The following is a 57671-nucleotide window of genomic DNA, read 5'->3' as shown; positions in this document are numbered from 1 at the left end:
ACTTTGTATAAACAGAAGTATAGTTTTTAAAATAATCATTAAATCATCTAACCGAACTTATAGCTCTGTAACTCCTTTTTTAAAACCAGCCTTTTTAACTAGCTGATAAAAATTAGATTCAAATTCTATTTCAGCATCATTCTTATATCCCATAAATACGACTTCACGGATATCACTGTGATTAAAGAAATAAAGCTGATTGGGTTGCTGATAACCAGTTGGTACAAGAACACTTGTATACTCAAAATATACAGGTTCTTGATTTTGTTCTACTAGCGAACCCCTGCCGATAATAATTAGTTCTGTTTGATCTTTTAGTTTAACCACTGTTCCCAATGGTAATAGTGTTTCACTCATGTTTCTTCTCCTTTTCTTCTGCAAATATCACTTTCCCTTGCTCATACTTCCGCACGGCTAACAACCAGCGGATGGGGTTGTTTTGGAATAAGAAAAGGTACAACAAGGCAGGAAAGAGACCTATCAATAATGAAAATAAAATTTGTGCATCAAATTTCTCCTGCCTTATAAATGAATTTACAATATTTGGTATGGTAGCAATTCCTATAAATGCTAAAAATATAATTAGTAACTGTATTATTAGAAAAACTATCATCTTCCCAAATGTCGCTTTTTTCTTGCTAAAATTCTCCCAAAACAGATTTGAATCAACGGCTTTCGCAAACTGTTGAGAACTTGCCCCCTGAACCTGCTTCACTTCTTTATACAAGGCCTCTTCCATCATCCATATAAAGCCAAAGCAGACAAAGAACTGGGCAGCGATATAAGGCGGAACCATCCAGCTGCTGTATCGAAAACCGGAAAAAGCTGGTATAGCTACCATTCCCCCTATCAAACCTAAGAAAATGAAAACCAACATCAAAGGAATAATGGCCTTATTAGTCTTCCTAGCCCCTTCCGTATTTAACAAGACACTCTTATCGGCTGCCAAAGCCTCTTTTGTTCGCGTGTTATAGTAGACGGCTTCATCACCGCTCTGTCCAATAAAAATTATTTTTCTCATATTCAATCACCATAGTTTAAATATACTGCCATCAGTAAGGTCTGATAACTCAAGTTTCTCATGTCTTGATTCATCATACATTGTAGAAAGCGCATTCCCTATTACTGTTCCAGCATAAGCTCCGATAAGCGTTCCAACAACAGGAATTGGTATGGCTGAGCCAATGACAGAACCGATAATAGTTGAAGTTGCAGTAATTCCAGTATGGGCTGCCGCATCTTGCAGAGCAACCTCATCACCATACTTATCTTTTCGCTCTAGATAAGTCGATACACCCGAAGCCAGCGAACCAATAACACCCATTTTACCTAAATGATTGCTAACACTCCCACCTAGCTTCGTAAGTCTTCCGGCATCATCAGCCACGTTCACAAGGTCATCCGCTTTATCTAATAATTTCATATTATCAGAATTTCCCACAGCCTCATTGAGGCTTTTTATTTTATCCCAAGTTTTGTTACCAGTCCATGCTCCATTACCAATTGCATTAACTGTTTCTGCAGTTTCTATAATTCCCCCAGTGAATTGAATATAACCATCTGCAAGGTTAAAGGAAACATCCATCCCTTCAGCTAATCCTGTGGTATTAAAATGATTCAAAGATTCTGCTAAATAATCCGGTACTTTTTCATCAGGATGGCTTTGATAGTAGGCTCTGAGAGCTAGGATTTCTTTTTCAGTATAGACAGCTGATGTACCCTCTTTCTTTGCTTTTGAAAGAACCTGTTTATAATTAACAGTAACTTTTGCAGCTTCAAACCTTTTTCTATCCCCATCACTCAAAGATACGTCAGAATGAGAATTTAAATATTTTTCAATCGCTTTTACATCTGCAGCGGTTAATTCTTTATTATTATTTAATTTTTCTAGTGCAGCACTATATTTATTTTTCTCACCTATTTCCTTAGTCACTGAATCACTGTTCACTTGAACATCTGGATGGTTTTTCTTATATTCTTCAAAAAATTTAGTTTCCTCATCTGTCAAAGATTTCCCTGCATCCACCTTGTCAATGATAGAGCGATATTTCATCTCCTCTGCCTTGACCTGACGTGCTTGCTGTACGTACTCTAAAGCAGAAGCATCCACCCGGTCTGGATAGGCTGCCGCATATCGCTCTATCGCTGTCAGCTCCGCTTCAGTCAGAGATTCGCCACTATATACCTTATCCAGTGCTGATAAATAGTTGTTCTCCAAGGCTATCTCCCGATCTGCCCAGCCCTGCTCAACATCACTCACCCAAGATAAGTCTTCCGGCAAAGCAAAGCCACCACCGCCAAAGGAGACTGAAATACCTGACATAGCCTTAGAAACCAAGCCCTGATAACCATCTGCCGAGGCACAGGCACTTGGAGACTCCGCACTGAATGCCCTCAGATTATCCAGTTTTTTCTGAGCAGCAGTCAGTTGGTTTTCCGCTGCTGTAAGCTGTTCTTGTAAGCGACCAATTCTTTCCGCATCTCCTGCAGCTGGTTTAGATTTAGATTGAAGACCAGAAATCGAAGCGCTGAGCCCCATACAACCTCTCGTTGCACTATCAATCTCCGCTTGCAGCTGTTCCTCATCTAAATTCTCAGCTCCACACTTAGCCACATAACTATCCGCCAGTGTGTTCGCTGCATCCGCAACTGCTTCAGAGTAGAGAATACACCCTTTATAATAAGGACTCATGACACTTGTCGCATATGCACGGGCTGCATCATAGCCTGTTCCTATCAGCTCACCGCCGCTGCCGCCGAAGCTGTCAAAGGCACTAATTAACTGATTGAAGCCTGCTACACGTGACTGTGAGGCAGACGACATCGTGGAAGACTGTGTCTGCAGGCTAGCGTAATTTACCTTTACCATATATGTTCCTTTCTAGTTGAACAATTATTAATTAGTTCCCTCACTAAATAACTGCTTATTTTTCTTCTTTCCTGAATTACTACCAGCAGTTCCTGACTCGACTGGCCCTGTATTTCTGTTAATATAATTGGCAATCTTTGCATCTGTTGTTTGAAACTCTGCATGAATACCATGTAAAACCTGAATGAAGTCAATAGATTGCTGTGCTGCTTGCTCACTTGCACTAACTTCGTTGTCAATATGACTACTAATAGTTCCAGAAGCAGCATATTGGCTGATAGAATCCTTTGTAGCAGTTTCTTTTCCTACTGAATGATAAGCTGAGACAATTCCATTTGCATAGTTTTGAACAGCTGTCGGATCAGATTGAATACCTACTCCCTGAGTTGTTCCTACTGACATAGTGTTCTCCTTTATATTGTAATTTTAAGTTTAACGCTGGATGGACGTCCATATAAATAAACCTCATCCTTATTTAAATAAGGTTCCTTGCTGTTATAAGGCTTTTCTAATATTGTTTGATCTGTTAAGCGCATTCCCAAAAGATAGTGTTGATTATATGCCTTAACCTGACGAGCAGGGCTGCCAATAGCATTATTGCTAATATAAGAATAAGAACTACCAACAACAAAATGCATATTGTATTTCCATCCCTCTTGGTAGAGTGCTGATACTTGTTCGCCTGTCAGGCCACTTGCCTGAACAAATTTCTCTAAATTAGGGATAAAGATGATAAAGTCGTGTCCAGTCTCACCTTTTTTACGATCCTCCAACTCAAGCATAAGCTGATTTGCCATGTCCTCAAGAGTTTCTGGTTCAGAGATACGGGCAAATAAGTCAAATTGACCATCATACTCATCGTCTACATCCATAAACATGACTTTCTTATTTGGAATGAGCTTGGTAAATATTTCTAAGAGATGGCGTGTAATATTCTCCAAATGTTCATCATCATTAGCTATATACAGAAGATGTTTAAAGCCTTTCAGAGGAATGTGTACACTTTCAACATTGACAAAGTCTAAACCTAGTGGTAGATTATTTTCTTTCAAAGCCTTTTGAACGCTTATTGTTTTCGCGAAAGTATCGAAGCTCAATTCTTCTGGAACAATCGGAATTGGTTTAGGTAGACTTCCTTCCCACTGTTCTGACATCATTCCTGCTTCAGAGCTAATTTGCTCAATTACTTCAAACGCGTCATCTCCTTTGGTTGGCAAAGCAACTTGGAAAATTTCTGGTTCATCAAGCTTTATCATTGCCCGTCCAGGCTTATCTTCAATTATTAACTGAGTACGACCAATTAAACTTCGAGTATCTATATCATCCGTTAATTTCAAAGAAATACGAGTTTTGATACTAGCTAATAGAGCAGCTTTGACAACCCCTATGCGACCAGCGGTAATGACCAGATATATTCCTAGACTCAGACCTTCACGAGAGATAATTTGAAAAGCATCTTCTAATTCCATAACCTGTGGAGATTCCTTGATAGCATCATAACCATCTAACATGAAGAATAGCTTTGGTATTTGATGCCCACTGATTTCTTGATAAAGATTGACATTGGCTACCATGTGTTTACGCAAAAGAGCTTTTCTGTATCGAATTTCTCCTTTTATGCGATTTATTAACTTTGTAATTTTCTCCTGATCGTCAATCATAATCGTATCAGCCACATGGGGTAATTGACGAAGCGGTAAAAGTCCATTTGTCCCAAAATCCAATAAATAGAAATTCACCTGATTAGGTGTGAACTGACGAGCCAAATCCATCGTCAAAGTTTGAATAAAAGTAGACTTACCTGTTAAAGGACCACCAAAAAGAGCAATATTCCCATCTTCATTAAAATCATGTTCTAATGTGTATTGAGCTTGTTGACTTGGTATATCCACATAACCAATCACCGCTTTTAAAGGTCGGTTCTTATGTGACCAAAATTCTTTGAAATCTCCCCTACGTAAATCTGTTGAATAGATTCTTTCTTTAAGCGGCGGCAGCCAAGGCTGTGGTACCGGTGGGATCTGCTGGCTCTCTGTCAGCAGTTGAATCTGACTGACAATGGCCTCCAGCTCCGTCGGCACTTCCTTGATATCCTCGGCTAGGTCAAGACCCGATAGGTCTTGATTGAGTACTTCGTATTGACCTAGGTCGTTAATCAGATAGATGGTATGGTCTTCAATGCCCATCTCGTCCTTATCCGGCTGGTAGTCTGCTCCTGACCAGGCTGACTGGAAGAGTTCATAGACTTCATTATTACCGACCTGCAGGTAGGCCCGGCCAGTCTGGGTAATCTCTGCCGCATCTGGCGTCTTAAGCATTTCCATCGAGTCCGTCCGGTCTGCCACCTTGAGCGCCAGCTTAAAGCGGGAGTTGGACCAGATCTGGTCATCTACCACCCCAGAGGGCTTCTGAGTCGCTAGGATCAAGTGTACCCCGAGGGAACGTCCGACCCGAGCGATGGATACCAGCTCCTTGATAAAGTCAGGCTGGTTGACCTTGAGCTCTGCGAACTCATCCGAGATGAGGAAGAGATGGGGCAGGGGTTCGGTTGCTTCTCCATTTTTAAATTTCTTTTGATATTGGTTGATATGATTGACTTCAAACTCTCTGAAGAGCCGCTCCCGACGGTGAATCTCCGCATTGATGGAAGCCAGCGCCCGCATGGATTGGGCCCCGTCCAAGTTGGTAATGGTTCCCAAGAGATGGGGCAGGTTCTTGAAGAGGTTGGCCATTCCCCCACCCTTGTAGTCGATGAGGAGAAAGGCCACATCGTGCGGGTGGAAGTTGACAGCCAGACTCAGGATATAGGACTGGATAGTCTCCGACTTCCCAGATCCGGTTGTCCCGGCAATCAGCCCGTGCGGTCCGTGAGCCTTTTCATGCAGGTTGAGGTAGACTAGGTCTTCCTTACCCCGCAGGCCGATAGGCACCGCCAAGCTCTTATAAGGTGCATTCTGTTGCCACTTTTGCAAGACTTGCAGGTCTGAGAAGGTCTCAGCCCCATACATCTCCATAAAAGTCACAGTATCAGGGATGGAGCTCTTGAGATTCTGCAGGTGATTGAGCGGCGCCAAGGTCCTAGCGATGCGCTCCTTGTCATAGCCTTCTGGGAAATGATCCAAGCGGAAGTCAATTTCTCTGAGGATGCCCTCTTCCATGACTAACTGACCAGTGTTGCGGTCCTTGATATTGACAACCGTCTTGATATTCTCAGACAGCGAGCTCATCACATCCTGCACGAAGATGAGTGAGCAGCCTAGGTCAGTTGGATCCTCTGTAAAGAACTCCATGATGATATGGTCGAGAATCAGCTTTTCATCTGTGACCAAGACCACATAGTGAGGGCTGTAGAGGGTCGTTTCCTGCCGAGTCGCTTCTTCCTTCTGAGTCTTGCGCAGTTTCAAGATCTGGTTCAGGCTGTTTAGGACCTGATCGTGCGTCCGTTGGTTATAGACAAAGCCACGGACATTCAGCTCTTGCAGAGTCGCATGCGGCAACCAGCGCAGCCAATCCCATTGGTCGCGCTCCTCCTCTGGCATGATGGTAATTACCTGTACATCGTGGTAGGAGTGAAAGACCGCCAGCTGCATGACTAAGAGCTGGAGCTGTTCCAAGACTAGATTGCGCGGACCGATATAACCGACCGGTCCATGGCTAAGATTAGCTACGATAGGAAGATCGGGAATTTTCTTATGCCGAGTGTAGAGAGCATAGCCCTCCTCTTCCAGCGCATCTTTCTTGCCGCTCCGCTCTTCTTGACCATATGTCAGCTTATAAGAGGTTGGCACCTGGCCAAGTCCCAAGCGATAGTAAAGAAAGTCAAAGTGCAGCGGTGTCTTCTCGTAGATGCGGTGGCTGTAGTCTGTCACCAGACCCGTCAGTTCATTAATGTTTGGAAAATGGTAGAGCATGCCATCACGCTGCTCACGTTCTAGCTTGTTTAGCTCAATAGCCTTGTCTTTCAGATAGAGGTGATAAAGATCTATGCGCTCCTTCTTGTCTTCCTTGAACTTCTTGCGGTTTTTGAAGAAACCGCGAACCGAAAAGATTGCACTAGCAATTGACATCGTTACCGTAACGAGGATATAAATCCCCCGCGGCTGAACCAGTGTAATCAACACCGTCACCCCAACCATGAGAAGTGGCGGCACAATCAGTCTCAAGAGCTCATCATTAGGCTTTTGAGGCTCCTTGCTTGGCGGAGCAATCTGAATCTTGTCCTCTGAACTCCGATAGATAATCCGCGGTGAGCGGTGATAGTCAGGATAGTCTGGATAGAAACCATGGCGAGAAGCGCCCCGCAAGGTCAGGTTAGAACTGACCGTAGCTGGACCCGTCACCCAGATTTCTTCTGGATAGACCTTGAGGCAGATGCCTTCCAAGCTCAGCTCGTCGCCGGCTTCCAGCTGGATTTGGTCTCCAGTCCACTCAACGTGATTGAGGTAGACTTGACCTCGCATCTTGGTCAAAAGCCAAGAATCATTCGTTCGCTTCAAGAGCAACTCCAAAGGCGCTTCCAGACTGATAGCTGCCCCCTTCTGGTCGCTGATGAGTAACTCTTTTCTGTCCAGTAGGTCATAAACAGCCGGTTCTGAATCAGATTGATACAAGGTCAGATTACCCAAGGCTATACCGTCAGTTACGACACCCGTTTCTTCCCCCATCTGATAAAAGACTTGACCTTCAGCTAGCTGAAGCTGGATAGGAGTCTCCTGATGAGGCAGGTAAAGCTGAGCCTTCTCACTCGCTGCTAGGAGAACTTTCTTGTCCTCTGTCAGCTGCAGCTCATAGCGCAGATGGTCTGTATAGATGATGATTGTCTTGCCCATACTTACTCCTTCGCGCTACTGCTAGATGACGCTTCACTGCTGGAGGAAGAGCTTGCTCCTGAAGAACCTTCCTCGCCAGAAGCGCTTGAGCTAGAATCACCAGTCAAAAGCTCCTTGCGGCTATCCCAGTACTTCTTATACTCGCCTTCCAAGGACTCAAGCTTAGTCTCCCGATCCTTACCAGACAAACTATCGTCCTCACGCACCTTTTTCATCTCCTGCGTCAAGGCATAGATGATCAGATCTGAGTCATTAATCCGTTTGGCTGTGTCCAAAGCATCTTCAAAATCATTACGTCCAACTTGAATCCAGTAATTGAGATACAAATCATCTGATTTCAGTGTGACATTGTTCAGGATGACCTTGCGCTGATCATCGGAAAATTCCAAACCTTGGATATAAGAATAGGCTAGTTCATATTTCTGTGTATTCGGCAGGCTCTTAGGAGAGATTCCTTCCAGCTCATCGATGACCTTGCTGTAGTCCACTTTGATAAAGGCAGTATCCGCCTGTAGCAACTTTTCCTTGAAAGGATTTTGTATGAAAATCAAGTAAATCAAAGGAATGGTCAAAATCACAACAGCTGCTGTCAGCCAGATGGTCGCCAGTTTGAAAATCTTATGCTGGCGCTTGGAGACCAGTGTCTGCTTCTCTGCTTCTTCTGCAGCCTTTTCCTGATAGGATTTTTCTAAAACTGCAACCGCATCTTCCAGACTGTCAGCCTCACGCAGCTCCACTAGGAAATCCGGCAGATTTTCTAGCTCTAATGAGCCCTTGTAAAGCTCCATAAAGTCCAGATCTGCAAAGAGCGTCACCGCAAAGCACTTAGCCTGACGCAAGAAGTCCTCCCGAGAAATAGACTGAGGTGTCATGATACCTGGAACACCGCGGTAGGCTATCTTCGCCTGCGCATCCTTGGTAATAAAGAGATTACTAGGATGCAGCAAAAAAGTCACTGGCAACTCCAGTGCAGCTTCTAGAGCAAACACATTAAGAGCCAGACGAATCCGCTCAGAAATCGTGCGCTTTTCAATCTCTTCCTTGGACAGCCCCAAAGGCTCAATCTGATAGGTGAAATAGACACTATCATGGTCGGCCTTAGTCTCCTGCTCCAAGAAAAGTGGATGGTGCAGGTCCAAAAGCAAGAGCTCCCGCAAATCCTGCGTTGCCACATCCGACCGCTTCAGCGTTAGGCTCCAATTCTTGTCATTTTTTTCATAGATAAACTCTTGTTCAGCAAATACAAATTTTTCCTCAGTCACCTTAAATCTCCTCAATCTCTACTAAATCTCCCGTTGTGACTGGATAATCAGCCAAAACCTTGCCCTCGTCCAGTATCAACCCCTTGTTAATAATCCGCAGCTGATACTTATGGCGCTTTCCTTCGATATTGAAAATCTGATCAATCTCCCGAATGAAGCGACGGACCTCAATCCGCTTAGGAATGCGAATATCCACGTCCTTATCCCGCAAACGGAGGGTGATATTGATATGTCCTTCCATCTTATACTTCTCCCTTACTGATACGATAGCTGACAAAGACAGTCATACTGACCAAGAGTATGGCTGCTACAAAGTAGACTACTCCTGGCAGAAAATCATCCCAGCTGCTCTCTTCATCGCTTTTCAAACTCGTCTGCAGCTTGGACAATTTTTCCGTTCCTGGCTGAAAAAGTTCCTTGGAATGGTAAATATCCGTCGGCCCCTGTATAGCAGAAAACAGTTGTCCCGCTTCTGTGGCCAACTGTTTATTTTGATACTGCTTCATTTCCTGAATTTTTTCCTGATTCTCAGCAACGAAAAGAGACTTGGTGCCTTCCGATTGTGCACCAAAGTTCAGTTCTTGCTCTTTTTCAATCCGCGAATTATCTATCTGCAGACGATTATCCTTCAGCTCATCTGCGGCGACAGCCGTCACCGCAAACGAACTTAGGAGTAGGAATAAAAACAGAATTTTTTTCATACTCTTTTAAACTTCCTCAGTTTTTAATGTTCTAGTCTTGATAAAGATATTAGCTGCAACCAGCAGAGCCAGCAAGACAATCAGACCAAAGATGGCAAAGAAACCAGCTGTCTTGCCGTCAAAGTAACCTGACAGCATACCTTCTAGTACAGACAAGGCATTCAAGCTCTTGATAAAGGCTGGGAAGCCAGTCAAGCTAGCTGTCGTACCAATGGCATTAGATAGGTAGACAAAGCTGATAATCATGAAGAAAGCTAAGCCCATACCCATCACGCGCAGATGCTTGAGGAACAAATACTGCCCCTGAATCAAGACAAAGCTAGCAACCACAATCAACAAGACCCATGATGGTACATATTCCTTGCCGATGTGAAGCTGCATACTGGAGACAATCCCAATAACTAGCCCAATTGTCAGAGACAGGAAGCCTAGGATGCCAACAGTCGTAATATCTGTATCTTGTAGTTTATTAAGTTTAAAGCGGTCTTTAACCTTGCGTACAATGTTCTGTGTTGCAAAGAGATAGGCCGTAAAGAGACTGACAATCTCCAACAAGAGGATCCAAGTAAATGGACGGTAAACATTGACAGTCGCTTTGACAGATGAAGAAGACTGAGCAACTGGATTAGATAGGAAGTCCAACAATACTTCATTAGGAACACCGTTCTCATAGGCATTGTTAAGAACCTTGACAAAGGACTCCACAAAGTTGCCATTATCTTCCAATTCCTTATTGAATTGTCCCATCAAGCTTTCAGCATTCGCAGACAGTTTCTCTGTCGTTCCTTGTGCATTTTCCAGCTCACGATTGAAGCTGCTGAAGATCTGGTTGACACTATCAGCTGCTTGCACATTGGTCTGTGAAGAAGACTTAACGCCAGAAGTTGAAGACAGCAAGGATGAGAATTCTGAATTTAGAGATGACAAATCGGTGTCAGTTTTAGCCAACGCTTCTGTAGAAGAAGCCTGAGCTTTTGAAATATCTGTCATTCTAGTTTGTAGGTTTTCATAAAGGTTGAGCTGTTCTCCGATTTCTGTTGCGAGTTTAGCGTTAGTTCCTTTGACTTCTTCGATCTTGTTTTTCAAGTTACTAATCGTTTCATCTAAGGTTTCTTTAACCCCTTGACTCTTACCATCGTTACTTTTAGACAAGCTATTTTGATAACTATCTAGATTCGAATTAATAGCATTTATCAAAAGGGTAGATAAAGATTCAGACATATCTTTATTTTTTAACTCATCAAAAGAATTATAAGCTTGGATTAAAGACATAACATGTTGATAGGCAGAAGAAATCTCTTGTACTTTAGCTCCATATGCCGCTGCCGCTTTTTGTGCATCCTCTACATTCACCGGCGCACTTGCAACCTTAATACCATTCAGAGAAATATCAATTGAGCTGTCAACTGAAGTGGCTGCAGCATCATTAGCTACACTGAACTGCACATTAAAATTAGCCCCCTCAGCTAAATTAATTTCTTGCCCATTTGCTACTGTTTCGCCATTGTATGTAATAGTTTTAATTGTTACACCTGTTGGTGGAGTGACTGACAAAGTAGCCTTTCCAACCTGGCTATTAACTGGGCTGGCTGTAGAGCTAGCCGCTTTCTCTGCAGCTGCTGCCAGATTGTCTAACTCAGCACTTCCATTTCCTTGTGGTGTTCCAAATTGCGAAATGGTTGAATAGTCAAGAGCAGGAACAGGCAATCCGAATTTCACCTCTGTTGGTTGAGAAGTTGGCAAAGCTTTTACTGCTTCAGCTATTTGTGCCTTCAAAGAAGCATCATAGCTTGTTATAGCATCTCCAAAAACTGCGCTAAGAGCAATAGGCTTACCTTCTTCAACACCATAGTAGGTCCTTAATTTATTATCAACAAAGTCCTTAATCTGCTGTTTATGGACATCTAATTGACCACGTTCTGTTTCCAAAGCAGATTCCAAATCCGCTAATTGCTTACTAACATTATCAGCATCAACATCTTTTACTTCATCGGTCTGGCCAAGCTGTTTAGTGAAATTTTTTTGTGTTTCTTCTAACTTAGCGTAGAGTTTTTGAGTATCATCATGGACAACTTTTTCATCCATTTCCATCAGTTGCTTCATAAAAGCAGCATAGTTGATTTGGTCATCCGCCCGCTGTTTGAGAAGGCTATCAAAATTCTTTCCATAAGTGGCCTGAGAATTATCCAAGTCATCGAAAGCCTTAGCATAAGTTTCCAGAGTCGTCTTCAGAGAGTTATTGGCTTCGACAGATGAGGCAGACATACTAACCAACGTTGGGAAGATATTCTTAGAGCCAATAGCAGACTCCAACAAGTTGGTTCGATAATTGCCAATATTGGTAATTTGCACCTCTGAACTAGCCTGCACATTTTGCTGAGCTGTATATAGATTGCTCAAGATGCTTGCCATATACATATCAACCAACTGGCTATTCAGATCTGCGATAATATCCTTAGCCAGATTATTAGCTTCATTTTCAATCTGCTGATTTCCAGCAGCATTGACCTTATAAGTAACGATTGTCCGATCTGCGCTGATAGCATTAACATCTAACACCTTCTCTGAAAAGTCACTTGGAATCGTTACGACCAGTTGATATTTGCCATTTTCAAGACCAGTATCCGCAGCTCCACGCGTCACAATATACCAGTTTTGAGAGTCATCTCGTTCCAGATTCTTGACATAGCTAGCACCAAGATTGTACTCTTTCTTGTCAACCTTGACAGCCCGATCCTCATTGACAACCGCAACATTTAGTTTAGTCTTTTGGTCAGTGCGAATCTTGCTGTCCCTAGCAGTGCTTGTATTCTTTTGCACTGCGACATTCAGCGTCACTACTGCAGCCAGCAAGGCAATAACCAAAACAACGTTTCCTATATACTTAAGTAATTTTTTATTTCCCATGGATGTAAATTTCTTTTTCTTTTTAAATTTTTTTAGTTTATTGTTACATAAAAAAGCACACAGAAAGACACAAACAGCTCTAACAGTCTAATTCAGATATTGATTCAGATTGTCAGAGCTTGCCTTTACATTGCAGCGATTTTCTTATCAAACATGAAAGAAACTGCCATTTTTTCATTTTTAATCTTTACAAAAATAGGAAGGCTCTTGCCTTCCTAAAGCCGTTATAACAAAATTAGTGAATTTGTGAAGCAATATTTTCATCTGTTTCTTCAACAATGTCAGCAACTTTAAGCAACTGAGCATTAATATCTTGAAGCAAGTGTGCAAATTCTTCAATCTTTGGAGATAGTGCTTCAAATTGTGCATCAAAGCTACGAAAAGCAGAACCATCCCAGTTTCCTCTGATAACTTCTTGTTCATGTTTTAAGCTGCTAAGAACTTGACTAACATCTTCAGAACCACGAGTATATTTTTGCGCAGAAGTCCGAAGATCTTCTGGAGTTAATTTAATTTGTGACATAGTTGTCTCTCCTTTAGCAAATTTATATAACGGGTACATTATATCAATAATCACTTTATGTTTCAAGCTTTTAAAGATATTTTTTTAGAAAATATATTGACATGTTGTCAACCAAATTCGCTCAAACGCCTGATACTATAGCATTTTCAATTGTTAGGATCAAGCCTTTAAAACCCCAATTTCTCAAAAATAAGCTGATAGTTTTCTTGGATTTGGTCTAGGCTAACAGTAATGTCCTCACGATTATGATTGTTCTTAACAGTCACCTGACCGCTTTCCACTTCGCTTTCACCCAAGGTGATAAGAGTTTTGGCCTTAAAGATATCCGCAGATTTGAACTGAGCCTTGAGCTTGCGGTCTAGATAATCCCTCTCTGCCGCAAAGCCCTGTGCGCGGAGAGCCTGCACTAACTCCAAAGCTCTGCCATTGGCACCAGCTCCTAGAACCGCTACATAAACATCCAGAGCGGTTTCAATCGGCAGCTCTACTCCTTGCTTATCAAGTACCAGAAGCAAACGTTCCAAGCCCATACCAAAGCCAACACCTGGTGTTTCAGGTCCGCCAAAGTAAGCAACTAGCCCATCATAACGGCCGCCAGCACAAATAGTCAGCTGACTGCCTGCCACCTCAGTTGTAAACTCGAAAATCGTGTGGTTGTAATAATCCAAACCACGAACCATGTTGGTATTGATGACATAAGGAATCTGCAAGGTCTCTAGCATAGAGCGAACAGCCTCAAAGTAAGCACTGCTCTCCTCATCCAGATAGTCCAGAATAGACGGAGCACCTTCTACAGCCGCCTTGTCCTCAAGCTCTTTAGAATCCAGCACGCGCAGCGGATTCTCCTCCAAGCGACGTTGGCTATCTGCTGAAAGGCTAGCCTTCAGTGGGGTAAGATAATCAATCAAGGCCTGACGGTAAGCAGCTCTGCTCTCAGGATTCCCCAGCGAGTTGAGTTCCAAGCTGACATTGGTAATGCCAATGTCCTTGAAAAATTGAGCAGCCATGGCAATCATTTCTACATCTGTAGCAGGATTACTAGAGCCAAAACACTCTGCTCCAATCTGATGAAATTCCCGCAGACGGCCAGCCTGAGGCCGCTCATAGCGGAACATGGAGCCCATATAGTAGACTTTGACAGGCTTTTGCACTTCAGGAGCAAAAAGCTTGTTCTCTACATAAGAACGCACCACAGGCGCTGTCCCCTCTGGACGTAGCGTGATATGGCGGTCGCCCTTATCATAAAAGTCATACATTTCCTTGGTCACGATGTCTGTCGTATCCCCGACCGAGCGGCTGATGACTTCATAGTGCTCAAAAATGGGCGTGCGGATTTCGCCGTAATTGTATTTTTTAAATGTCTTGCGGGCAAAGTCTTCTACATACTGCCACTTGGCTGATTCCTGAGGAAGAATGTCCTGAGTTCCTTTAGGTTTTTGTAATTTCATCTTCTGACCTCCACCTTCTTTAGTACTTATATTCTATCATAAGTCCGCCATTTTGAGGAGCCCGAAAGGGATTTTTCATTTGGAAGAACTAAATCCGTTTTCATGTTCCAAAATAGCTTGAAAAAAAGTCTGAATTGTGAGAAAATAAAAACAATTCAACTCAGATAGAAGGGAATAGCCATGAGAGACGATATCAAAATCAATGATCGAGCAGCTGCAATTCAGGATAAGTTGGTGGAGAAGCTCGAGCGTATTTACGATCCGGATGTAGAGCTGGATGTCTATAACTTAGGGCTGATTTATGAAATCAACTTAGACGAAAACGGCCACTGCAAGGTTGTCATGACCTTTACCGATACAGCCTGTGACTGTGCTGAGAGCCTGCCCATCGCCATTATGGACTCTCTTAAAAAAATAGATGAGATTGAAAGCGCCTCTGTCGAGGTTACTTGGTCTCCTGCTTGGAAAATCACTCGTATCAGCCGCTTCGGCCGCATTGCTTTGGGAATCAGTCCTAGATAAGAAGACAATTAACTTATCAGTATTTAAAATAAAAATATCAAACCCGCTAGAAAAACTAGCGGGTTCTTTTATCATATATAAGCTATTTCTTGCCGGTTTCTTCTGGTTTCCAGAAATCAGTAACAGCACCTTTAGCTGCAGAGGATACCATGTGAGCATATTTACCAAGTACCCCGCGACTATAAAGCGGTGGAATGGTCGTTTCTGCCTTACGTTTCGCCAGCTCTTCGTCAGAGACTGCCATAGAGATTTCCTTGGTATCTTGGTCAACCGTGACTATATCGCCTGTACGAAGATAGGCAATCGGGCCACCATCTTGAGCTTCTGGAGCAATGTGTCCGACAACCAAGCCGTAAGTGCCGCCTGAGAAGCGACCATCTGTTAGAAGAGCCACCTTGTCTCCTTGCCCCTTCCCTACGATAATAGAAGAAAGTGACAGCATTTCTGGCATACCAGGGCCACCCTTTGGTCCAACGTAGCGAACTACAACCACGTCGCCATCGACCACTTCATCGGCCAGTACCGCATCAATAGCAGCTTCTTCCGAGTCAAAGACCTTGGCTGGTCCAACATGACGGCGTACTTTAACACCAGAAACCTTAGCAACAGCACCGTCTGGGGCCAGATTACCATGCAAGATGATCAATGGACCGTCTGCACGTTTTGGATTTTCAAGCGGCATAATAACCTTTTGACCTGGTGTCAGATCAGCAAATTCTGCCAGATTCTCTGCCACAGTCTTACCTGTGCAAGTGATGCGATCACCATGCAGGAAGCCGTTCGCCAAGAGATATTTCATCACAGCCGGTACCCCACCAACCTCATAAAGGTCTTGGAAGACATACTGACCGGACGGTTTCAAGTCAGCCAAATGCGGTACTTTCTCTTGAATGACATTAAAGTCATCCAGTGTCAGCTCAACATTGGCCGCGTGAGCCATGGCCAGCAAGTGCAGAGTAGCATTGGTAGAACCGCCTAGAGCCATGGTCACCGTGATTGCATCTTCAAAGGCTTCGCGCGTCAAAATGTCAGAAGGCTTCAGCCCCATTTTCAGCATTTTTACAACAGCACGACCAGCTGCTTCGATATCCTCTTGCTTGTCTTTGGACTCAGCAGGGTGAGAAGATGATCCTGGCAGACTCATGCCTAGAACTTCAATAGCCGTCGCCATAGTATTGGCCGTATACATACCGCCACAGCCACCAGGACCAGGGCAGGCATTACACTCAATGCGCCGCACTTCCTCAGCTGTCAAGTCACCATGGTTCCATTTCCCGATTCCTTCAAAGACAGAAACCAAATCAATGTCCTTGCCGTCCAGATTCCCCGGTGCAATCGTTCCGCCGTAGGCAAAGACAGCAGGAATATCCATGTTAGCAATGGCAATCATGGAGCCAGGCATATTTTTATCACAGCCCCCGATAGCTACAAAAGCATCCACGTTATGCCCACCCATTGCAGCCTCGATGGAATCTGCGATGATGTCGCGTGAGGTCAGAGAGAAGCGCATCCCTGGCGTCCCCATGGCAATCCCGTCCGCAACCGTAATAGTCCCGTACTGAACAGGCCAAGCCCCCTCTGCTTTGATTCCTTCCTTGGCCAGCTTGCCCAAGTCATGCAAATGGATGTTACAGGGTGTATTTTCCGCCCAAGTGGAAATCACCCCAACAATAGGCGTTTCAAAATCCTTATCTGTCATCCCCGTCGCGCGAAGCATGGCACGGTTAGGAGATTTAACCATACTGTCATAAATCTTACTTCTGTGACGAATATCCTTATCTGTCATAGCTTTCCCTTTCATTACAGTAGTCTTTGTTCCTTATTATACCACACTTAGGCTGTATTTTACAGAGGAAAATTTTTAAATTTTCAGAAGATTGGGAAAATATAGAGGCGGATTTGAAACTTTTTCCTATCAAGCAAAAAGAAGATAACTAGAAGCTCAGGGGGGGTTCAAAAAGAAGAAAAAAATCTGTCAAGTAACTTTACTTTACAAAAAAGTTTTGTTATACTGTTAAAGTTGATGAAAATCAAACCTAATTGAATTTATATCTTAAAAGGAGAAAAACGAAATGGCAGTACCTGCACGTCGCACATCAAAAGCGAAGAAAAATAAACGTCGTACACACTACAAAGTAACAGCTCCATCTGTAAACTTTGACGAAACTACTGGAGATTACTCACGTTCTCACCGTGTATCACTTAAAGGATACTACAAAGGACGTAAAATCGCTAAAGCTGCATCAGCTGAATAATAGAAGGGAGATACCATGCGCGTAAATATTACACTTGAACACAAAGAATCTGGTGAACGCTTGTACCTTACTTCTAAAAACAAACGTAACACTCCAGACCGTCTTCAATTGAAGAAATACTCACCAAAACTTCGCAAGCACGTTGTGTTTACAGAAGTTAAATAGTGGGTCATTACGTTTCAGTAGAAACGAAAAAGCCTTGATTTAACGCGATTCTTGAATTTTCAAATTTCAATGTATTGCAATAAAAATCAACCGAATGACTACATTTTTGACTACATTTTTTGTGAAATAAATTTAGAAATTCGGATATAAAAATCAAAGAGGAGCTTCACCCCGAGGCTCTCTTTTTGTTTTATTATTACTTCGTGAAGGTATTGAAACAGCATAGTTTTTTCAATGCTTTGCACGGATTCAAAAGAGTTTGGGACAAAAAGATTTCAATTTTTAAAAATCTTAATTATTAAGCCCTTCAAATCTATAATTAAATGCGAAAAGCGAACAAAGCAGAATTCTGATTACCAGAAAACTAGCTTTGTTCGCTTTTTATATTTGAGGTTGGACTTTTGTCCCAAACTCTTTTGAATCCGTGCATTTACAACATAGATATACGCAATATTAAGAGGCAAAGTCTCTTAATAGTTTCTCAGAGCTAACAAAACAGCTTGATGGATTTTCTAGTTATCTCCAAAAATGTTATAAGTTAATTCCCACTTACAATATCTATTCAAAAGGAGGCACTTTGATATCTATAACTGCTAATTTGTTATATTTTAATTTACTATCCCACTTGTCATAAAACATTTCTGCAACTGGATGACAAATTCCTTTGGTGTCAACTATAAGCTTACCATTTGTATAGTATGCCAATTTTACATCATCTATTTGAAATAGACCTTCACAATTTTCTTTTTTTCGAGCCGGTGAAATAAATTCAATGATTTCAGGTGCTTTTTCATTTTTATCAATAGAATTTAAGATGCTATAAAAGTCCATTCTTGAAATATTTTCATATTCGTCTCGTTGATATACAAAAACTTCACTACTAAACAAAAAATCCTCGAACTCCTCTGACAACGAACACTTTCTAGCACGATAATCTGAAAGATAGATTATATTACCTTTAACTTCTGAGTCACCTGCCAGTAACTGAGCATATAAGTTTCCTAACTCTGCTAAAAAATTTTCTACTGGCTCTCCAGTTTCTAATTCTATATCGCAATCGCTTCTCATTTTATTTCTCCTCTATAATTTGACTATATACATTTCTTAAAAAACTACCTAACCGCAGCGATTAGATAGTTATGAAGAGTTTCCATCCATTCTTAATTATCACTTTTTGTACCAACTGCTCCTAGCAAATCTGATTAATAGCTTGCTCAAAGAGAAATTTTACAAAAAAATTTTTTTATATGTGTCTTAATTTCTGTGTACACAGAAATTAAACTAGGGGTGATACCCCTAACCCCTTTTAATCCATGAAACGTTTTTACTTTTCAGCACTTTCTAGCTTTTCGCTAGTCTCTTAATCCCTTACAATTAGAAATTAACACAAATGACATTCTTTGTCAAGAACAAGAACAAGTCTTTTTTGTTATTTTTCCGTTACAGAAGTGCTTGCTGAAAATATGTGCACACAAAAATGTTCAATTATTTGCTATTAGTTGGTAAAAACAACTAAAACTCCAATCCAAAGGAGAACTTTTGGATGCAACAAATTTAAAAAAGAGGTAAAAATATGGCCTTCAAAATTAAAAACCAAAATGGTTATTCAGAACAATTCGCAACAGAAGCTCTTGGAAGCGAAACTCTTCACATTGTAGGATTAGAACTCGAAACACAATACGAGTATGAAAACAATGCTCGTACAAATACTATTTCAGGTTATCAAGCCTGGATTGCGACCGCAAGCCACAATCCTTTCCGTGTGAAATTTCTTCCTGAAAATAAACCTGACTTGACTTTCTTCTCTATTGGAGATGAAGTGAGCTTTGAAAAATTAGAAGCCATTCAAATCAAAAATAATGTCTACTTCCGTGCCAAAAGCATTCAGAAAGCATAGAGGAGTTCTTATGCTCAAAAAAGTTCATATTGACGATGCTTCCCTCATCAAATTTATCACCACAAACTTAAACAACACGCTTGACATCAATAGGGAGTCAAGTTTCACCAACTCTTTCTCCATCCACCTTGCTAAGGAAGATAAGGGGATGTTTTTCATTCCCAATCTTCCTGTTTCTTACGTCCTTGACCGCGACTTGTATTTCAAGATCGCGGACATTTGCTCAGGTATTCTCTATCCATACAAGACCTTACTCCTACAAAACAACGCTATCTTCTTTCCCTACAAAATAGAAGAACAAAATCTGGCACGTGCTTTCTTTTTCCCTTGGATGGACGGAATTCCAACTCGCTTAACTATTCCAGATATTCATCAGTTTATCAAAAGCGAGGTTTCTGAGAGCTATATTCCCCTGATGGCGAATCAAGTTAACTTTAACCTAAATGATGTTGTCCATATGGCTATCAGCGGTTCATCAGGTTCGGGAAAGAGTTATTTTCTAGAATACTTAATACGATGTATTCATAAAATAACAGATGACATTATCGCTGTTGACCCAAAAAAAGCAGACATCTATTGCTTAGGAAAAGAGTTGAATTTGACGGTCCTATCGCCTAATAGAGGGGCTAACCTGAATAGCTTCATCACTGAGGTAAATGATGTTCTTGGGGGTGCGATAAACAAAATCTACGAGCGCCAAGAACTCCTCCTCAAATACCCTAACGCTCCTCTAAAGCGAACCTACATCATCATTGATGAATTGCTCGCCCTGGTTCAGGGCTCTTCTAAACAAGCAAGAGATACCTTTGCCCAACTTCTCGGAACGGTCGCTCTTTTAGGTCGAGCGACCAAGGTTTCCTTGATTCTTGTTTCCCAGCGCTTTGATGCAACTGCCTTTGGGGGGAATCTCGCCGTTCGGGAACAAATCAACTGTTCCATTATCTTGGGGGAAATTAACACCAACACGACCCAATTCTTACTCCCTAACGCCCATATCGAAAATATCGTTGTCCCTAGTGGTATCGGGACAGGGATTGTTAAGTTTAGCGACGGCAAGCATGACAGTAATATCATGCCCCTCCTGACACCTCACTATAGAAAGAAACGCTAATGGTCAATCGTTACAACATATTCAAATACATTCTAATCGGCACTGGAGTTGGCTTTAGTGCTTTTTGTTTTTTTTCATTTGCGATTCCTTATTTGGAGAAGATTCAGCTAGCTGAGTTTGGGAGAGTCCTTTCCCAGCTCAGTCTCTACTTAGCTACGTCATTCGGCGCTCTTTGTCTTGCCTTTCTGCTCTTTGCTTACTGGAAAGGTGCTCTCCGAACTTTGGGGCGTTCTTGTCTAGTCACCTATCGCTTACGGCGTTTTGGACGTATCCTGACCTCTAACCCAGATAACCAGCTGGATATGAGAATCATTACTGACCAAAAGGCGGTTAAAAAGAAATTCAATCACTCCTTACAGACTCTGACAGCTGTCTATACCGCCGATAAGATTATCGTCAAGTGGCGTTTACCCCATGACCACGAAAACAAGAAAAGAGCCAAGCAGTTGCTTCCTGAAATGAAAGTAGAACTACAAGAAATTGATGGCGATTTTGTTTTCTCAGACTTTGAACAAATTCAAAAGGGGTGGTATCAAACTATCGGTACTTGCTTCAAATGAGTGTTGAAAGGTCTTTGTCGCAGACAAGAAGACCTTTCAACACTTTTTATTTACAAAAGTGTGTCATTGCTTTCTATCCCCTCTTATTCCTTTATCTATTGCGAGACTGGTCTTGGCATTGTCTCGCATTTCTATCTGTGCCAGTGTGCCAAAACTAGAAAGGATTACACACATGACCAAGAAGCTAAAGAAACAACGTTCCTTTATGTACACCCAACAAATGCGCCTCGCTCATCTACCTGACTGGAAAGACGAAATTGCACGCATTGTTCAAGCTACTCAGCCGTTTCAGTGGGCTGGTATTTTACATGACAAAGACATTGATGAAAACGGGGACTTAGTCGAACCCCATATCCACCTCATGTTGTACTTTAAACACGCCCGTAGCCCTTACAGCCTTGCTTGGGAAATCAATGATAAAGAAGGGAAGCGAGAAGATGCCCAGGTAGAGCGTCTGGAATTTTTCAAGCATCTCAACAACGGTTACAGCTATCTGGTGCACCGCACCACCGACGCCCAAAACAAATACCAATATCCTGTAACAGATGTCATCAGTAACTTTGACTTTGAGCGAAAACTTGAAAGTATCACCAAACAAATTGAACGAGCTCACAACAAAAATGAAAGCGAACTAATTAAAGAATACCTTGACCTACTCTACGAGGGAGTATTGACTCTGGAAGAGATTGAAAATGAACTAACGGGAAGTCAATACGCCAAAGCCAGTAATCGCCTGAAATCCGTTGCCGCAAAAAGGCAAGAAAAGCTCGGAAAAGACTTCCTTCAAAAGATGAAACTGCAAGGCAAGATGAAGCAAGTCATTTATATCTACGGCGCTTCTGGACTCGGAAAGACCCGACTAGCCAAAACCTACGCTAGAAACAAGGGAACACCCTACTATGTAACAGGGTCTAGCCGTGACCCTTTTCAAGCCTATCACAACCAAGAAACGGTTATCATTGATGAACTGAGACCCGATACTTTCCGATACGAGGACTTGTTAAAAATCATTGACCCTTATAATTTTGATGTTTTCTTGCCTTCACGCTACGTTGACAAAGCGTTGACAGCTGAAACCTTATTCATCACGAGTCCTTACTCGCCAAAAGAACTCTACGACAATATCTTACACCTCAAAAGCATTGATAGCTTTGAACAGCTCAATAGGCGACTGAGCACTGTAATCTTAGTGGAAGCCGATAAATTCTACCACATGACCTATCAGCCTGAACAAGCAACCTACACCAAACTAGACGGAAAAGACTTCCCTAATCCTTTTCACACCATTGAAAGAGAAGCATCAGCCGACTTTTTCAACGAATTTATCAATATTATCAATAGCAACGGAGAAAGCAAATGACACCAGAATATACACTCAAAAAACAACAAATGGCACGCCAATTAGCAGAGCTTGAAAGGGAGATAAACAATTCTCCTGAGCTCTACCCATACAAGCAACAACTCCTCCAAGAATGGGACTGTTTATACCAAGACTATTTAGCACAGCTTACAAACACACCAGAGAAAGACAACTAATATGAACTCAAGAATTCAAGAAATTAAAAACCAACTCCACGCCCTAAAACATCTGGTACAGAAACTGAACACTGTACCATTAAACGAAGCAAGAACCACAGAAGGATTGACTATCCTTGAACAAGGCATTCAAGAAGTTCTTGAAAAAATTGATGCGATGGATGAATGAAAGGAGAAAGAATGATTATAAACGAACAAACTAGGCTCAGTCAAATTGAAAATTTACTAAGTTACCTAATCACTCTTATTCAGCAACAGCAGGATATCCAAAAGAAGGCGGGGATTGTGACTCAAAAAGAACTGTTATCAATCCTAAAAATTTCCCCCAATACCCTAAGATCATGGGAAAAAATAGGTTTAAAACGATTAGAACCACCTATCGAAGGTACTCGAACCGTTTATTACAAAATGGATGATGTGATAAACTATTTAACTCTTTAACATCAAAATATGCTAAAATAATACCATCACATTAAATCCATGTGAGGTTGTTATTTTAGCCTTTTATATATCCGAAAAAGAAAGGCTGATATGCAAAAAGAAACTATCGTTTACAAAAATAGAAAGGTCATTAAAACAACTAAAAACAATAGTACAATAAGCTACACACAACGTGGAGTTTATATTGGTGTAGACTCCAAAACTGGTAAGAAGATAACATCTTCCATTACTGCTAAAACCCTAAGAAGTCTTGACCGAAAAATTATTGAAGCTAGACTTGATTTTGAAGCTAAAGGTTCGACGGTAAAAGAGACTTTAGTCATCAATAGTTTTGAGGAATTGGCAGAAGCATGGTTTACAAGCTTTGTAACGTGGGTATCATCTCAAAACACTATCAACCGTGTTAGAGGATACTTAAATACCTATATTATTCCTAAATTTGGTGATTACAAACCAGAAGAAATTAAGTCTGCTGATATTCAATTATGGATCAATCAGCTTGCTCAACAATCAAAAAAATCTGTTGAATCAGGTGCTAAAAAGTCTAAAAAGGGACACGCAAAAGATTTCGGAGCTGTTGTTTACAAACTGAGTGATATCTTTGATTTTGGTATTACCAATTTTGAATTGACACACAATCCTGCTAGCTCAGTTAAAATTCCACCAAAACCCAAATCCTCTAAAGAACGTATTATGGTTTTACATGAAGAAGAATTGGCTACATGGTTGAAACATATTAGTAGTTTACCAAATACAAGAGCAAGTCGTCGATTCAAAGTTATCTGTGATACTCTTCTAGCATCAGCTCTACGAATCAATGAACTTCTTGCTTTGACCATTCATGACTTGGATTTTGACACTAATGAGATTGTTGTGAATAAGACTCTAATGTGGAAAGCAGGAAATAAAAAGCTAGATATAAAAGGCGAAATAATTTGTAAAAATAGTGCAAAAACTGACTCAGGTAATCGCCGAGTAGCTGTTCCAAGACAAATTTTAGAAGATTTGCAAGCATTCTACAATGAAATGAGTTGCTATTTCGAGAAGCATAATCTTCCTACCGTTGATTTGATTTTCCCAACTATCTACGGGAACTATATGTGCGACAGAAACGAGCGTGCAACACTAAAAAAACGCCTAACTGAGTTAGGATTGCCAAACTATGGTTTCCACCTCTTTCGCCACACCCATGCTTCTTTAATGCTCAATGCTGGGGCAAACTGGAAAGAGCTTCAAACAAGGATGGGGCATAAATCCATCAAAACAACCATGGATACTTATGCTGAATTAGCTCCTAAAAAGAAGGCTGAGGCGGTTGAGATTTATCTAAGGGAAATAGCTAAACTTACAGATTAGTCCTATGACTACATTTCTGACTACATTTTTTAATAAAAATTTTTCAAACGTTGATTTAACAGCGTTTGAGAGACGCTAAAATAACATTTCAAACCTTTACAGAAGTGAAGTAATTTATATAACAAAAATCCTTTGAAATCAACATTTCAAAGGATTTTTTCTTTTTGCTTCAAGCCCTAGCTGAACAACAAACTTAATAGCAAGTCTCGAAAAGAACTATGCCTCCTCTTTCTGTCTGAGTTCAAAGAGGTCTTCTACTTTCAGATTGAAGACTTGAGCAATTTTGAGAGCCATTTCCAGCGAAGGATTATAGCGGTTATTTTCCAAGTGCAGAATTGTCTCGCGCCGCATGCCGATGCGGTCGGCTAGCTCCTGCTGGGTCATGCCCATGGATTCGCGAACGGATTTGAGATTAGTGATAATCTTGCTTTCTTTGGCCATGGTTATCCTCTCCGCTCCAAGATAAGATAGACAACTGCAAAGATGCAAATCAAGGCAGCTATGCTAATAAAGATCTGGCCCATGTAGAGAGTGAGAGAACCCATGTACCCAATGATAACTGCTAGGATCATCAGTGCGCCTAGTATAAAGACAAACATCAAGCTAGCTGCCTTAGCTAAATTAGCATAAAAGCGTTCGTCTGGAGTTTCCTTGACATTTTTCAAAGAGAAAAAACCAAATAAAATCACTTCAATAACGAGTCCAATTCCCAAAATCCATTCTTTAATACCAGAACTTTCGCTTGGGGTCGCAACCCAAATTCCTACTGTATAAAAAATGCTTGCTGCAAACACAAGTATCGTGTAAAGCTTAGCAGACAAGTCAAAAATAATCTTTCCCTTACCTTTCTGACTCTTATGTAGCCAGCTCCAAATAGCTACAATTTGACCTGACACTGAAATACCAGTAATAACTAACTTGGGTCCCCAACTAAGATTAGAACCAAATAAAACAGTAAAATCAATAAAGAGAGCTGCGGCAATCATTGTAATGAGGCCACCCGTTTTTTGACTTTTTTTCATGATAGACTCCTTTCCTTATGTTAGAAATATTTAACACTCTTTATGTTATAAATATATCACACTTCAATTTGGAAAGCAAGAATTTATGTGCCAAGGTGGCAATTATTTGAAAAAATTCTATAATAAAAGCCCTCGCCAGATAAATAACTAGCAGGAGCTTTTGTTTCTATTGACTACTCATAGAGTAGTAAAGTCTCTTATTCCATCTCTCTGAGATAGTTCAAAGCTTCGTTGAAGGTTTTGACAGGGACGATTTTCATTTTACTCTTGATTTTGATAGAAGCACGAAGTGCCTCATGGTAGTTAGAGCGCAACTTGGGATTGTACTGGGCAATATCAGCGTCAATGGTATCATCAGGAACAAAGAAAATCTCAGCGCCTGCCTTATCTGCAGCCATGACCTTCATCTCTATCCCGCCAATCCGGCCAACATTTCCCTTGTGGTCAATCGTTCCAGTACCAGCAATAGCTTTTCCTTTGGTAATGTCTTCAGACACGAGCTGATTGTACAGCTCCAAACTGAACATGAGTCCACCAGAGGGACCTGCTACACCGTTGCTCTTAAACTTCGTCAGAGGATTCATGGCAACACTGGCTTTAGAACCCAATGCAATCCCCAAACCAGGCTTACCAGTTGTCTCATCCACAATCACAGGACCGCTAGCCAAACCGATTACACCATTACGGCTGTACTCAATTGATACCACATCGCCAACTGGCCGCTGCTCCGTCTGATCGACAATATCGTATGGGCTAGTGTAACTCTGATTGTCAATCTTTAAAATCACATCACCTTTCTGCAGCTCCTGAGCTAACGGCGTCTCTTGGCTGACAGCATCCACAAAAATCTCTTTATGTCTAATCTCAACAGTACGACCAGCTGCTTGATAAGCTACCTGCAAGGCATTGAGATGGGAAGACCCCATAGTGCTGTTCTCTCGCTCTTCCCGTCCCTTCTCCTTATCAAAATAGTTTTCAGGTACAGAGACATACTCTGTTTCCAGCCTGTAATTAGGCAGCAAAGTCAAAAAGAGACTGAACACTCGGGCATCGGAAACACCGACAGCCATGACATAGATTTGACCTTTTCCTTGACTAGTTCCTCCTTGAACTTGGACAAAGTCTTTGGCATTCAAAGCCGGTCTCAAGGTCTCCACTTGATAAGGCAGGGGGATAAAGCCAATCCCAGTTAGCACCAAAGCAGTTATTAAAATTCTTGTTACGGATTTCATATCCTTCCTCTTGTTTCTATAAAGTTATTGTCTGGACTTTCGACTTCCTGAATTAATCACCAAAATCCACCACCTCTGTGTCATTTTCCATCAGGGCGTTGGCAAAAACAGTCCGCACAGCCAGAACAAATACACAGTAAAAGCTACTGAAAACCAGGACAGGAATCATCTGGATCAGACCAAGTAACTCATCTAGCTCACCCAGCAAGGGACCAATATACTGCCTTATCAGATCCATCAGGAGATGAGTCCCCAAGCCAATCAGCCCACCAAAAGAAGCTAGAAAAAAGCTGAGCAGAACATAACGACCTCTGCGCTCCTTCATCAGCAGGACTGACTTTCTCAGACAGCCATAAAAAGAAAGCGGCTTGGCTAGATTGTCTCTGGAGCTAGTATCCTGAATGATATAGGACAGCAAAAAGAAGTGCGAATCAACCAGATAAGTGAAGAGCAGGTAAAAGACCATGAACAAGAAAGGAAAAAGAAACTGGAAAATCACAATGGCCTCTGGACTTACTGCCCTTCGATAAAAGGCAAAGAGACTAGCCACCCCAAGATTGATGCCGATTGCCGACCAACCCATGTATAGAATCAGAACCTGAACTGCACTGACAATGAAGGAATAAAAGAGGCGAGTAAGCAAGCCATCTGAGATACTATACCAAACCGCATAGCCAAAATAGAGCTTAACCATCTGCGGATTTCGTATCACTGTCAAGGCAAATTTATTGGTATAAGCAAAACTGAAGGCAATTATAAAAGCTAAACAAGTCAAGACTAAAATGGATCGGTAAGACCAACTCGAAACCAGCGGAAAAAGAAACCAAGCCAGTGTCGCAAGCGGAATTCCGACTAGCAAAAGGCCTTTCAGCCAAACAAAATAATATTCTGTAACAAAAACCCAAGATTCTCTGAAAACCCTTGTTACTTTTACATCATTCATCGTTCATTATCCTAAATCCTAAAACCCTTTCTAATTTTTTCATAAATATTAATCTCCAAAATTAACTATTTCCCGATCATAAGACATCAGGATATCGGCCATAACCGAACGGGCTGCCAAGGCATAAATCAGCAAAAAGCCATTTATCATACTAACAATCATTCCCACAACATTAGACACGCCATCGCCAAAAAGTAAACTCAAAACTTCTATTAGACCCAATCCTACAGGAATAAGCTTTAAGACAAGCTCTACCAGTAAGTAACGCCCTCTCTGACCATTCATACGAGAAAAGGACTTGCCCAAGCTGCCAAAGGCTGACAGAGGACGCAATAGGTTGTCAGAGGAGTTGGTATCCTGAATAATATAGGGCAATAAGAAGAAGTGAGAGGCTACAAAATAGCTGTAAAACAAATGGAATACCAAGTTAAACATTGGTGCTATCAAAAAAACCAGGAAGAGCATGCTAGCTATCTTCTCTTGATTTTTTGCAACCCAAATAAGCCAAGTTCCCATAATCTCTTGAAAATTTGCATCTGACATCAAGACATTATAAAAGTATACAAAAAGAAGTAACATAGCCAAGAAAAAGATGAAGACATAAATAGACATAGAAAGCAAACGCCCAAAAAAGCCATCAGAAATACTGTAGCCAACAGCCCTCCAGAAGTTTCTTCGCACCATCTGCGGATTACGAACCATGGTCAAGGAAAACTTATGGATATAAGAAATCACAAAAGAACATAGAAATCCAAAGAAAATCATACTTGGAACAAATGAAGAAGTAAATGGAGAAAAAAATAGAATTAATAGTGCCAGAATAAAAAATGGCAGTTGAATGATAGCAAGCCCTGCTGTCCATACAAAAAAGTAATCAACAGTCAATCCCCAGGCTTCCTTTAACACATCGCTTACGTCAAACTTTTTTTTCATAAATCCCCTAATTAAGTCATTTTTCGCCATAAAAGACGATGTAGATGTCGCAGAAGCAAGTTTTTTAGTCCCGAGAGGATGATTAAGAATTTTTAGAGCTACAGAGAGCAGCAAAAACTCCATCAGTCGCCTCACCAAGAAATTCTTCCTATAATAAAGCAAGCTGAGACATGATTGTCCCAGCCACCTTAACCTTTTTTCAAAAAATTTCGAATACGAATCATAATCTTGCTTGACCAAGTTTTGTCAGATGCGTATCTTACATTGATAGCAGCCATGCTCTTACCATTGTAGAACTGACCGCCAGGCTTGAGATAGTGCTCGCTGAGATAGCGGGCGACTGTATCTATACCGTCATCAAATGTTGCGAAATTTCCTGCACTGGAAAAAGGACTGGAGTCATAAGCCATGAAACCAAACAGGTTGTGCTTGGCCTGAGCAATCTGACTGCGGCCGTAATCCGATTCGTGAATAGCCAGCCCTACGAGAAAAATTGCATTAACTCCATGATCTTTCTCTGCTTTTTTGAAAGCTTTTCCCAATCCAGCCATCGGCGTGCCAGCCAGACGACTATCAATGAAATCAGCTGACACTGTGCTTGGCACTGTTACATCTTCTGAAAAGACGACTGCTCCTGTTTTCTTGGCCTGAAATTGATCTGACACCTGAACTAAAGATGGATCCAGACTGGCCTTTTCATTTGCCGCTAGGCGGCTGACAGGCAGCACACTGCCTGAAAGGACAGTAGCTGTCGCTAATGCTATGATAACTTTTTTCTTCCTAAACATTTTTTCTATCCATTTCTATTGTCGCTTTTGATTCCCTAGATTCCTCCCCAGAAATATAGGATGACCGCCATGATACTCATAGCAGGACCAAAAGGGACTTCTTCTTTCAACTTAAATTTGAATTTCTTAAAGATGGTTGCGATTAAGAGAATAGCTCCAGCCACAAAGAAAGAACCATATCCCAAAATCAGCGTATTCAAGGGGCTAAACCAACTGCTCAGGGCAGCTAAGTAGAGAATATCCCCCATCCCGAAAGCCTCTTTCTTGTAATAAGCCTTGGCCCCAAAATAAATGAGAGAGTAGAGACCAGCACCGACTAGCAGCGAAAGGAGCAATTCCCAATTGAACTCACTGGTAAAAAACGTAACAGCCATGCGTCCCAGCCAGAAAACCAGCAGAACCGAGTCCGAGATGTACTGAGTATCAAAATCGATATAGCCGATAATGAGGCAAAGCGACACCAAGAGACAGGCTGAAACAACCATCCATGGCCCCTGATCCTGAAAGATTAGATAAGAGGCCAACCAGAGCAGACCCGTCAGGAGCTCCACAATGAGATAACGCGGTGAAATCGGCTCCTTGCAGTGCTTACATTTAAAGCCCTGCATGATAATCGACACAACCGGAATCAGCTCCACCGAAGTCAAGACATGGCCGCAGGACGGACACATAGATCGACCTTTGGCAATGCTCTTTTCCAGCGGCACACGGTAGATGACGACATTGAAAAAGCTCCCAAATACGACACCTAATATAAATACTAAACTTGCAATCATAATTTTTCCCTTTTTATACTCTTTGAAAATCTCAGATGACAGTGTCAAACTTAGACTTCCCTTGAGTATCACTTAGATGCCAGAATGATGGATACTTGCCCCTCCTCCAAACTTAATGAAAATACCATATCTGTTTCTGTATTGTTTTGAATGGTCAATTCGGTCAAACCTTCAGCCGGCGTTCCGATGTTGAAATACTGTCCTCGATAGGAAATAACATTGGTCCGTGAAAAGGCGAGCTGCTGAATGGCATCTATAATCTGCTCAGCACCCTGACCGTAAACTTCTTTATTATCCTTGCCCTTGACCGGCAGGTAGCCGGACTCTGCATTCAAAGCGCCCAGCAATTCTGAGATTGACTTGGTCTCACCAGGAGCCAAGTAAACATTCTGCAGCTTGTAAAAGGCTGTTTTCATGTTTTGAGCTTGGGCAGCGTTGGTCGGCAGTGGTACTTCCTTACGCTCAATAAAGTGCATGTATTGGCTCAAAAGTTCACTCTGATCTTCTGCTTCGACAGGAGTGCTCTCAACCTTGACATCATCAAATTTGCCAGACTTGGCAATCTCCTCAGATGCTTGGATAAAAGCAGCAGGGTCAATCTTATAGCCATTAGACTTTTCTCCCACCTTTACATTAGACTCGCCGTCCATGACCAGATGATTGGTCGTTGGAAGCTGACTGAGAACATCAGGATGGGCAGCTAAGACATCGTTTAAAGGTCTAAGCCAAAAGAGTCGATTGGGATAGATGGAAATCTGTAGATTTTCCTTGGTATCGAAAAACGGTGTAAACTTATCCCAGACTGTCTTGGCCGAGATATCATCCAGCCGCTTAAGCTCTTCTTCTGTAAAATAGCTCAGTCCTAAAAAGCGCATATCTACAGAGAAGTGTTGCCCCGTAGTCAGCTGAAATGTAGCCTTATAGGGCAGTTCTCTGTAAACTTCAATCTCAGCTTCGCTCCGAGAGCGAACCTTCATAGAGGGGCGGCCATTGATACTCAGGTCAATCGTTGGATTAAAGACAAAAATGACATAAAATAAACTACCCAGCAGAAAGGCAGCAAGTGTCGCTGCTGGAAGTAGTTTTTGATATTTTGATGAAACCTTTCTTTTTCTTCTTGACATGAATCTCATCCCAACCTTATACTACGCATTCAGCTAAGCGGATAAGGAATTTACGGTCGATACGGCGAAGAAAATCAATGATGTCATCTGAAACAGTATCTCCGGCATTCAGGATAACTCCTCCATCTGCATTAACAAGATCTTTTTGCAGTGTTTTGCCTACCAGAAGACGTTTTTGCTGATCGATAAAGTCGTTAACAGCTTTCTTTGCTGCAGAGTCTTCCTCAGCAACTGGCGCTGTGCTGATAGTTGTTTCTACTTCCTCAGCAGGGGCTGCCAATACTTCTTCCAAAGCAGCATCCAGACTCAGCGCTGCATCTGTTTCTTCAACTTCTTCTTGAGCTAGTGCTGACTCTTCTTGTACCAAGTCTTGGACTTCTGGCTCTTCAGCTGTCTCTACGACTGCTTCAGAAAACTCCAAGTCAGAAGCAGCAGCACCCAGACCTACAGCAGCCAAGGCCTCTGTCAAATCTGTCGCAGCTTCTTCTTTTACATCCACTTTTTCATCTACAACTGGCTCGAATACAGGTGCTTCAGCAACTACTTCCTCAATTTTTTCGGCAGGTTTTGCAGCTTCAGTCTCATGGAGCAGATCTGCTGCAGCCAGACGGCCCATCTCTACATCTGCTTCAAGATGAGGAGCTGTCTTTTTTTCATCATTGAGGATGATATACTCTTTACCAATCATCAAGATGCGTGATTTAGGAATCTGAATTTCCTCGCTGGCATCTTCAGAATTAACCACCAAGTAACCAATTTCATTCTTTTCGTCAATATGATAGTCAACAACAGTTCCCACCTTGTTTCCATCAATTGTGATGACAATTTCGTCAAAGATACTGCCCTGTTTGTCATTCAATACCTTCAGGTCAGCTTCTTGCAGCTCTTGAAAGACTGAGCTGTTTTCTACCATGACCGCAAAGTCACCGATACCTTGGATGTTCTTGCTAGAAAGCAAGGCAAAAGGCTGTTCAGATTGTTTTGACTTAATGACAAAAGTCAGATTGACTCCCTCGTCAACAAAGACTTCATGGACTTCACCCAGTCCCATCCCTTTTTCAATCTCAATGACAACGGTCCCTGTGATTGTTTTACAACTTTTCATAATTTCCCCTAAAACCCTTCTAATTGATTACAATCAATTGTATGTTTATATAGTATTAATTTTTCCCGATTTTGTCCAGCATGTTGAACGCTTCTTGACGAAGATTTTGATCTGAGCTGCCTTGGACAATTTCTTTCAGATAGCTCTCAGCTTCTAGAACTGCATTAGAAGCCAATAATTCCTGACTTTCCAGTAGGAGGAATTGGAAATAGACCTCTTTATCTCCCGCAGTTGTTGCAGCTGGTTTTGCTTCTGATGCTTCCTCAGCCTTGAGGATGTCAGTGATTTTCTGAAGCAAATCTTCTTCTGTCTCATCTGCAGCTGGAGCGACTGAAGCAGCCTTGACTTGTGCCTCCTCAGCTTTGAGGATGTCAGCAATTCCCTTGAGCAAGTCTTCTTCTGTCTCATCTGCAACTGCTTCTTGAACAGGCTCAGCCTGTGTCCAAAGAGTGTCTTCAGAGACTGATTGAACAACTGCTGGTTCAGTAGCTTCTTCAAACTCAAACGTTTCAGCTGCAGGTTCGAAGTTGCTTTCTTCCTCCCAAGTCTCTGCCACTTCAGCAATCAAATCTTCCTCTTCAGCCCCAAGCAAATCATGCTGAATCTGGCTGAGAATGTCTTGATAGCCCTGAATATCAGCGCGATCACGACTAACCATGGACTCTTCAGCAGCAGAAAACTCTGGCTCTGCACTAGCTTGGCTGAAGACTGAGTCCATCTGAGCCTCTGGCCCAGCTTTCTCCTCAGCAAAGAAGAGAGATTCTAAGCTGTTTGCTGCTTTTGACTCTTCTGCTCTAACTGGTTTGATATCTCCCGTAGCAGCAAAAACATCTTCCAGGCTGTTGCCTCCTGCTTCTTCTGCCACTGGCTGCTGAGCTTGTTCTTGCTCAGTGAAGAATTCCTCATCATCCTGAGAAACAACACCTGTCACCTCAACTGCTTGCGGTCTGAAGTTGCCATAGCTAGACTCAGTATAGGACATCGGTCTAATCTTAGACAGAACAGCTGTCTCAAAGGCTGGATCATCTATATCTGTATAGCCTTGATTGCCGGCTGCATTTGCTTCCGTAGGCTGAATCAGAGAGTTGGCCACCTTAATCTTGGTAGAACCCTTGCGGTGATGAAGCAGGGACTGCAAAAATTCATCATTGGCCTTTTGTGCACTGTGGTCCATACCCACCATGCCGACCTCAGCTGCCGCTAGCTGACTGTTTGGCTCGTATTCTCCAAAGGCAGGAGCTGTAGCCAAGTTATCAACAGGGTAGAGAGGTTTTACTTTCTCAAATCTTGTCATATCCTTTTTGATAGAACGGTCTGCTAGGGTGCGACCAGAAGCAGATACTCTCTGCCTTGCCGGACTTTCCTCAGCCTGAACCCTTTCTTTACTTTCCTTTCTCATCCTACCGGCTGAAGCATTGGAAAAGTTCAAATCTCTAGCAGATGACAAGCCTGCGCTCGTCGCTTCCACTTTCTTGCGTGTGCTCTTGGCGTGCTTCTGGCTTCTGCTTCGCGCAGAAGCAGTTGCTCTCTTCTTGACTGGAGCTAGCTCCTGTGAAAAGAGCAGCACCATATAGACAGCCAAGGCCAAGGCACAGAGCCCAACAAAGGCTATGCCGGGAACTTGTTGAAAGAGGAATGGAGCACCAATCGCAAATAGCATGACCCATACTACGAGAAAAAGGCGCTTTATTAAAGAAATCCTAGAAACAAATAAAATGCTAATCGTATGCAGCGCTATAAGCCCTGCTCCAAAAGGTAAAAAATATGCCATTTGAGTATTTTCGACACCCCCCACTTTCTAAATGATATTAAACTTTTTCAATGCAAAACCAGACTTGATTTTGTTTTTCCATAAACTCCATTAAAACCCAAAATAGACTCGGGCGTCTATTCTGAGTTTGCTTGTATTATACTTCAAATGTCTCTATGTTTTAGTTTACTATAAATGCACCGTGAATACTAGTCTAATAACTTGGTTTTTAGCATTTTTTTAAGAAAAATTTACTCATGCTCTTGAAATTTTAAACCATAGACTTATTTGGTATTTTTTCAAAGCATTTAGCTAACTACCAAGTTATTCACAGATAGGTTATCCAGCTTCATAGTCGTCTCAGGGCTTCCTTCGCTAGGAGTTTCAAAGTAGTAACCCACAATAGTCATCGGATAGCTGAATCCTGGAATGTTTTCAGGATCGAAGCTAACTTCGCGCCAACCAGTCCAGCTGTTAGGACGAATGACGTGAAGATAAATCTTCTGACCGCTGGCATTCTTGACAATCAAGCCAATCTTACCCTGCCATTGATTAGACAGAGATAGAGAGAAGCTGATAGCATCCGGCTTATTGTTCAAGGATACATACGGTGCTGCAAATTCCATTTCATACATAGTAGATGATTTTGTTGCTGGAATCTTAACCACATTGGAACCTGAACCCTCTAGGAAGTCCGTATTGTCAACTGTCACATCATACTGATTGCTTCCGCCTGACTGAGTCAGCTTCAGTGGTGATTCGAAGCGGTAGATAGTTGATGAATTGTAATAAGCTGACAGACCATCGTTCCGACTAGACTGAGTGCTAAGCTGCTCCAGATAAGACGGAGCTAGATTGGTACTGCTGTTAGCATTCGCGCTGCTAGTTGTATTGGTTGTTGCGGCCCCCAAACTGCCCTTATTGCCAGTTGCATCTGTGCCGCCACCAGCTGTCGTTACAGATATAGAGCCTGCCTGCCAAGTCGGAATCGCAAATGGAGACTGCCAGTTAGCAAACTGAATCGGTGTCTTATCGACATTGCTTTCCAGAGTCACATAGCGCTCAACGTCTTTAACCTGATAGAAACGCAGCTTGATTTTACCGCTGGTTAGATCAGGGTTCTTGTTTTCCTCCGTGCTAGACAGGCTTTTCTTTCCGCCCAATTCCAGCTCACTGGAAACGATTTTTTGTTGATTGCCATCAATCAATTCCAACAATTTCAGAACCTGTGTATAAGTTCCTTCGAACTCAATGTCCGCTGTCATCTGAGTGATGTTCGTATTATTGGTCGTTCCGTTCCCTGGTGTCGCTGTATTAGCTGCAGTTGTTGTTGCAGTATTGGCATCAGATGAAGAGCTGCTGCTAGATGAAGATGAGGACGATGTACCAGACGAGCTGGAGGTCGTACTGGATGAAGAAGACGTCTCACTTGAGCTTGAACTGCTAGTCGTACCAGAAGAGTTGGAGTTTTGCCCCTTAGACGAAGTCGCAGCCAATCCCTCCTGCTGGAGTTCCAACTCTGTGCTCTCAGTATAGTTAACAGACTTGAATTTAATACCGCTTTCATTGACTAGCTTGTCAATCAAGAAGATGAACTCCCCTTGATTGGTCGTACCATAGTATTTCTTAGCCTGATCCAGAGTCTTAGCATTCAAAGTTTGGAGCTGTTTGGTAAGAGACTTTCTCTGACTAATCTTGGCATTCTTGCCTTCCAACTCTGTCGAGATAGTCGCATGCTCTTCAGCTAACTGCGCCATCCGTGTATAAGAATTTGTTACCAGATACCCTCCACCAGCAAGGACCGCTACTCCTCCAACACAGGCCAACAATTTCTTGTCCCGCTCATTTAAATTACTCAGGATTTTTTTCTTTTCTTTCTCATTTTTGCTCTTCATTGAAATCTACATCCTTCGTTAAAATTTTAATGTTAAACTTGTACACTGTATTGTTATCCTTTTCCTCGCGAGTAATGTTGTCCACAAAAATATGGTTAAACTTCTCAGACTTACGAAGCTCTTCCTCAAACTTAGCGATAGAAAGATGCTCTTGAGATGAACCATTGATTTCTACATTGTCGTTATTAATCTTGATATCGTCAAAAACCAGGTTCCGTGTCACGTTTTTATTAAGGAAGTCCATAAAGGCTTTGTTTACTCGATGCAGGCGGCGGAAATCACCTTCCAGGCTGGTAAAGAGAAGTTCGTCATTCTTGACCGTAACAATCTTATCTTCAGTCTCAGAGACTGCCTTCAGCTCTTGAGCCATCTCTGGACTCTTAAGCGTCTGCTCCGCTCGGTCAATCTCGCCCTGGAGGTGCATAGCGCTAAACTGGAAGAAGCCAATCAGCACAATCATAATCGCTGCAATCCCAGCAAAAGCGGAAATAGCAGCAAGTTTTAGTGGACTGGTTTTAGCCGGTGCCACATGATATTTTGAAAAGTAGTTTAAATCTCTCCGCATTAGTTTGCTCTCCTAATCAACATGGCTGTAGCTGGAATGAACTCCGCATTAAACTCGGCAGAACCTTCCCACAGTACATTCTCATAATCTACATTATCAATTGAGATGAATTCCCGATTCATGTTCTGCTTCAGAATAGCTGCCAACTGCCAGCAGATATCTTGGTCACCAAAGACGTAGAAACTGTCAATGTTTAGACCGGTTGATCCGCTGAAGAAGTTTTCAGTATTGAGAATGTGGTTCTTAGCATCAGCCACCCACTCATCCAAGGCCCTCTTCAAGAGACCTGTATCCAAATCATCTGAAGCCACTGCTGGAAGCTTCTGCAGCAGGCTAGCGTCATCTGCATAGCTCAGGATGTCCTTGTAGCCACGGTTGAGATAGTTGCTGGTCACAAACTTGCCTTCTGAGTAGAGATAAACACCAATGAAGCTCTTGCTCAGATGCACCATGCCGACATTTTCCTTGGTCAGCTTCTTGGCACGATTGTTAACCGCCTGAACGCGTTCCAACCATTTTTCAAAGGTATTAGACTGAAGGTCAAAGACATAAGGTGTCAGCTTCAAATTCTCAGCCAAGCCCAGATATTGCTCTACCACGCCTTTTGGCACAGCATAGACCATGAGTGAGCGAGTATCTTCATCAAGCGGAAAGGCTGAATTAGACTCCTGCTCTTGGAATTGAATAACATAAGAAGTCGGATCAATATCCAGATATTGCTGGAGCTCGTAAGATACCAAGCCTTCAATATCCTCATCATTCTGCACACTAGCTGCCACATCAACCGAACGAGCGATGATATTGGTATTGCCCAGAGCAAAGAAAGCGTACTTAGCTGTGATAGCATGCTGCTCCATCAGGTCACTGATAATGTTTTTGAGAGTAATCGGGTCGATAATCTCACTATTCAGTACAACACCTTCTGGCAGATTAGCAGATGCCATTTTGATAATCTCCAGCTCATTGCGCTTCTGTCTAGCAACAACCAGATAGACTGATTCGTCAGTGAAGTCAATGGCCATCAGATTACCCTTGATTGGCTTACCAAACATAGTGTAAGGTGCATGCATTCTAGTGACCGGTTGGCTCGCTGCACCACTGCCTTTCTTAGCAAAGAGAGAACGATTACCAGACTTAGCAGGCATATCATTACTGCCACTATTCTTAGAAAAGAGCGGCTTGTTGAGCTTGGTTAAGAAGCTCCCTTTTGCTGTTGACTTTTCCTCATCGTCAAAGTCTTCTTGACGATCTGACTTGATTTGAACTCCTTGAATAGATAAGTGTTCTTTATGTTTCCCTTTTGATGAGAAGAGCGGTTTATTTAATTTTCCTAAAAATGAGCCTTTTTTCTCATTATCTTCTTCGTCCAAAGCTCTTCTGCGCCCCTTGGACGAAAACATATTTTTTGCCATAATCTCCTAATCTCCCTTATTTTTCCTAAAAACTATTTCCTTGTTAGCTTGCCTTATACTTATCGCGGAAGTATTCAGCTAGCTTATTTATATCCGGATCTCTCAAAGCTGTTGTATAAATAGCAAACTCATTAATGTAAGTATTACCGCTAAAAATGACCTTACCACTGCTAAAGTTATGAGTCACTTGAGTACTGCTTAGTCTTATGTTCTCGGTATGTACTAACTCACCATTAACGAAAACTTCTATAACTAGACTTGTGTTGTTCACTACAGCACTCCGTACTTGGATAGAATTATCTTTGTTATAATCTATCCTCACTGATGACGGTTGCTGCCCCCCACTGTTATCTACGCTTTTATCTGTTTTAATAAAATCTAATCTACCATCTGCCTCTAGATTAATACCCCAAGACAAAGTGTTGTCTAACTGATAAGTCAGAATTTTCCCTGACTGCTGACGATTTCCAAGCAGGATAGATGTTGTCAGACCGTTGCTAAAGTCTCTCGTAAATCCCATTTCTTTTTTATCGTTTGGTTTATCACTAAGAGCAATGAATTGACGTGGCTGTTTAATAGCTTCCTCATAGTAGCTCAACACCGGATAGTTCCCAACATACGGCTGATTTGGCTTCGCGTGATTTTGAATGTCAGTATCTGTATGAGAGACTCCATCAGAAGGTAAAAGAGATTTACTTCCATCCCCATTCTTCTGCAAAATCAAATCAGCATCCGTATGAACCTCTAAATTATTAGTGACAGGAAGTCCCATTACCCAAATACGTTTTTCAGCCTCTTGGTACTCGCCAACACGACCGAAAGAGTTAATAGCTCTTGCCGCATAAGTTAAATACTTCCCTCGCATACTATCAGTAATAGTAAACTTCCTATTGGATAAATTAGGTTTTAGAGTAAAATCTCCCGGCATACTTGGAAAGACAATACGGGAATTGTTGCTTGCGATTCTATTCCCTGGTGTACCAATAGGAACAAGGCGTTCCCCGTCTTTTTCAATGTTTCTATCACCTTCAAACCAGCCAGATTCAAGATGAATTTTAGATTTGTTATTTTGCTGTCCCTGATTCAGACTTGCTTCACCTTCTGGAGCATCTTCTCCAACATAGTAGAACCCCTTTGAGTCTTTAAGTCTAACAGATAGGTCAGTTGGGATATCGAGGACACTTTCCTTGGCATTCGCTACAAAAAGACGAAGAACTTTCTTTTTATCATCATAAGAGAGGGTCTGACCTTTGACAGGTATGGACCGAGAAGCCTCGTTTCCCTTCCGATAGACAAAGTTTTCTGTCTCTGTTCCGTGGCCACCTTCTCGCTTAATCTGAGATAGTCTCTTCTCAAAGGACTCCTGCGCATCAAAGTTTTCAATGTTTTGACCACGCTGACGCATAATAGATTGATAACCTGTTGAGAAGAAGGCCAATAACGAAACAGTAACGACAGACAGAATAATCAAGGATATCAGAACTTCCACAAGGGTTACACCCCTTCTCTTTTGTAAAAAGTGCTGTTTCATATTTCCTCCTTACTACGGTCCATTTACAAACCACAAATCTTGCTCTACTTGCTTTTTGATATCAGCAAATGTCTGCTCAAGCTGCTTATCATCTGATACATCTGTATAGCTAGTTTCTGGAACCCCTTCTTTAATAGCAGCAGTTAACCTACTTCCCTGCTGCTTGTCAGCTTCCTTCGCTGAAAAACCAATGACATTTACTCGCTTGATTCCTTTTTTAAACTGCTTTGAAACCTCACCAGAATATTCTATAGATCCATCTACTGCCCAGCTAGGATTCCCACCTGCAAAAGCAGAGTTTGCTCGGGTCGAATGGAAGCCCGTTGATAAGTCATACTTCCAAGTATTAAAATAAGCCTGGTTTACGAATCCATCCCTTGTTCTAGTTTCAATCTTATTTCCCCAATAATTATATTGAGGACCCACCATATAAGAATTTGGTACCCCATCTGTCAGTAGAACTACATATTTAAGTTGGGCCGCATTGCTTTGAAGACTAACCATTCCATAACGAAGACCATCACCTGGATTAGTTGCATGTTCTGGATTCAGATTATCAATCGCACTATTAATAGAAGTTAGCCCCTTGTCTAGCTCAATAAAATTTTGCTGTACAAAGCTAGCATGAGAATTAAACTGAACAAGATTGACACTGACATTTCCGATTGGCTGAAGATCCGCCATCATCTTCTTAGTCTTTTCTCTCAGGATATCAATGCGACTTCTATTTTTTAGTGGGTTATTAGAATAAGGATTTACTTTTTCTGTACCATCCAAGCTGAACTCCATGGAACCTGAAGCATCAAAGACAAAGCTGATTGCTACGTTAGCTTGACCTTCGATTGGATCGTCACGATAAGCCAGAGCTATGCCTCTTTTCCCTTTAGCAACTTTCGAAAATACCTGCTTAGTATTAAGAGCTGACATAGCTGTGTGTATACTCAGCTGATTTTGAGAACCAGCGTATTTCCCTTTCAGTTCATAAGAAACCAGACGATTATCCTTATAGTCATCATTTTTCTTGAAATCTAACTCCATTTTCAAATCATAGAGTGATTTTGTTCCTAGCTCCCTGATTATCCAATCGTTATTTGCTTTATCCCATATATAGTTGAGAATTTTTTTTCCATCCTCAGAAAGCCCAACATAACTCCAGCCTTTAGTAAATTTTGATTTATTGCCATATTTAGAGTCATCAAGGATGAAAATCGCTGTTGATTTACTGATAGTTCTATCCACATATTGCATGGAAGTTCTCATATCTGCCTGAATGGATGCTTCTTGTTCAATCAGCTTTCTGCTTGTGAACATGGTATTAAAGATAACTCCCACAATTAACAGAACCATTGAAGTCAGCATGATGCTAACCATCAACTCGACCAGAGTGAAACCTTTTTTTAATTTGTTCATCTGCTCTCCTTTATTCATTTGTAACTAATCGCCCCTTTTCTGAACGAATCCCACTGGTAGCCCATTTAAAAACGACCGTGTGCTCATAATAACTTTTACTTCCAGTCAGATAGGATTTGGAAACTATTGTAATATAATAATTCTCGCTTCCGCTAGTAGCCCCTTCAAAAGATCCATTGATTTCAATCTCTGCTTTGGCACCATCCTTAAAAGTGTGAGTTGACTTGATTGGCTCCCTAGATCTATTTCGACTTTCAGCTCGAGCTCCAAATTCATTATAAAGAATTTTTCCGCCTTCATCGCCAAAATAAGCTCCTAGAGCTAGCTGAGAACCTGAAGTCGCTGCATACTTTGCTTTCATATAACTATACATACGTTGAGTCTGCACCTGCCCCGTGTCCACGATAGATGCCATAATACCTAGCATAGCCACCAATAGTACAATGGTCACAATAACCATAGGCAGGGTTGAGCCTTGTCTTTTTTTTCCTTTCATGGATAATATCTCCTAATTTTCTCTTTTGATATTGCCAAAATAGTTGTCATCATCTGACAACTACTTTGGTAATATCCGACTGCCTTGGCAGTCGGAATAGAGATTTTCTCTAATTTTCTATTATTAGCTAGCGCTATTAGATCTCCAGTCAAATTCCCAAGTAATAGGCTTCCCGCCACTAGCCGGTGTATAAGTCGAAATCAGCTTATGACTCGTCTTATTAACCTCATGGGCAATCTTGCCATTATCTGCTGCAAGAGTCTTAGAAAGCTCTCCTGAACCCTGAGATTCTTTGGCTATATAAGGCTTGAGCGCATCAAGGTCTGGCACATCAGCCGTTTCTGGTTCGACTTGCGAGCCAATATAGGACTGCACAGCCTGAACCAGCTGACGATGTTCCGACTGGATACGTGCCTTGCGGGCAGTATCCTGGAAAGAAACAAGAGAAGGAATAGCGACTGCTGCGAGAACTGCGATAATAATAATCACCACAATCAACTCAACCAAGGTAAAGCCTTTACCTTTTTTCTTCAAGTCCTGACGGAACTTTTGCAGTTTCTTTAGCATTCGTTGATGTTCTCCCTGTTTTTACACCTAACTTTTTATTATTGCGAATTACTGTTAGACTTCCAGTCATAGGTCCAAGTCTTAGCAGCACCGCCACTCTTTGGAGTATAAGTTGAAATCAACTTGTTACCAGTAATTACGTGAGCTGGGCCGTTACTTGCTCCATCTTTAGCAAGAGTATCAGCAAGAGTACCTTTACCTTGAGAGTTTTTCGCAATGTAAGGGCGCAATTTCTCAAGAGTTGGTGCTTCAGCAGGATTTTCAGGATCTACTTGTGAACCAAGATAAGATTGAATAGCTGATACCAACTGACGGTGTTCTGTTTCGATACGGCTCTTACGCGCACTGTCTTGGAAGCCTGTGATAGCTGGAATCGCTACCGCTGCAAGAACAGCGATGATGATGATTACGACAATCAACTCAACTAAGGTAAAACCTTTACCTTTTTTCTTCAAGTCCTGACGGAACTTTTGCAATTTATTTAACATTTGAATTATTCTCCTATTTTTCTTGATTTATATGTCTTACTTCTTTTTAAGTATCCCAAAGGTAGGGTTTTACTAGACTTTGAGATAACATCTTCAATTACAACGCTAGTTTTTTATTTTCCACCGTTAAGTGGAAAATTCACTAGATAAATTAAGGTGTTGCAGTTGGAGCGCTGTTTTCTTTCCAGTCATAGGTCCAAGTCTTAGCAGCACCGCCACTCTTTGGAGTATAAGTTGAAATCAACTTGTTACCAGTAATTACGTGAGCTGGGCCGTTACTTGCTCCATCTTTAGCAAGAGTATCAGCAAGAGTACCTTTACCTTGAGAGTTTTTCGCAATGTAAGGGCGCAATTTCTCAAGAGTTGGTGCTTCAGCAGGATTTTCAGGATCTACTTGTGAACCAAGATAAGATTGAATAGCTGATACCAACTGACGGTGTTCTGTTTCGATACGGCTCTTACGCGCACTGTCTTGGAAGCCTGTGATAGCTGGAATCGCTACCGCTGCAAGAACAGCGATGATGATGATTACGACAATCAACTCAACTAAGGTAAAACCTTTACCTTTTTTCTTCAAGTCCTGACGGAACTTTTGCAATTTGTTTAACATTTGAATAGTTCTCCTATTTCTTTTCCATATATTTTATTATATTCGCCCACAGAGGCATTTTTTTTGTTCCTAGCTGGGAGACCCCACAAACTCCCAGCATCAGAACGGTTTTCCTAACTTTTTGTGCAAAGCAAGTACTCTGCGAATCCTAACTTTTTTCTGTAAATAATCTTTTATTGATTTGCTTCAGCGCCCTGTTGAACAGCATTAGCAATTTCAAACATTGGCAACATAACAGAGGCAACGATTCCCCCGATGATGACCCCCATGAAGATGATCATGGCTGGCTCCAATAGTGAGAGCAACTGCTTGATAGCTGCTTCAAGCTCTTCTTCATAAAAATCCGATGTTTTATTGAGCATGGACTCCAGAGACCCAGACTCCTCACCGATCTTGACCATGGAGAGCATCATAGGCGGGAAGAGACCTGTCGAGGTCAGCATACCCGTCAGACGTTCCCCTTTTTGCAGACCTTCATTGGCAATTCTCAACTTGTCAATAACAACAGCGTTATTGGTCGTTGCAGCAGCTGAATCAATGGCCTCTACCAGAGGGATACCCGCACTGGTAAGAGTAGCTAAGGTGCTGGCGAAACGAGCAGTGACAATCTTCTGCATCGGTCCTTTGACGACTGGCATCTTGAGCTTGAGCTGGTCCAGTTGATAGCGTCCTGCTTCAGTACTGCGATAACGCAGGAATAGGAAGACTAGAAGCCCAACCCCACCAAAGAGGATATACCAGTAAGACTGGACAAAGTTACTTGCTGCCAAGACGATACGTGTTGGCAAAGGTAATGCTACACCACTCTGCTCAAAGATTCCCGAGAAGTTAGGGATAACGACATAGAGCAAGACCAAGGTGGCAGCTACTGCCAGAAAGGCAAGGACCGCTGGATAGATCATAGCTCCGCGAATCTGGCGACTTGTCTTGAGCTCCTTATTGTAGTGCTCAGACATTCTTTCCAGTACCTCGTCTAGCTTACCAGTCTTTTCACCGGCCTGTACCATACGGATCAAGAGGTCGGGAAAGAGACTATTTTGCTCGATTAGAGCCTTGGACAGCTGATTCCCTTCCTTCAGGCCTTTACTGATAACCTTCAGACTTGCCTTCAAGTTTTTGGCATCTGTCTGCTGCTCTAAGATATCCACTGCATTGTTGAGCGGGATACCCGAGTTTAACATAACCGACATCTGCTTACAGAAGAGCGATATGTCCTTGAGCTTGATCTTCTTGCTTTGGAAAAGGGTGATTTCCTTAGAGCCCATAACCTTTTCTTCGACACTGATTGGCTTCCCTTTGAGACGGATCCGATTGACAGCGTCTGTCCGGTTAGGCGCATCTACCTCTAGTGTAACGACCCCTTGCCGAGTGTCTAAGTATTTACAAACATATACTGTCATGCTCTAGTACCCCACTATTCCTAGGGATTTTTCGACTTGAGCGCGATCCACTGAGTAGGACAGCAGCGTTCTTTGATCGATGACATTGCGACGGTAGAGTCCCATGAGCGAAGTATCCATAGTAATCATGCCTAGCTGAGCTCCCGTTTGGATTGGCGTCAGCAACTGGTGGGTCTTCCCTTCGCGAATGAGGTTGCGAATAGCGGGTGTCCCCAGCATGATTTCAAAGGCAGCTACACGCCCCTTGCCGGTCGCTGTACGCATAAGCTGCTGCGATACAACTCCTTCCATAACGGCAGAGAGCTGTACGCGGATTTGCTCCTGCTGCTCGGCTGGAAATACGTCGATAATCCGGTCCATTGTATTTACGGCACCGACCGTGTGGAGAGTTGACAGGACTAAGTGACCTGTTTCCGCCGCACGCAGCGCGATTTCAATCGTTTCCTTATCCCGCATCTCACCGACTAGGATAACATCCGGGTCCTGACGAAGTGCACCGCGGAGGGCATTTCCGAAGCTCTGCGTATCCGCTCCCAGCTCACGCTGGTTGACCAAGCACTTATTATGCGTGTGCATGTACTCGATCGGATCTTCAATCGTGATGATGTGCTCGTCCCGCAAGCTGTTCATGTAGTTGATCATGGTTGCCAGGGTCGTTGACTTTCCGCTTCCTGTTGGTCCGGTAACCAATATCAAACCCCGACGTTTCTCAGCTAGCTTTTTGATAACTGGTGGCAATCCCAGAGATTCCATAGATGGAATATCCTTGGGAATGACCCGCAAGGCAATCCCGCAGTTGTTTTTCTGCTTAAAGATATTGACCCGCAAGCGATAGCCATTGTCGACCTCGTAGGCACAGTCCACTTCACCGACTTCTAAAAGATGAGCAATCTGCTTCTCATTTAAAATATGCTTGGTGAAGCGAACCGTGTCTTCGTTGGTCAAAATTGTATTGTTGAGTTGTGTTAACCTCCCGTGCAGACGCATGCTTGGCTCAGCGCCAACCGTGAAGTGGATATCTGATGCACCCGCTTCAATCGCCTGCTTAATTAACTCATCCAAATTCATCCTAAACTTCCCCTTCTAGACTGAAGGCAATCTTCATTGCTTCTTCAATCGTTGTAGTCCCCTGTTTTGCGATATCAATGGCCTCCTCCGCCAAGTCTCGCATACCATTTTTCTTAGCTTCTGCTCGAAGCTGCGCCGTTGTTCCACCATCATTAATTAGTGACTTAATCTCCCGTGTCACCGCCATGATTTCGTGGATGGCAATACGTCCATAGTATCCCGTACCGCTGCAGTAGTTGCAGCCGCGTCCGCGATACAAGGTGTCGCCCTTGTGAATACCGATACCTGCATGTTCATTTGTTTCTACAGTGTACTCAGTCTTACACTTAGGACAGATGCGCTTAATCAAGCGCTGTGCGATAATACCGACAGTCGCCGTTGAGACCAGATAAGGCTTAATACCCATATCGACCAAACGGTTGACTGTACTAGCTGTGTCATTGGTGTGGATAGTCGAGAGAACGACGTGACCAGTGATAGCGGCACGAACCGCGATACTAGCTGTCTCTTCGTCCCGAATTTCCCCCAAGAGAACGATGTCCGGGTCCTGACGCAGGATACTTCTCAAACCACTCGCGAAGGTCAGTCCAGCTTTATTATTTACCTGAACTTGGTTGACCCCTTCCAATCGGTACTCAACCGGATCTTCAACGGTGATGATATTTTTTCCTACATCATTGAGCTCACGGAGCGCTGTGTAGAGAGTGGTTGTCTTTCCGCTTCCTGTCGGACCAGTCAGCAAGATGATGCCTTCTGGCGCCTTAAGAATATCTTCAAAGAGCTTCTGATTGGTTGGCGAGAATCCCAACTCCTCTTTACTGAGGAGAGTTGCATTCCGGCTCAAAATCCGAATAACGATTTTTTCACCGAATACAGTAGGCAAGACTGAAACCCGCATGTCAACTTCTTTGCCGTCGATGGTTGTCTCAATCCGTCCATCCTGAGGAATCCTCCGCTCGGCGATGTCCAGACCACTCATGATCTTAATCCGTGTCGCAATGGCTGAGTGAGCATTGGCTTTCAACTGCATGTTTTCCACCAAGGTCCCGTCAACCCGGAAACGAACACGAACAACTTTTTCAAAGGGCTCAATATGGATATCGCTGGTCCGCGTCTTGATTGCCTGACTGATAATCGAGTCAATCAAACGTACAACCGGAGCGTTTTTGATTTCGAGATCTTCTTCGACGATCTCTTCATCCACATTAAAACCTTCGATTTCGGTCGCTGCCTGTTGGGCTTCTTCTCCTTTAGAATAGTATTGATCGATATACTTCTCAATATCATCCCGAAAAGTTACATAAGGTTCTACCGCCATCTTAGAGACGATTTTAACGTCATCTAGGGCGATATAGTTGCTTGGGTCTGCCATCGCAACTATTAACTTGGGTTCTTCTCCCTCTTCTCCATCTGTGAAAGAGATCGGAATCAATCCATGACGTTTAGCAACTTTTTCTGAAACCTTCTCGACAGCTTCCTTTTCTATCACAAACTGTGATAGATTGACATGAGGTACACGATAATAGTAACTCATGACTTTCAGCATATCTTCTTCTGTCACATAGCCCTTGCTGATTAGATATCTCTCTAACTGCATGTTTGATTGTGGCATATCTTGAAGAATTTCTTCTTTTTGAGCTGCCGTTATCAGATTGAATTGAACCAATATAGCGATTAGTGCCATTTGTTTCTCCTGTCTGTGATTTTTTTGTAAAAATCCTTCAATTCTTTCTATGCGTTAATAGATAACAGCTTTCTTAAAAAAATCTCCCTCGCTTAAAGTTTCCTTTAAGGTTTCTTTAAGCTTTTTAAGTTAGGCTAGTACATGGAAAATTTACCAATAGAACCAAACTTAATGTTTTAAGTTAGATGCTTTGAGCAGTATCTCCATTTGATAAACCTAGTAAACAGTCCTTAAAACAATCCTAGGATTGACAAGGGACGTTTTAGTTTTGTCAAAAGGGGCGCAAAAAAGCAGATGCCAAAAACATTTGTTCTTGCGTTCTTAGATACTATACAAAGCAAGTTCTCTTGCAAAATTTCTCATGCTTTTAGATGCAGGTTAAACCGTGTGTGTGTGAAGTTGGTTTAACCCGAATCATCAAGCAGCCAGTGCCATAAGATAAGAATTCTTGTCTTATGGTTTTTCTTTTTACCGATATGCATATTTTGGTAGGAAATGCTAGGAACAAAAGCTTTATTTGCTTTAAAAAACATTTACCTATCACAGTATATGACATAATTGACATCTTGTCAACAGGTTTGCCTCGAAAAAAATGATTGCATTTAAAAAAATGTTTAATTTTGACAAAACCTTGTTATATCAAGCTTTTTGACACTTTTTTAAAGCGTTTTTTTACTTCGAGGATAAAAAAAAGCAAATTTTTTTGAGGAAATTTCCCCTTTACTGCTTCTTTTTCAACCTTCAGATGGACAGTGTGACAGCATCTGTCCTCTTCTGATCGGTAATCGATATGCTTAGGAAAGGCGCTTCAGGACAAGGCTTAGCAAGCTTTGCCTGTTTCTTCCTACCCAATAGTATATGCTAAAGAAAAAGCATTGTCAATGCATTTGCATTTTATTAGATGTAAAACCTATCTAAAAATGCACAATGTGCGCGGCCTGTCTATTTTTTTATAGAAAAACTACAAAATCAAAAAGGCTAGAATTTTCAGACAAAGAAATAGAGAAATTAAATAAGAAGAAAATTATAAAAACAAAACCAGTTAAGTGATGAAAATTAGACTGCAAAACGAAAAAACAGCCCGATTATCGGACTGTAGAGATATGTTTATAGTATTACTATTTAAATATGAGGTTTTAAATTACTCTCTCCACCTATGCACCACTCTTCATGCTCTTCCAAACTGCTATCCGTCTGGATAGTGATTTTGGTGATGCCATAGGCTTGCAGTTCTTGACGCAGAGTAGTCTGGGTCTCGGCCAGCAGCTCTGGATTTTCAAGACAGATATGGATCATGGCAAATTTTTCCAAACCGTCTGTGGTCCAGACATTGAGCTGGGTAATAGCCTGAACGTTTTCAACCGCCAGAATTTCCTGATAAAGCTGGCTCAAATCAATATCGCTTGGGATGTGATCCAGAAAAATCTTGATGTTTTCCCAGAACTTAGGCAGGGCCTTGCTGAGGATGAAGCCCGCAATGAGCAGGGAGAGCAGCGGATCTAGAAAATACCAATCGGTAAAGCGCAAAACAATAGAGACCAGAATAACAGCCACCCAGCCCAAAATGTCCTCTAAGAAATGGAGACTGAGAATAGACTCATTGTGACTGTGTCCATGCCCATGGCCGACAACCTTGCTGGCTGCTAGATTGACTATAATGGCAAAGATACCCAGCACCAGCATGCCATCATAATTGACCTTTTCAGGCGCAAAGACCTTGGGTACATTTTCGATAATCACCAAGGTCGAGCCAACCAACAAGATGACCGAAGTCAGCAGGGCTCCCAAAAGGCTGTAGCGCTTGTAGCCCAAAGTGTATCTCTTGTCTTCTTTTTTATTAGAAATTTTTTCAAAAAGGGTGGAAAGTCCGATGGCCATCGCATCTCCTGTATCGTGCACAGCGTCGGCTAATACAGCGCTGGAATTGAACATGAAGCCAAAGATAAACTCAAGAATGGCAAAGGAAAAGTTTAATAGAAAGGCAATGGTCATATTTTTACTAGATTTCACGGCAGCCTCCTTTCGGTTTGGCTAAATTTATAGTATAATGTAATCAAAACGGAACACCTTGTTCAGTTTTCTTCATCTTTATTATCCCTTATTCTCAGAAAGGAAACAAGAAGCAATTGAGGGGCTTTGTCTGTTATTGAACAATCCTGCTCTTTTGTTCCGAAACGCTATGGACAGACGAGTCAAGAAATCACGCGCAGCTATTTACCAAGCTTTTATCAGCCTGCTGCATCAAAAAAGCTATGAAAGCATCACCGTGCAAGAAATCATCGACCTGGCAGACGTTGGCCGGTCGACTTTTTATGCCCATTTCGATACCAAGGAAGCCTTGCTAGAGGAGGTTTGCCAAGACCTCTTTCAGCATACCTTTCTTGAGCGCGACGACGGCAAGGATCTCTTTGAAGCAACCGCCCATATTTTCCAGCATTTTCAAAAGAATCAGGACAAGATTGCGACCTTGCTGCTTTCGAAAAATATCTATTTCACCAATCGCTTAAAGATTGAGCTGGAAAATTATCTCTTTCCGATGATTCAGGAACAGCTCCTGCAGAAAAAATCTCAGCTACCAGAGCCTTTTCTGAGAAATTACGTGACCTCTACCTTTGTGGAGACGGTCAGCTGGTGGCTCCAGCAGAAGAAAACATTGCCAGAAACAGTTATCAGCCAGTATTTTCTGGATTTGATGGACTGATTTTATTTTGATACTTATATAGGAGGAAACTTAACTTTATGAAAAAGAAACATTCAAAATTTTTACTTCCAGGTATTCTGATGGTGGGGGTTGTCCTGCGGGCGCCTTTTGCAGTACTGCCCGTTGTTCTGGGTGATATTGCTAAGGGACTGCAAGTTCCCGTCAACTCACTGGGACTGCTGACTAGCCTACCCTTGATTATGTTTGCCCTCTGCTCAGCCTTTTCCCCACGCCTAGCTCAAAAGGTCGGCCTGGAAAAGCTCTTTACCCTAGCCATGATTGTGCTGACTCTGGGCTCTTTTATTCGTATCTTTAACCTGCCTCTACTCTATGCAGGTACAATCATGCTAGGGGCTGCCATCGCTGTCTTAAATGTGCTCCTGCCTAATGTCATTCAGGCTAATCAGCCAGGGAAAATTGGATTTTTAACCACGCTTTATATCACTTCTATGGGACTGGCCATCTCAGTCATGTCTCCCTTGGCTGCGCCTATTGTCCGCTTAGCTGGCTGGAAAGGATTGATTCTCGTCCTGACCCTCATCTGCTTACTGGCCTGCTTAATCTGGCTGCCTAACAGCCGTCACAATCACAAGCTAACTAGTAAAAATCGTGAACAGCAAATGGGCTCTCTGCTAACAAATCCTAGAGTATGGGCTCTGATTGTTTTCGGTGGCCTGCAGTCCTTACTCTTTTATACGGCTATCACTTGGCTGCCGACTCTTGGCCAGTTTGCAGGACTTTCCGATGATGCTACTGGATTCTTAGCCTCTATCTTTTCAATTATCAGCCTTCCTTTGGCTATGACGATACCTAGTCTGACAACGCGTCTATCCGCTAAAAAACGCTTGGGGATGATTGCTCTCTTTTCTGTAACTGGTATGGTTGGTCTGGGCATGCTGCTGGTCAAGACAGATTCCTTTATCTACTGGCTCATTCTCAATCTTCTGATTGGTATGTCCGTCAGCGCCCTCTTCCCTTACCTTATGGTTACTTTCTCGCTGAAAACCAGTACTCCTGAGCAAACCGCTCAGCTATCTGGCTTAGCCCAGACTGGTGGTTATATTCTGGCCGCCTTTGGTCCTAGCCTCTTTGGATACAGCTTTGATTTATTCCATTCCTGGACTCCAGCCATCCTCATTCTAATTGGCTTGGCTGCCATCGTGACACTAACACTCTTTTACATTGAGAAGTTTGACAAGATCTAATATAGACGAAAAAACGCTTAGAAATCCTAAGCGTTTTTGAAATAGTTGAGACACTCTTCCAGGTCCACATCCCGCTCTAAGTGTTCTGGTGTCCAAGGAATCAGGATATCCGGTTCAACTCCCTTATCATTCATGCCCTTTCCTTGATCAATCCTAATGTCACGTGAAGTGGGAAACAGGAGCTCATAGTCACCAAAATCCTTCACGCAGCAATTGGAATAATCTAAAATTCCCATAGTCGGACGCCCTAGGACCGTAACCTTGGGCATCTTTTTCATGGTATCAACAAAATTGTCACCTGAAGACCCACAGGTAACATCTGCTAGTACAAAGACTTTTTCAGGTTGAGCTAGGCCTAGGACATCTGGCAGAATGTTCTGATCGCTGTCTTCATCGCCATAAAGGACATACCCTTTTCCCCGATTTTCTTCTAACTCTTTTAGAAATTCTTTGAGAATCTGGTGAGTTTCTGCTGACAAGTTTGGATCTTCTAGGATATTTTGCATGAGTTGCTGACGCAAATCAACATTTCTATCCGTATAGAGAATCTCCATCCCATCGTCGCTTGGCAAATCTAAGTCACTGAAGGCCTTTCCCTGAGGGAGAGTATATTTGAAAAGTGGATAATAAAGCGAGTCCGTCCCACCATAATTGACTCGAACATCAATGATTAAATACTTAGCCTGCTCAATAGCTGCTTGACTGTCTGCATATAGCTGACCGATAGCAGCCTCATCTGTAAAATCTTCTAACTTAAGATAGACGACATCCTCAGAAAGTCTGCGCCATTCAAACTGCGGTGGCTTCTTTGGGTGGGCAGTCAGCTGAACATGCAGTTGCTCTTCCTTGCCATTGCGTACCACCGTAACTTCTCCGGCATGCTCCACAAAGTAAGCCCACTCCTTGTGCTGTCGCTCTGGTGTGGCACTGACAAAATAATCCTTGTGCTCTTGATAAACCTGAGGCAAAGGTTTCCCATCCAAGGCTAGAATCTGGTCTCCACGTTTCAGCTCTGTATCGCTATTTGCCTGCAGGACGTAGAGGCAGTCTTGGTAGTATCTCACTTTAAAGCCGGGCGGTTGCGTTTCCTTAAGTCCAAACCAAACATGAGACAAAATTCCAAAACTGGCTATATAACAATGCATCTGGTAAAGAAAGTCCTCTTGGCTCATCTGGTCTGTGATACGCGCTCGATATTCTTCGGGATTTGCACCCTTGATGTCTTTCTTTGTTGAGGAATCCTCTCGCATAATTTCTACGACTTGGTCAAAAATCTCTGTTTTCTTCATCCTTTACTCCTTATTCCAGGTGTCCTCATCATCCAGCAAGCCTCGCTTTGGAATTTTTGAGACATGACGATTGCCAGCCACATAAAAGCCCAAGGGCTCCTCTCGCCAGGCATCTGTGCAGGTCACGCCAATCCGAGGACGGCTGGCAATCTGATTCGGAGTCAGGTCATAGGCTAATTGCAGACTGGAGGTCGCTAAACTCTGTCCATCAAAGCGCTTATCAATCCCAGCATACTTGGTTAGCTTACCAGGACCATTAGCTAAAAGACGGCCATCCGGCAGCTCCAAGGCTCGAATCAGTACGGCTTCGGCCACATTTTCAGCCTTGGTAACCAGATTCAGCATCTGATGACCATGAATCTGATAGACATACCAGTGACCAGCTGGCAGATACATGGATTCATTCTTAGGGGAGCGGCGCCCTCTAGCTGAATGACAGGCGCTGTCCTGACTTCCTAGATAGGCTTCTGTTTCGACAATCCGGCCTAACTTCTGGCCATTTAGAATCAGCTGCATACCTAGCAAAGCTCGCGCTGCTGCAACTGTGTCTGTCTCGATTAGTTTCTGAAAATTTCTTGATAACATAGGTTGATTATAGCATGGTTTCTCCATTACAGAGGAAAAGAAATGTTGCAAAAATGTTATTTTTCTCCTTCTCATGGACAAGAATTATATTACAAAACAATTACACACTAAATAAGCGGAAAATCGTAGAAAAGCTTATAAAATCTATGTATTATCTATTTATCTTACATATATTTTGTAACATTTTTATTAATACAGTATGTTATTTGTGTATCAATCCGGTTTTTCATTGCTTCAAATGAAATATTTGTTTAATATTATACTAGAAGGAGGGGTAAGATGAAAAAATTATCTAAAATTTCTTTATTTTTATTACCACTAATTGCACTTTTCTTTTTGACAGCTTGCGGAAATTCTGCATATAAGAAGACTGAAGAAAGCTCAAGTTCCAGCTCAAGCGTATCTTCTTCATCTAAGGCTAAGACAAGCTCTAGCAGCACATCTGAAGAAAGCGGTAGTGCCAAAGTCAACGTAAACGGCGGAGATGCTAGCGTTAATGTAAATGGCGGAGACGAAAGCGGAGATGCTTCTGTTGAAACTAACGGAGACGGTAGTGCTAATGTACAAACTGACAACGCTGGGGTTAGCGTAAATGAAGATGGCGTTCATGTTCAAGGCGGCGGTGTTGATGTTAAGGTCGGCAGCGATGGATCTGTCAATATCCAAACACCTTAATTGAAAAAAGTCTTTCAATTATTATAAATCATGAAAACCGAGATTTGCTCGGTTTTTTGATTTTCTCCAATGTAATTCTTAATGACTTACAAATGATTATAAATGATTATAAATGCTTTTAAAAACTTATTCGTTGTGTTATACTCTATTTAGAAAAGCAGGGAGGGACAACCATGTACCAAGAACAACGCTTAGCTGAAATCTTAGAGCTCTTGGCTGAGAAAAAACAGCTGTCAGCAAAGGATATGATTGAGCATTTTCAGGTTTCTAAAGATACTATTCGGCGAGATTTTTCGATTTTGAGCGAGCGTAGGCTTGTGCAGCGCACCCACGGAGGCATTATCCCGCTGGATACTAGCCGGCAAATCCCCTCCTTTAACGACCGCATCAACCAACTAAGTCAAGAAAAAAAGGCTATCGCTCAGAAGGCCAATGACTTTCTCAAGGCAGGGCAGATTGCTTTCTTTGATGTCTCAACCATCGTTCTCCATCTGGCTCAGCGCATCAAGGAGCCTATGACAATCTATTCTCATTCTCTAGATAATGCAATCATGCTGAGCACTCAGGACAAAGTGGACTTTCACCTCTTAGGTGGGAAATTTTATCCCAAAAACCGATTCTACTATGCTCTCAATGAAGCAGAGCTGCTGGAGCAAATTTCCTTTGACATTGCCTTTATCGGGGCAGCCAGTGTCTCTGATGGTCTAGTCAGCTTTGAAGACGAGGCTGATACCCACCTTAAAAAACTGGCTTTGAAACACGCCAAGGTTAAGATTCTGCTGGCCGAGCAAGACAAATGGCAGAAAGAGTCTAAGTACATCCTGGGTGCTGTCAGCAACTTTGACTACTGGATTACGGACCAAGAGCCCAGCCCTGAAGTCCAAAAACTGCTTGGAGACAAGGTTAAAATAATTTATTAAATCGATCCATTAGACACATAGGAGGACGAGCTATGACAAAACAAGCGATTCGCCTGATTATCAGCGATATTGACGGCACGATTTTGGACGACCAGCATCAAGTAGATTCTAAACTCAAGGACATGATTCCCCTGCTAAACCGAGAAAAAATTCCTTTCGTTCTGGCTTCTGCCCGCTCTCCTCTAGGTATGGAGCCGATTGCACGCGACCTAGGACTGGGAGATAATCCGCTGGCTTGCTACAATGGCGCTCTAGTCATCAAGGGAGACCCACAAGCTTACGAGACCATTATCGAGCACCCTCTGGATAAGGAAGAAATCCGCACTTTTCTGGAGCTGGTCAAGACTGAATTTCCTAGCGTGTCCATCAATCTCTATTCCGGTAAGGATTGGATTGCCGATAGTTTGGATAAGTGGGTACAGATAGAGGCTGCTATTACAGAGGAGCAGCCGATGATTCAGAATGTACTAATGCCAGTGCTGGACGTTCTAATGCCCGTCCACAAGCTACTTCTGATTGATCAAGCGCCTGTCATCCAGAAACTCCATGACTACCTGCAGACCTTAGACTTTCCCAAGACAGCCTTCTACCTTTCAAAGGAGAACTACATGGAAGTCACGGCCAAGCATGTCTCCAAGGAGCAAGCCTTGTACGAAATTGCTCAGCACTACCAAGTGCCTCTAGAGCAGGTCATGACAATCGGAGACAACTTCAATGATCTTCCTATGCTGCGCCTGGCTGGTCTCGGAGTCGCTATGGGTAACGCTCCTGAAGCAGTAAAAACCGAGGCAAAAGCCGTCACTAAAAGCAACAATGAGCACGGAGTTGCGGAAGCTGTTGAAAAGTATGTTTTACTATAAGGTAAAAAAATCTGCTCAAGGGCAGATTTTTTTATTGATGATAATCATAAGCTAGGCGAGGACTGCCGTCTGCCACATAAATAATACCGCACTCTCTAAAGCCGTAGTTCAGGACAGCTGCCTGCATGGTTTGATTGTCCGCATGGGTATCGATTCGCAAATAGGGAATCTGCTGGCAGCAAAAATCAAAGACCTGACGGGATAGGCCTCTGACTTGCCCGTTCGAGGCGATGCGGTGAATGGTGCCGTAAGGCTCTGCAAAATGCCATGCCCCCTTTTCGATGACCTGATAGGTCGGGTCTTCTCCTATGATAAAGGCAAAGGTGCCGACCAGCTGCCCATCTTCCTCGATAACAAAAGAGTGGCCAGCCACAATATCTTCCTCAATCAAACCTGCGCTAGGATAGCCTCCATCCCACTGAGTCGGATTGCCCTGGTCTTTCATGAACTGACGGGCCACATCATAAATCGCCATAATGACTGGGATATCTTCTGTTTGGGACAAACGAATCTTCATCTTTCCTCCTTTATACAAATAAGGCTGGAAAGTCCCAACCTTATTTAAATTCTTCTGGTTTGCCAGTATACTGAGACCATTCCCTAGTGAAGAAACGGTCATTCATATGGTAGTTTGGCGCCGGCTGTGGATTGGCTACAAAAGGATCAACCGCCTTGTCAAAAGCCAGCCAGCCATTCCAGCCCATGTGAATAGTGTCCTGCATGAAGTAGGGCTTATCGCCGTCCTTAGAAAAATCAGCAATGTTAGTAAAACCCTGGCTTTCCAGCTGGTAGCGAATCTTAGCCACCGTCCGCTGGTACATTTCAGGACTGAGACCTGTATACTCCATCCACTTGGAATTGACCGGGGGAATGATGAAGATGACATTGGTCTTTGACTTGGCAAACTGGTCCAGAACCAGCTGCAAATCATTGTACTCAGGGGATTTTTCATAAGATTGCTTAGTTTGAAAACCTCTGAGCTTGGCAACCTTGCCGGCCAGACGGGTCTTGTAAAATTGATTGTCTATGCCGAATTGGTTGTTATTGGTCTTCTTCTTAGCCTCTGCTGTGGCAATCTCTTCCAAAGCCTGATAAGAGAAGGTATCTGGCAGATCCGCCATATAAGGAAAAATTCGCTGGTCATAATTTTCATTATTGAGGGCAGCAAAGTTGCTAAAAAAAGCATCTTGGCGCTCATTAAGATGAGCCATCATCTCAATATGGCGCTCTTCAAAGCTGCTCAGCTTTTTACCTTCAGACAGCTTCTGGACGCTCTCTGCCATAGCGACATCTGGATAGAGCTGAAGGAGGCGCTGGGCTGCATATTGCGCCGCCGCATCTCCCTGCTGCTGAGACAGATAAGCCGTCAGCTGGTCGCTGTTGAAGTACTGCTGAAAGGCCGAAGCATCATAGCCGGTCTTGGTAAACCACTGGGGCGATACCACATAAACCGCCGTTTGTCCCTCCAACTCAGAGGACATCTGCTGCATACCGAAGTACTGATTAAACGATGCTGCCCCGCGCTGGCCTAGAAAATAGGGACGATAGGAGCGGTCGTATTTCTCAGCCAGCACTGCCGGATGCATACTATCAAAGCGCAACCATTCGCTAGATCCAAAGAAGGGAACAAAACGCATCTTCTTATCGGTTAAGGCTGTCACCTTCTTACTGCGGCTCTTGAAGTTTTCTGCTGTCAGGGTCACTGCCGAGCGCTTCTCTGCTTCTATATCATGTTTTTTATCAAGCGGATAGAAGAAAAAGAGCAGGGCAACCATGGCCATAGCGCAGAAAACTGGGCCCAGAATCAGCCAGAGTCGTTTAAGCATTGCGAAGCTCCGTTACGCCTTCAACGATCTTGTTGGCTGTGTTCCAGTCATCGCGGCCAAACTCTGACACTGGCACGCGGATGTCAAAACGGTTTTCCAGCTCAACAATCAGCTCCACCGTTCCCATACTGTCTAGGACACCAGCGTCAAACAAATCCTCGTCCATCATGTCTGACACATCTTCCATAAATAGTTCTTCAATAATTTCAATTACTTCTGCTTTTATATCCATTTTTCTTCCTCATTCATTTTTATTTTTTAAACCAAAGCTCATTTAAAAATCCAGAAAAGATCAAAAATGAGAACATGACCGCGTGAAAGGTTACCACAATCCCCAAAGCTTGAGTCCATTTATTGTCTGGCAGAGGCGGAAGCCCCTTAGCCTTGCGCTCTTTGTTTAGAGTTTTCTTCTTGCGCAGCCAGGCATCA

General features: G+C 42.5%; 58 protein-coding genes (1 of these 58 only partly in view). 16 read left to right on the top strand and 42 right to left on the bottom strand.

All coding sequences use genetic code 11. The features are described from left to right. Positions 1–57: 57 nt before the first annotated feature. The 11 genes from RWS24_RS03100 to hisS form a co-directional block, all read right to left on the bottom strand. The gene (locus RWS24_RS03100) at positions 58–357 is read right to left on the bottom strand and encodes a DUF4176 domain-containing protein (RefSeq protein WP_314365285.1); all 300 of its coding nucleotides are present in this window, start codon (positions 355–357) and stop codon (positions 58–60) included. Beyond that, positions 350–1021, bottom strand: coding sequence for a hypothetical protein (locus RWS24_RS03095; protein WP_314365283.1), 672 nt, complete (start codon positions 1019–1021; stop codon positions 350–352). The genes RWS24_RS03100 and RWS24_RS03095 overlap by 8 nt, the downstream gene beginning before the upstream one ends. Before the next feature lie 6 nt (positions 1022–1027). Beyond that, complete coding sequence (locus tag RWS24_RS03090) at positions 1028–2824, bottom strand: glycine zipper domain-containing protein (protein ID WP_314365282.1); 1797 nt, start codon at positions 2822–2824, stop codon at positions 1028–1030. Positions 2825–2896: 72 nt separating this feature from the next. After that, positions 2897–3271, bottom strand: a complete 375-nt coding sequence (locus RWS24_RS03085; RefSeq protein ID WP_125378274.1) for a TIGR04197 family type VII secretion effector — start codon at positions 3269–3271, stop codon at positions 2897–2899. An 11-nt stretch (positions 3272–3282) separates the two neighbouring features. Then, positions 3283–7698 carry a type VII secretion protein EssC gene (gene essC / locus RWS24_RS03080; RefSeq protein ID WP_314365278.1) on the bottom strand — a complete coding sequence of 1472 codons (4416 nt, stop codon included), beginning with the start codon at positions 7696–7698 and terminating at the stop codon, positions 3283–3285. A gap of 2 nt (positions 7699–7700) precedes the next feature. Beyond that, positions 7701–8960 (bottom strand): type VII secretion protein EssB, encoded by a 1260-nt coding sequence (essB, locus tag RWS24_RS03075; protein WP_314365277.1) that lies wholly within the window; start codon positions 8958–8960, stop codon positions 7701–7703. Between the two features lies 1 nt (position 8961). Beyond that, positions 8962–9201 carry an EsaB/YukD family protein gene (locus tag RWS24_RS03070; RefSeq protein ID WP_002894139.1) on the bottom strand — a complete coding sequence of 80 codons (240 nt, stop codon included), beginning with the start codon at positions 9199–9201 and terminating at the stop codon, positions 8962–8964. A gap of 1 nt (position 9202) precedes the next feature. Then, positions 9203–9661, bottom strand: a complete 459-nt coding sequence (essA, locus tag RWS24_RS03065) for a type VII secretion protein EssA (RefSeq protein ID WP_002907520.1) — start codon at positions 9659–9661, stop codon at positions 9203–9205. Positions 9662–9667: 6 nt separating this feature from the next. Next, positions 9668–12568, bottom strand: coding sequence for a type VII secretion protein EsaA (gene esaA, locus RWS24_RS03060; RefSeq protein ID WP_314365274.1), 2901 nt, complete (start codon positions 12566–12568; stop codon positions 9668–9670). 235 nt (positions 12569–12803) lie between these two features. Further along, positions 12804–13091 carry a WXG100 family type VII secretion target gene (locus RWS24_RS03055; RefSeq protein WP_227965047.1) on the bottom strand — a complete coding sequence of 96 codons (288 nt, stop codon included), beginning with the start codon at positions 13089–13091 and terminating at the stop codon, positions 12804–12806. A 167-nt stretch (positions 13092–13258) separates the two neighbouring features. Then, on the bottom strand, positions 13259–14539 hold the full coding sequence (gene hisS, locus RWS24_RS03050; RefSeq protein ID WP_314365270.1) for a histidine--tRNA ligase: 1281 nt from the start codon (positions 14537–14539) through the stop codon (positions 13259–13261). Between the two features lie 180 nt (positions 14540–14719). Between hisS and RWS24_RS03045 the strand changes: the two genes are divergently transcribed. Further along, a complete protein-coding gene (locus RWS24_RS03045) occupies positions 14720–15061 on the top strand; it encodes a metal-sulfur cluster assembly factor (protein ID WP_002899327.1) in 342 nt (113 codons plus the stop codon). A gap of 82 nt (positions 15062–15143) precedes the next feature. Here RWS24_RS03045 and ilvD read toward each other — a convergent pair whose 3' ends face one another. After that, complete coding sequence (ilvD, locus tag RWS24_RS03040; RefSeq protein WP_314365267.1) at positions 15144–16847, bottom strand: dihydroxy-acid dehydratase; 1704 nt, start codon at positions 16845–16847, stop codon at positions 15144–15146. 286 nt (positions 16848–17133) lie between these two features. Between ilvD and rpmF the strand changes: the two genes are divergently transcribed. Continuing rightward, on the top strand, positions 17134–17316 hold the full coding sequence (gene rpmF / locus RWS24_RS03035; RefSeq protein ID WP_000290417.1) for a 50S ribosomal protein L32: 183 nt from the start codon (positions 17134–17136) through the stop codon (positions 17314–17316). Positions 17317–17331: 15 nt separating this feature from the next. Further along, entirely contained in the window at positions 17332–17481 is a 150-nt protein-coding gene (gene rpmG / locus RWS24_RS03030; protein ID WP_001265622.1) for a 50S ribosomal protein L33, read from the top strand. A gap of 558 nt (positions 17482–18039) precedes the next feature. Here rpmG and RWS24_RS03025 read toward each other — a convergent pair. Continuing rightward, positions 18040–18549 carry a hypothetical protein gene (locus tag RWS24_RS03025; RefSeq protein WP_314365251.1) on the bottom strand — a complete coding sequence of 170 codons (510 nt, stop codon included), beginning with the start codon at positions 18547–18549 and terminating at the stop codon, positions 18040–18042. Between the two features lie 505 nt (positions 18550–19054). On the opposite strand from RWS24_RS03025, the gene RWS24_RS03020 reads away from it, so the two are divergent. From RWS24_RS03020 to RWS24_RS02985, 8 genes are all read left to right on the top strand, one after another. Beyond that, positions 19055–19378, top strand: coding sequence for a hypothetical protein (locus RWS24_RS03020; protein ID WP_125353418.1), 324 nt, complete (start codon positions 19055–19057; stop codon positions 19376–19378). 10 nt (positions 19379–19388) lie between these two features. Further along, positions 19389–20489 (top strand): cell division protein FtsK, encoded by a 1101-nt coding sequence (locus RWS24_RS03015; protein ID WP_314365246.1) that lies wholly within the window; start codon positions 19389–19391, stop codon positions 20487–20489. Next, positions 20489–21049, top strand: a complete 561-nt coding sequence (locus tag RWS24_RS03010) for a hypothetical protein (protein WP_314365243.1) — start codon at positions 20489–20491, stop codon at positions 21047–21049. Before RWS24_RS03015 ends, RWS24_RS03010 begins: the two co-directional genes overlap by 1 nt. Positions 21050–21221: 172 nt before the next feature. Then, entirely contained in the window at positions 21222–22409 is a 1188-nt protein-coding gene (locus tag RWS24_RS03005) for a Rep family protein (RefSeq protein WP_314365240.1), read from the top strand. Then, positions 22406–22585 carry a hypothetical protein gene (locus RWS24_RS03000; protein WP_314365237.1) on the top strand — a complete coding sequence of 60 codons (180 nt, stop codon included), beginning with the start codon at positions 22406–22408 and terminating at the stop codon, positions 22583–22585. The genes RWS24_RS03005 and RWS24_RS03000 overlap by 4 nt, the downstream gene beginning before the upstream one ends. A gap of 1 nt (position 22586) precedes the next feature. Further along, a complete protein-coding gene (locus tag RWS24_RS02995; protein ID WP_314365234.1) occupies positions 22587–22754 on the top strand; it encodes a hypothetical protein in 168 nt (55 codons plus the stop codon). A gap of 11 nt (positions 22755–22765) precedes the next feature. Next, positions 22766–23026, top strand: a complete 261-nt coding sequence (locus tag RWS24_RS02990) for a MerR family transcriptional regulator (RefSeq protein WP_314365233.1) — start codon at positions 22766–22768, stop codon at positions 23024–23026. Between the two features lie 90 nt (positions 23027–23116). Next, a complete protein-coding gene (locus RWS24_RS02985) occupies positions 23117–24382 on the top strand; it encodes a site-specific integrase (RefSeq protein ID WP_314365229.1) in 1266 nt (421 codons plus the stop codon). Between the two features lie 216 nt (positions 24383–24598). On the opposite strand, the gene RWS24_RS02980 is transcribed toward RWS24_RS02985, so the two are convergent. The 23 genes from RWS24_RS02980 to RWS24_RS02870 all read right to left on the bottom strand — a co-directional run bounded on the left by RWS24_RS02980 (position 24599) and on the right by RWS24_RS02870 (position 49191). Then, the gene (locus RWS24_RS02980) at positions 24599–24823 is read right to left on the bottom strand and encodes a helix-turn-helix transcriptional regulator (RefSeq protein WP_002894155.1); all 225 of its coding nucleotides are present in this window, start codon (positions 24821–24823) and stop codon (positions 24599–24601) included. 2 nt (positions 24824–24825) lie between these two features. Continuing rightward, positions 24826–25404, bottom strand: a complete 579-nt coding sequence (locus RWS24_RS02975) for a DUF3796 domain-containing protein (protein WP_314365227.1) — start codon at positions 25402–25404, stop codon at positions 24826–24828. A gap of 197 nt (positions 25405–25601) precedes the next feature. Beyond that, entirely contained in the window at positions 25602–26636 is a 1035-nt protein-coding gene (locus RWS24_RS02970; RefSeq protein ID WP_223338084.1) for a SepM family pheromone-processing serine protease, read from the bottom strand. A 52-nt stretch (positions 26637–26688) separates the two neighbouring features. Beyond that, entirely contained in the window at positions 26689–27579 is an 891-nt protein-coding gene (locus tag RWS24_RS02965; RefSeq protein ID WP_314365220.1) for a hypothetical protein, read from the bottom strand. A gap of 48 nt (positions 27580–27627) precedes the next feature. Continuing rightward, positions 27628–28542 (bottom strand): hypothetical protein, encoded by a 915-nt coding sequence (locus RWS24_RS02960; protein ID WP_314365313.1) that lies wholly within the window; start codon positions 28540–28542, stop codon positions 27628–27630. A 158-nt stretch (positions 28543–28700) separates the two neighbouring features. Continuing rightward, positions 28701–29300 (bottom strand): glucosaminidase domain-containing protein, encoded by a 600-nt coding sequence (locus RWS24_RS02955; protein ID WP_002894168.1) that lies wholly within the window; start codon positions 29298–29300, stop codon positions 28701–28703. A 35-nt stretch (positions 29301–29335) separates the two neighbouring features. Continuing rightward, positions 29336–30148: a prepilin peptidase gene (locus tag RWS24_RS02950; protein WP_314365216.1), complete on the bottom strand. Its 813-nt coding sequence runs from the start codon at positions 30146–30148 to the stop codon at positions 29336–29338. After that, positions 30145–31209 (bottom strand): hypothetical protein, encoded by a 1065-nt coding sequence (locus RWS24_RS02945; RefSeq protein WP_314365214.1) that lies wholly within the window; start codon positions 31207–31209, stop codon positions 30145–30147. The genes RWS24_RS02950 and RWS24_RS02945 overlap by 4 nt, the downstream gene beginning before the upstream one ends. Positions 31210–31216: 7 nt before the next feature. Continuing rightward, positions 31217–32305 carry a hypothetical protein gene (locus RWS24_RS02940; RefSeq protein WP_314365211.1) on the bottom strand — a complete coding sequence of 363 codons (1089 nt, stop codon included), beginning with the start codon at positions 32303–32305 and terminating at the stop codon, positions 31217–31219. A 55-nt stretch (positions 32306–32360) separates the two neighbouring features. Continuing rightward, positions 32361–34100 (bottom strand): MFS transporter, encoded by a 1740-nt coding sequence (locus tag RWS24_RS02935; RefSeq protein ID WP_314365210.1) that lies wholly within the window; start codon positions 34098–34100, stop codon positions 32361–32363. A 263-nt stretch (positions 34101–34363) separates the two neighbouring features. Next, on the bottom strand, positions 34364–35950 hold the full coding sequence (locus RWS24_RS02930; RefSeq protein ID WP_009659178.1) for a hypothetical protein: 1587 nt from the start codon (positions 35948–35950) through the stop codon (positions 34364–34366). Then, the gene (locus tag RWS24_RS02925) at positions 35934–36515 is read right to left on the bottom strand and encodes a PilN domain-containing protein (protein WP_002899352.1); all 582 of its coding nucleotides are present in this window, start codon (positions 36513–36515) and stop codon (positions 35934–35936) included. Before RWS24_RS02925 ends, RWS24_RS02930 begins: the two co-directional genes overlap by 17 nt. Continuing rightward, positions 36515–37927 carry a pilus assembly protein PilM gene (gene pilM, locus RWS24_RS02920; RefSeq protein ID WP_314365204.1) on the bottom strand — a complete coding sequence of 471 codons (1413 nt, stop codon included), beginning with the start codon at positions 37925–37927 and terminating at the stop codon, positions 36515–36517. Before pilM ends, RWS24_RS02925 begins: the two co-directional genes overlap by 1 nt. A gap of 43 nt (positions 37928–37970) precedes the next feature. Beyond that, the gene (locus RWS24_RS02915; RefSeq protein ID WP_125342756.1) at positions 37971–39458 is read right to left on the bottom strand and encodes a type II secretion system protein; all 1488 of its coding nucleotides are present in this window, start codon (positions 39456–39458) and stop codon (positions 37971–37973) included. A 12-nt stretch (positions 39459–39470) separates the two neighbouring features. Continuing rightward, a complete protein-coding gene (locus tag RWS24_RS02910) occupies positions 39471–40886 on the bottom strand; it encodes a VWA domain-containing protein (protein ID WP_002919959.1) in 1416 nt (471 codons plus the stop codon). Continuing rightward, positions 40879–41364 (bottom strand): hypothetical protein, encoded by a 486-nt coding sequence (locus RWS24_RS02905; RefSeq protein ID WP_002907544.1) that lies wholly within the window; start codon positions 41362–41364, stop codon positions 40879–40881. The genes RWS24_RS02910 and RWS24_RS02905 overlap by 8 nt, the downstream gene beginning before the upstream one ends. A 123-nt stretch (positions 41365–41487) precedes the next feature. Beyond that, positions 41488–41931, bottom strand: a complete 444-nt coding sequence (locus tag RWS24_RS02900; protein ID WP_002907548.1) for a prepilin-type N-terminal cleavage/methylation domain-containing protein — start codon at positions 41929–41931, stop codon at positions 41488–41490. A gap of 38 nt (positions 41932–41969) precedes the next feature. Further along, the gene (locus tag RWS24_RS02895; protein WP_002919961.1) at positions 41970–42419 is read right to left on the bottom strand and encodes a prepilin-type N-terminal cleavage/methylation domain-containing protein; all 450 of its coding nucleotides are present in this window, start codon (positions 42417–42419) and stop codon (positions 41970–41972) included. Between the two features lie 151 nt (positions 42420–42570). Next, on the bottom strand, positions 42571–43029 hold the full coding sequence (locus RWS24_RS02890; RefSeq protein WP_314365196.1) for a prepilin-type N-terminal cleavage/methylation domain-containing protein: 459 nt from the start codon (positions 43027–43029) through the stop codon (positions 42571–42573). A 173-nt stretch (positions 43030–43202) separates the two neighbouring features. After that, positions 43203–44429 carry a type II secretion system F family protein gene (locus RWS24_RS02885; RefSeq protein WP_314365195.1) on the bottom strand — a complete coding sequence of 409 codons (1227 nt, stop codon included), beginning with the start codon at positions 44427–44429 and terminating at the stop codon, positions 43203–43205. Between the two features lie 3 nt (positions 44430–44432). Beyond that, a complete protein-coding gene (locus RWS24_RS02880) occupies positions 44433–45497 on the bottom strand; it encodes a type IV pilus twitching motility protein PilT (RefSeq protein WP_011837691.1) in 1065 nt (354 codons plus the stop codon). 1 nt (position 45498) lies between these two features. Further along, positions 45499–47181: a GspE/PulE family protein gene (locus RWS24_RS02875; RefSeq protein WP_002899594.1), complete on the bottom strand. Its 1683-nt coding sequence runs from the start codon at positions 47179–47181 to the stop codon at positions 45499–45501. A 1122-nt stretch (positions 47182–48303) separates the two neighbouring features. Further along, complete coding sequence (locus tag RWS24_RS02870; protein ID WP_314365193.1) at positions 48304–49191, bottom strand: cation diffusion facilitator family transporter; 888 nt, start codon at positions 49189–49191, stop codon at positions 48304–48306. A gap of 169 nt (positions 49192–49360) precedes the next feature. On the opposite strand from RWS24_RS02870, the gene RWS24_RS02865 reads away from it, so the two are divergent. After that, entirely contained in the window at positions 49361–49882 is a 522-nt protein-coding gene (locus RWS24_RS02865; RefSeq protein ID WP_314365191.1) for a TetR/AcrR family transcriptional regulator, read from the top strand. A gap of 38 nt (positions 49883–49920) precedes the next feature. Beyond that, a complete protein-coding gene (locus tag RWS24_RS02860) occupies positions 49921–51087 on the top strand; it encodes an MFS transporter (RefSeq protein WP_314365190.1) in 1167 nt (388 codons plus the stop codon). A gap of 26 nt (positions 51088–51113) precedes the next feature. On the opposite strand, the gene RWS24_RS02855 is transcribed toward RWS24_RS02860, so the two are convergent. Together RWS24_RS02855 and RWS24_RS02850 are read right to left on the bottom strand one after the other, a co-directional pair. Continuing rightward, positions 51114–52376: a S41 family peptidase gene (locus RWS24_RS02855; RefSeq protein ID WP_314365189.1), complete on the bottom strand. Its 1263-nt coding sequence runs from the start codon at positions 52374–52376 to the stop codon at positions 51114–51116. Positions 52377–52379: 3 nt separating this feature from the next. Continuing rightward, positions 52380–52961: a DNA-3-methyladenine glycosylase gene (locus RWS24_RS02850; RefSeq protein ID WP_314365188.1), complete on the bottom strand. Its 582-nt coding sequence runs from the start codon at positions 52959–52961 to the stop codon at positions 52380–52382. Between the two features lie 279 nt (positions 52962–53240). Here RWS24_RS02850 and RWS24_RS02845 point away from each other — a divergent pair, with 279 nt between their 5' ends. From RWS24_RS02845 to RWS24_RS02835, 3 genes are all read left to right on the top strand, one after another. Next, positions 53241–53636, top strand: a complete 396-nt coding sequence (locus RWS24_RS02845) for a hypothetical protein (RefSeq protein WP_314365186.1) — start codon at positions 53241–53243, stop codon at positions 53634–53636. A gap of 173 nt (positions 53637–53809) precedes the next feature. Further along, the gene (locus RWS24_RS02840) at positions 53810–54556 is read left to right on the top strand and encodes a DeoR/GlpR family DNA-binding transcription regulator (RefSeq protein ID WP_314365184.1); all 747 of its coding nucleotides are present in this window, start codon (positions 53810–53812) and stop codon (positions 54554–54556) included. A 32-nt stretch (positions 54557–54588) separates the two neighbouring features. After that, positions 54589–55416, top strand: a complete 828-nt coding sequence (locus RWS24_RS02835) for a Cof-type HAD-IIB family hydrolase (RefSeq protein WP_314365181.1) — start codon at positions 54589–54591, stop codon at positions 55414–55416. A 31-nt stretch (positions 55417–55447) separates the two neighbouring features. On the opposite strand, the gene RWS24_RS02830 is transcribed toward RWS24_RS02835, so the two are convergent. The 4 genes in view from RWS24_RS02830 to dltB are tightly spaced (at most 40 nt apart) and all read right to left on the bottom strand, a layout consistent with a single transcriptional unit that may run on beyond the window. Next, the gene (locus RWS24_RS02830) at positions 55448–55933 is read right to left on the bottom strand and encodes an N-acetyltransferase (RefSeq protein WP_314365178.1); all 486 of its coding nucleotides are present in this window, start codon (positions 55931–55933) and stop codon (positions 55448–55450) included. A gap of 40 nt (positions 55934–55973) precedes the next feature. After that, the gene (gene dltD / locus RWS24_RS02825) at positions 55974–57242 is read right to left on the bottom strand and encodes a D-alanyl-lipoteichoic acid biosynthesis protein DltD (RefSeq protein WP_314365176.1); all 1269 of its coding nucleotides are present in this window, start codon (positions 57240–57242) and stop codon (positions 55974–55976) included. After that, a complete protein-coding gene (gene dltC / locus RWS24_RS02820; protein ID WP_002894204.1) occupies positions 57235–57474 on the bottom strand; it encodes a D-alanine--poly(phosphoribitol) ligase subunit DltC in 240 nt (79 codons plus the stop codon). The genes dltD and dltC overlap by 8 nt, the downstream gene beginning before the upstream one ends. A 19-nt stretch (positions 57475–57493) precedes the next feature. Continuing rightward, a protein-coding gene (gene dltB / locus RWS24_RS02815; protein WP_314365174.1) for a D-alanyl-lipoteichoic acid biosynthesis protein DltB crosses the window boundary here: on the bottom strand, positions 57494–57671 show its end. 1067 nt of this gene lie beyond the right edge of the window; the window shows 178 of its 1245 coding nt (coding positions 1068–1245); its start codon lies beyond the right edge, outside the window; the stop codon is at positions 57494–57496.

It is taken from the genome of uncultured Streptococcus sp. (genome assembly GCF_963528215.1).
Lineage (GTDB): Bacteria > Bacillota > Bacilli > Lactobacillales > Streptococcaceae > Streptococcus.
Note: the sequence above shows the minus strand (reverse complement) of the source record. Positions and strands in the feature narration are given on the sequence as shown.

Bases quoted from the DNA above. Each gene is read 5' to 3' on its own strand.
- RWS24_RS03100 (WP_314365285.1), bottom strand. From the start codon at position 357: ATGAGTGAAACACTATTACCATTGGGAACAGTGGTTAAACTAAAAGAT.
- RWS24_RS03095 (WP_314365283.1), bottom strand. From the start codon at position 1,021: ATGAGAAAAATAATTTTTATTGGACAGAGCGGTGATGAAGCCGTCTAC.
- RWS24_RS03090 (WP_314365282.1), bottom strand. From the start codon at position 2,824: ATGTCGTCTGCCTCACAGTCACGTGTAGCAGGCTTCAATCAGTTAATT.
- RWS24_RS03085 (WP_125378274.1), bottom strand. From the start codon at position 3,271: ATGTCAGTAGGAACAACTCAGGGAGTAGGTATTCAATCTGATCCGACA.
- essC (WP_314365278.1), bottom strand. From the start codon at position 7,698: ATGGGCAAGACAATCATCATCTATACAGACCATCTGCGCTATGAGCTG.
- RWS24_RS03070 (WP_002894139.1), bottom strand. From the start codon at position 9,201: ATGGAAGGACATATCAATATCACCCTCCGTTTGCGGGATAAGGACGTG.
- essA (WP_002907520.1), bottom strand. From the start codon at position 9,661: ATGAAAAAAATTCTGTTTTTATTCCTACTCCTAAGTTCGTTTGCGGTG.
- esaA (WP_314365274.1), bottom strand. From the start codon at position 12,568: ATGGGAAATAAAAAATTACTTAAGTATATAGGAAACGTTGTTTTGGTT.
- RWS24_RS03055 (WP_227965047.1), bottom strand. From the start codon at position 13,091: ATGTCACAAATTAAATTAACTCCAGAAGATCTTCGGACTTCTGCGCAA.
- hisS (WP_314365270.1), bottom strand. From the start codon at position 14,539: ATGAAATTACAAAAACCTAAAGGAACTCAGGACATTCTTCCTCAGGAA.
- RWS24_RS03045 (WP_002899327.1), top strand. From the start codon at position 14,720: ATGAGAGACGATATCAAAATCAATGATCGAGCAGCTGCAATTCAGGAT.
- ilvD (WP_314365267.1), bottom strand. From the start codon at position 16,847: ATGACAGATAAGGATATTCGTCACAGAAGTAAGATTTATGACAGTATG.
- rpmF (WP_000290417.1), top strand. From the start codon at position 17,134: ATGGCAGTACCTGCACGTCGCACATCAAAAGCGAAGAAAAATAAACGT.
- rpmG (WP_001265622.1), top strand. From the start codon at position 17,332: ATGCGCGTAAATATTACACTTGAACACAAAGAATCTGGTGAACGCTTG.
- RWS24_RS03025 (WP_314365251.1), bottom strand. From the start codon at position 18,549: ATGAGAAGCGATTGCGATATAGAATTAGAAACTGGAGAGCCAGTAGAA.
- RWS24_RS03020 (WP_125353418.1), top strand. From the start codon at position 19,055: ATGGCCTTCAAAATTAAAAACCAAAATGGTTATTCAGAACAATTCGCA.
- RWS24_RS03015 (WP_314365246.1), top strand. From the start codon at position 19,389: ATGCTCAAAAAAGTTCATATTGACGATGCTTCCCTCATCAAATTTATC.
- RWS24_RS03010 (WP_314365243.1), top strand. From the start codon at position 20,489: ATGGTCAATCGTTACAACATATTCAAATACATTCTAATCGGCACTGGA.
- RWS24_RS03005 (WP_314365240.1), top strand. From the start codon at position 21,222: ATGACCAAGAAGCTAAAGAAACAACGTTCCTTTATGTACACCCAACAA.
- RWS24_RS03000 (WP_314365237.1), top strand. From the start codon at position 22,406: ATGACACCAGAATATACACTCAAAAAACAACAAATGGCACGCCAATTA.
- RWS24_RS02995 (WP_314365234.1), top strand. From the start codon at position 22,587: ATGAACTCAAGAATTCAAGAAATTAAAAACCAACTCCACGCCCTAAAA.
- RWS24_RS02990 (WP_314365233.1), top strand. From the start codon at position 22,766: ATGATTATAAACGAACAAACTAGGCTCAGTCAAATTGAAAATTTACTA.
- RWS24_RS02985 (WP_314365229.1), top strand. From the start codon at position 23,117: ATGCAAAAAGAAACTATCGTTTACAAAAATAGAAAGGTCATTAAAACA.
- RWS24_RS02980 (WP_002894155.1), bottom strand. From the start codon at position 24,823: ATGGCCAAAGAAAGCAAGATTATCACTAATCTCAAATCCGTTCGCGAA.
- RWS24_RS02975 (WP_314365227.1), bottom strand. From the start codon at position 25,404: ATGAAAAAAAGTCAAAAAACGGGTGGCCTCATTACAATGATTGCCGCA.
- RWS24_RS02970 (WP_223338084.1), bottom strand. From the start codon at position 26,636: ATGAAATCCGTAACAAGAATTTTAATAACTGCTTTGGTGCTAACTGGG.
- RWS24_RS02965 (WP_314365220.1), bottom strand. From the start codon at position 27,579: ATGAATGATGTAAAAGTAACAAGGGTTTTCAGAGAATCTTGGGTTTTT.
- RWS24_RS02960 (WP_314365313.1), bottom strand. From the start codon at position 28,542: ATGGCGAAAAATGACTTAATTAGGGGATTTATGAAAAAAAAGTTTGAC.
- RWS24_RS02955 (WP_002894168.1), bottom strand. From the start codon at position 29,300: ATGTTTAGGAAGAAAAAAGTTATCATAGCATTAGCGACAGCTACTGTC.
- RWS24_RS02945 (WP_314365214.1), bottom strand. From the start codon at position 31,209: ATGAGATTCATGTCAAGAAGAAAAAGAAAGGTTTCATCAAAATATCAA.
- RWS24_RS02940 (WP_314365211.1), bottom strand. From the start codon at position 32,305: ATGAAAAGTTGTAAAACAATCACAGGGACCGTTGTCATTGAGATTGAA.
- RWS24_RS02930 (WP_009659178.1), bottom strand. From the start codon at position 35,950: ATGAAGAGCAAAAATGAGAAAGAAAAGAAAAAAATCCTGAGTAATTTA.
- RWS24_RS02925 (WP_002899352.1), bottom strand. From the start codon at position 36,515: ATGCGGAGAGATTTAAACTACTTTTCAAAATATCATGTGGCACCGGCT.
- pilM (WP_314365204.1), bottom strand. From the start codon at position 37,927: ATGGCAAAAAATATGTTTTCGTCCAAGGGGCGCAGAAGAGCTTTGGAC.
- RWS24_RS02915 (WP_125342756.1), bottom strand. From the start codon at position 39,458: ATGAAACAGCACTTTTTACAAAAGAGAAGGGGTGTAACCCTTGTGGAA.
- RWS24_RS02910 (WP_002919959.1), bottom strand. From the start codon at position 40,886: ATGAATAAAGGAGAGCAGATGAACAAATTAAAAAAAGGTTTCACTCTG.
- RWS24_RS02905 (WP_002907544.1), bottom strand. From the start codon at position 41,364: ATGAAAGGAAAAAAAAGACAAGGCTCAACCCTGCCTATGGTTATTGTG.
- RWS24_RS02900 (WP_002907548.1), bottom strand. From the start codon at position 41,931: ATGCTAAAGAAACTGCAAAAGTTCCGTCAGGACTTGAAGAAAAAAGGT.
- RWS24_RS02895 (WP_002919961.1), bottom strand. From the start codon at position 42,419: ATGTTAAATAAATTGCAAAAGTTCCGTCAGGACTTGAAGAAAAAAGGT.
- RWS24_RS02890 (WP_314365196.1), bottom strand. From the start codon at position 43,029: ATGTTAAACAAATTGCAAAAGTTCCGTCAGGACTTGAAGAAAAAAGGT.
- RWS24_RS02885 (WP_314365195.1), bottom strand. From the start codon at position 44,429: ATGACAGTATATGTTTGTAAATACTTAGACACTCGGCAAGGGGTCGTT.
- RWS24_RS02880 (WP_011837691.1), bottom strand. From the start codon at position 45,497: ATGAATTTGGATGAGTTAATTAAGCAGGCGATTGAAGCGGGTGCATCA.
- RWS24_RS02875 (WP_002899594.1), bottom strand. From the start codon at position 47,181: ATGGCACTAATCGCTATATTGGTTCAATTCAATCTGATAACGGCAGCT.
- RWS24_RS02865 (WP_314365191.1), top strand. From the start codon at position 49,361: ATGGACAGACGAGTCAAGAAATCACGCGCAGCTATTTACCAAGCTTTT.
- RWS24_RS02860 (WP_314365190.1), top strand. From the start codon at position 49,921: ATGAAAAAGAAACATTCAAAATTTTTACTTCCAGGTATTCTGATGGTG.
- RWS24_RS02855 (WP_314365189.1), bottom strand. From the start codon at position 52,376: ATGAAGAAAACAGAGATTTTTGACCAAGTCGTAGAAATTATGCGAGAG.
- RWS24_RS02850 (WP_314365188.1), bottom strand. From the start codon at position 52,961: ATGTTATCAAGAAATTTTCAGAAACTAATCGAGACAGACACAGTTGCA.
- RWS24_RS02845 (WP_314365186.1), top strand. From the start codon at position 53,241: ATGAAAAAATTATCTAAAATTTCTTTATTTTTATTACCACTAATTGCA.
- RWS24_RS02840 (WP_314365184.1), top strand. From the start codon at position 53,810: ATGTACCAAGAACAACGCTTAGCTGAAATCTTAGAGCTCTTGGCTGAG.
- RWS24_RS02835 (WP_314365181.1), top strand. From the start codon at position 54,589: ATGACAAAACAAGCGATTCGCCTGATTATCAGCGATATTGACGGCACG.
- RWS24_RS02830 (WP_314365178.1), bottom strand. From the start codon at position 55,933: ATGAAGATTCGTTTGTCCCAAACAGAAGATATCCCAGTCATTATGGCG.
- dltD (WP_314365176.1), bottom strand. From the start codon at position 57,242: ATGCTTAAACGACTCTGGCTGATTCTGGGCCCAGTTTTCTGCGCTATG.
- dltC (WP_002894204.1), bottom strand. From the start codon at position 57,474: ATGGATATAAAAGCAGAAGTAATTGAAATTATTGAAGAACTATTTATG.